General features: G+C 41.1%; 42 protein-coding genes and 1 pseudogene. 19 read left to right on the forward strand and 24 right to left on the reverse strand.

Annotated elements, in window-relative coordinates; all coding sequences use genetic code 11:
- Nucleotides 1-306 precede the first annotated feature (306 nt).
- On the forward strand, nucleotides 307-672 hold the full coding sequence (locus tag V7K49_RS03290) for a VOC family protein (RefSeq protein ID WP_334867933.1): 366 nt from the start codon (nucleotides 307-309) through the stop codon (nucleotides 670-672).
- Nucleotides 673-986: 314 nt separating this feature from the next.
- Here the strand turns inward: V7K49_RS03290 and V7K49_RS03295 are convergent, their stop codons facing one another.
- Both V7K49_RS03295 and murG read right to left on the reverse strand, forming a co-directional pair.
- The gene (locus V7K49_RS03295; RefSeq protein WP_335204541.1) at nucleotides 987-2303 is read right to left on the reverse strand and encodes a hypothetical protein; all 1317 of its coding nucleotides are present in this window, start codon (nucleotides 2301-2303) and stop codon (nucleotides 987-989) included.
- 38 nt (nucleotides 2304-2341) lie between these two features.
- The gene (gene murG / locus V7K49_RS03300) at nucleotides 2342-3415 is read right to left on the reverse strand and encodes an undecaprenyldiphospho-muramoylpentapeptide beta-N-acetylglucosaminyltransferase (protein WP_335204488.1); all 1074 of its coding nucleotides are present in this window, start codon (nucleotides 3413-3415) and stop codon (nucleotides 2342-2344) included.
- Nucleotides 3416-3499: 84 nt separating this feature from the next.
- Here murG and V7K49_RS03305 point away from each other — a divergent pair, with 84 nt between their 5' ends.
- The 5 genes from V7K49_RS03305 to V7K49_RS03325 all read left to right on the forward strand — a co-directional run bounded on the left by V7K49_RS03305 (nucleotide 3500) and on the right by V7K49_RS03325 (nucleotide 6464).
- A complete protein-coding gene (locus V7K49_RS03305; RefSeq protein WP_335204490.1) occupies nucleotides 3500-4339 on the forward strand; it encodes a nuclear transport factor 2 family protein in 840 nt (279 codons plus the stop codon).
- Between the two features lie 152 nt (nucleotides 4340-4491).
- Nucleotides 4492-4761, forward strand: a complete 270-nt coding sequence (locus tag V7K49_RS03310; RefSeq protein WP_335204491.1) for a hypothetical protein — start codon at nucleotides 4492-4494, stop codon at nucleotides 4759-4761.
- A complete protein-coding gene (locus tag V7K49_RS03315; RefSeq protein ID WP_334867943.1) occupies nucleotides 4754-5173 on the forward strand; it encodes a retroviral-like aspartic protease in 420 nt (139 codons plus the stop codon). Before V7K49_RS03310 ends, V7K49_RS03315 begins: the two co-directional genes overlap by 8 nt.
- 44 nt (nucleotides 5174-5217) lie before the next feature.
- Complete coding sequence (locus V7K49_RS03320; RefSeq protein ID WP_335204493.1) at nucleotides 5218-5577, forward strand: hypothetical protein; 360 nt, start codon at nucleotides 5218-5220, stop codon at nucleotides 5575-5577.
- Nucleotides 5578-5690: 113 nt separating this feature from the next.
- Complete coding sequence (locus V7K49_RS03325) at nucleotides 5691-6464, forward strand: SDR family oxidoreductase (RefSeq protein WP_334867947.1); 774 nt, start codon at nucleotides 5691-5693, stop codon at nucleotides 6462-6464.
- A 247-nt stretch (nucleotides 6465-6711) separates the two neighbouring features.
- On the opposite strand, the gene V7K49_RS03330 is transcribed toward V7K49_RS03325, so the two are convergent.
- The 4 genes from V7K49_RS03330 to V7K49_RS03345 form a co-directional block, all read right to left on the reverse strand.
- On the reverse strand, nucleotides 6712-7317 hold the full coding sequence (locus V7K49_RS03330) for a Uma2 family endonuclease (RefSeq protein ID WP_334721274.1): 606 nt from the start codon (nucleotides 7315-7317) through the stop codon (nucleotides 6712-6714).
- Between the two features lie 33 nt (nucleotides 7318-7350).
- Entirely contained in the window at nucleotides 7351-9297 is a 1947-nt protein-coding gene (locus V7K49_RS03335) for an amino acid transporter (RefSeq protein ID WP_335204495.1), read from the reverse strand.
- A 339-nt stretch (nucleotides 9298-9636) separates the two neighbouring features.
- Entirely contained in the window at nucleotides 9637-9939 is a 303-nt protein-coding gene (locus V7K49_RS03340) for a hypothetical protein (protein WP_335204497.1), read from the reverse strand.
- 52 nt (nucleotides 9940-9991) lie between these two features.
- Entirely contained in the window at nucleotides 9992-11578 is a 1587-nt protein-coding gene (locus V7K49_RS03345; RefSeq protein ID WP_335204499.1) for a glycosyltransferase family 39 protein, read from the reverse strand.
- Nucleotides 11579-11902: 324 nt separating this feature from the next.
- Here V7K49_RS03345 and V7K49_RS03350 point away from each other — a divergent pair, with 324 nt between their 5' ends.
- The 4 genes from V7K49_RS03350 to V7K49_RS03365 all read left to right on the forward strand — a co-directional run bounded on the left by V7K49_RS03350 (nucleotide 11903) and on the right by V7K49_RS03365 (nucleotide 20677).
- On the forward strand, nucleotides 11903-12253 hold the full coding sequence (locus V7K49_RS03350; protein WP_334867959.1) for a histidine triad nucleotide-binding protein: 351 nt from the start codon (nucleotides 11903-11905) through the stop codon (nucleotides 12251-12253).
- Between the two features lie 263 nt (nucleotides 12254-12516).
- On the forward strand, nucleotides 12517-13605 hold the full coding sequence (gene aroC / locus V7K49_RS03355) for a chorismate synthase (protein WP_335065372.1): 1089 nt from the start codon (nucleotides 12517-12519) through the stop codon (nucleotides 13603-13605).
- A gap of 264 nt (nucleotides 13606-13869) precedes the next feature.
- The gene (locus V7K49_RS03360) at nucleotides 13870-19206 is read left to right on the forward strand and encodes a trifunctional serine/threonine-protein kinase/ATP-binding protein/sensor histidine kinase (RefSeq protein WP_335204500.1); all 5337 of its coding nucleotides are present in this window, start codon (nucleotides 13870-13872) and stop codon (nucleotides 19204-19206) included.
- Between the two features lie 34 nt (nucleotides 19207-19240).
- Nucleotides 19241-20677: an ATP-binding protein gene (locus tag V7K49_RS03365; RefSeq protein ID WP_335204501.1), complete on the forward strand. Its 1437-nt coding sequence runs from the start codon at nucleotides 19241-19243 to the stop codon at nucleotides 20675-20677.
- 173 nt (nucleotides 20678-20850) lie between these two features.
- Here the strand turns inward: V7K49_RS03365 and V7K49_RS03370 are convergent, their stop codons facing one another.
- Entirely contained in the window at nucleotides 20851-21147 is a 297-nt protein-coding gene (locus V7K49_RS03370; RefSeq protein ID WP_335204503.1) for a DUF3288 family protein, read from the reverse strand.
- Nucleotides 21148-21485: 338 nt separating this feature from the next.
- On the opposite strand from V7K49_RS03370, the gene V7K49_RS03375 reads away from it, so the two are divergent.
- From V7K49_RS03375 to V7K49_RS03385, 3 genes are all read left to right on the forward strand, one after another.
- Nucleotides 21486-23939: an ATP-dependent Clp protease ATP-binding subunit gene (locus V7K49_RS03375; RefSeq protein WP_334867969.1), complete on the forward strand. Its 2454-nt coding sequence runs from the start codon at nucleotides 21486-21488 to the stop codon at nucleotides 23937-23939.
- Nucleotides 23940-24370: 431 nt separating this feature from the next.
- Nucleotides 24371-27445 (forward strand): HsdM family class I SAM-dependent methyltransferase, encoded by a 3075-nt coding sequence (locus V7K49_RS03380; protein WP_335204504.1) that lies wholly within the window; start codon nucleotides 24371-24373, stop codon nucleotides 27443-27445.
- Nucleotides 27438-28130, forward strand: a complete 693-nt coding sequence (locus V7K49_RS03385) for a hypothetical protein (protein ID WP_335204506.1) — start codon at nucleotides 27438-27440, stop codon at nucleotides 28128-28130. Before V7K49_RS03380 ends, V7K49_RS03385 begins: the two co-directional genes overlap by 8 nt.
- 95 nt (nucleotides 28131-28225) lie before the next feature.
- Here the strand turns inward: V7K49_RS03385 and V7K49_RS03390 are convergent, their stop codons facing one another.
- The 4 genes from V7K49_RS03390 to V7K49_RS03405 all read right to left on the reverse strand — a co-directional run bounded on the left by V7K49_RS03390 (nucleotide 28226) and on the right by V7K49_RS03405 (nucleotide 33641).
- On the reverse strand, nucleotides 28226-29323 hold the full coding sequence (locus V7K49_RS03390) for an AI-2E family transporter (protein WP_335204542.1): 1098 nt from the start codon (nucleotides 29321-29323) through the stop codon (nucleotides 28226-28228).
- A gap of 119 nt (nucleotides 29324-29442) precedes the next feature.
- Complete coding sequence (locus tag V7K49_RS03395) at nucleotides 29443-30876, reverse strand: bifunctional orotidine-5'-phosphate decarboxylase/orotate phosphoribosyltransferase (protein ID WP_335204508.1); 1434 nt, start codon at nucleotides 30874-30876, stop codon at nucleotides 29443-29445.
- A gap of 72 nt (nucleotides 30877-30948) precedes the next feature.
- Nucleotides 30949-31548 (reverse strand): cytochrome b/b6 domain-containing protein, encoded by a 600-nt coding sequence (locus V7K49_RS03400; protein WP_335204509.1) that lies wholly within the window; start codon nucleotides 31546-31548, stop codon nucleotides 30949-30951.
- Nucleotides 31549-32090: 542 nt separating this feature from the next.
- On the reverse strand, nucleotides 32091-33641 hold the full coding sequence (locus V7K49_RS03405) for a PAS domain-containing sensor histidine kinase (RefSeq protein ID WP_335204510.1): 1551 nt from the start codon (nucleotides 33639-33641) through the stop codon (nucleotides 32091-32093).
- Between the two features lie 578 nt (nucleotides 33642-34219).
- On the opposite strand from V7K49_RS03405, the gene V7K49_RS03410 reads away from it, so the two are divergent.
- The 3 genes from V7K49_RS03410 to V7K49_RS03420 are packed head-to-tail and all read left to right on the forward strand — an operon-like array spanning nucleotide 34220 to nucleotide 36262.
- Nucleotides 34220-35641 carry an AAA-like domain-containing protein gene (locus V7K49_RS03410; protein WP_335204512.1) on the forward strand — a complete coding sequence of 474 codons (1422 nt, stop codon included), beginning with the start codon at nucleotides 34220-34222 and terminating at the stop codon, nucleotides 35639-35641.
- Complete coding sequence (locus V7K49_RS03415) at nucleotides 35641-35886, forward strand: AbrB/MazE/SpoVT family DNA-binding domain-containing protein (RefSeq protein ID WP_334867980.1); 246 nt, start codon at nucleotides 35641-35643, stop codon at nucleotides 35884-35886. Before V7K49_RS03410 ends, V7K49_RS03415 begins: the two co-directional genes overlap by 1 nt.
- Nucleotides 35873-36262 carry a PIN domain-containing protein gene (locus V7K49_RS03420; protein ID WP_335204514.1) on the forward strand — a complete coding sequence of 130 codons (390 nt, stop codon included), beginning with the start codon at nucleotides 35873-35875 and terminating at the stop codon, nucleotides 36260-36262. Before V7K49_RS03415 ends, V7K49_RS03420 begins: the two co-directional genes overlap by 14 nt.
- Nucleotides 36263-36765: 503 nt before the next feature.
- Here the strand turns inward: V7K49_RS03420 and V7K49_RS03425 are convergent.
- The gene (locus V7K49_RS03425) at nucleotides 36766-39399 is read right to left on the reverse strand and encodes a tetratricopeptide repeat protein (protein WP_335204516.1); all 2634 of its coding nucleotides are present in this window, start codon (nucleotides 39397-39399) and stop codon (nucleotides 36766-36768) included.
- Nucleotides 39400-39403: 4 nt separating this feature from the next.
- Complete coding sequence (locus V7K49_RS03430; RefSeq protein ID WP_335204517.1) at nucleotides 39404-39865, reverse strand: hypothetical protein; 462 nt, start codon at nucleotides 39863-39865, stop codon at nucleotides 39404-39406.
- A gap of 274 nt (nucleotides 39866-40139) precedes the next feature.
- Here V7K49_RS03430 and V7K49_RS03435 point away from each other — a divergent pair, with 274 nt between their 5' ends.
- Together V7K49_RS03435 and V7K49_RS03440 are read left to right on the forward strand one after the other, a co-directional pair.
- On the forward strand, nucleotides 40140-40409 hold the full coding sequence (locus V7K49_RS03435; RefSeq protein ID WP_335204519.1) for a hypothetical protein: 270 nt from the start codon (nucleotides 40140-40142) through the stop codon (nucleotides 40407-40409).
- A 242-nt stretch (nucleotides 40410-40651) separates the two neighbouring features.
- On the forward strand, nucleotides 40652-41347 hold the full coding sequence (locus V7K49_RS03440) for a PD-(D/E)XK nuclease family protein (RefSeq protein ID WP_335204520.1): 696 nt from the start codon (nucleotides 40652-40654) through the stop codon (nucleotides 41345-41347).
- A gap of 219 nt (nucleotides 41348-41566) precedes the next feature.
- Here V7K49_RS03440 and cls read toward each other — a convergent pair whose 3' ends face one another.
- The 7 genes and pseudogenes from cls to V7K49_RS03475 all read right to left on the reverse strand — a co-directional run.
- Complete coding sequence (gene cls, locus V7K49_RS03445; RefSeq protein ID WP_335204522.1) at nucleotides 41567-43009, reverse strand: cardiolipin synthase; 1443 nt, start codon at nucleotides 43007-43009, stop codon at nucleotides 41567-41569.
- Between the two features lies 1 nt (nucleotide 43010).
- On the reverse strand, nucleotides 43011-43856 hold the full coding sequence (locus tag V7K49_RS03450) for an endonuclease/exonuclease/phosphatase family protein (protein ID WP_334871333.1): 846 nt from the start codon (nucleotides 43854-43856) through the stop codon (nucleotides 43011-43013).
- A 237-nt stretch (nucleotides 43857-44093) separates the two neighbouring features.
- The gene (locus V7K49_RS03455; protein ID WP_334871332.1) at nucleotides 44094-44279 is read right to left on the reverse strand and encodes a hypothetical protein; all 186 of its coding nucleotides are present in this window, start codon (nucleotides 44277-44279) and stop codon (nucleotides 44094-44096) included.
- Nucleotides 44280-44294: 15 nt separating this feature from the next.
- Entirely contained in the window at nucleotides 44295-45509 is a 1215-nt protein-coding gene (locus V7K49_RS03460) for a DUF790 family protein (RefSeq protein ID WP_335204524.1), read from the reverse strand.
- The gene (locus V7K49_RS03465; protein WP_335204526.1) at nucleotides 45439-47067 is read right to left on the reverse strand and encodes a DEAD/DEAH box helicase family protein; all 1629 of its coding nucleotides are present in this window, start codon (nucleotides 47065-47067) and stop codon (nucleotides 45439-45441) included. The genes V7K49_RS03460 and V7K49_RS03465 overlap by 71 nt, the downstream gene beginning before the upstream one ends.
- A 437-nt stretch (nucleotides 47068-47504) precedes the next feature.
- Nucleotides 47505-49244, reverse strand: coding sequence for an Rqc2 family fibronectin-binding protein (locus V7K49_RS03470; RefSeq protein ID WP_335068127.1), 1740 nt, complete (start codon nucleotides 49242-49244; stop codon nucleotides 47505-47507).
- Between the two features lie 776 nt (nucleotides 49245-50020).
- Nucleotides 50021-51262, reverse strand: a pseudogene (locus tag V7K49_RS03475) (glycosyltransferase family 4 protein); the annotation flags it as partial.
- A gap of 932 nt (nucleotides 51263-52194) precedes the next feature.
- Between V7K49_RS03475 and psaK the strand changes: the two are divergent.
- Nucleotides 52195-52455 (forward strand): photosystem I reaction center subunit PsaK, encoded by a 261-nt coding sequence (psaK, locus tag V7K49_RS03480; protein ID WP_298920297.1) that lies wholly within the window; start codon nucleotides 52195-52197, stop codon nucleotides 52453-52455.
- Between the two features lie 328 nt (nucleotides 52456-52783).
- Here the strand turns inward: psaK and V7K49_RS03485 are convergent, their stop codons facing one another.
- The 4 genes from V7K49_RS03485 to hemN form a co-directional block, all read right to left on the reverse strand.
- Nucleotides 52784-53524, reverse strand: coding sequence for a DUF3891 family protein (locus V7K49_RS03485; protein ID WP_335204528.1), 741 nt, complete (start codon nucleotides 53522-53524; stop codon nucleotides 52784-52786).
- A 468-nt stretch (nucleotides 53525-53992) separates the two neighbouring features.
- Nucleotides 53993-54685 (reverse strand): manganese catalase family protein, encoded by a 693-nt coding sequence (locus V7K49_RS03490; RefSeq protein WP_334873623.1) that lies wholly within the window; start codon nucleotides 54683-54685, stop codon nucleotides 53993-53995.
- A 178-nt stretch (nucleotides 54686-54863) separates the two neighbouring features.
- Entirely contained in the window at nucleotides 54864-55163 is a 300-nt protein-coding gene (locus V7K49_RS03495) for a GlsB/YeaQ/YmgE family stress response membrane protein (protein WP_335204529.1), read from the reverse strand.
- A 1002-nt stretch (nucleotides 55164-56165) separates the two neighbouring features.
- A complete protein-coding gene (gene hemN, locus V7K49_RS03500; protein WP_335204530.1) occupies nucleotides 56166-57548 on the reverse strand; it encodes an oxygen-independent coproporphyrinogen III oxidase in 1383 nt (460 codons plus the stop codon).
- Between the last annotated feature and the right edge of the window lie 123 nt (nucleotides 57549-57671).

Raw genomic sequence — 57671 nt, forward strand, 5'->3', positions numbered from 1 at the left:
TCATTGTTTTATAAGTGCGGTTAGTTATTTATGAATCAGACGGTTTTGTTTTCGCCTGTGAAACTACTTTACACTGCTTTACAATTTTTAATCAAGTTTTATTACTTCAGTAAAGCTGATAAAAGTTATTAGTTTTGCTTATTTAAGAGTTAAATTGAGTGTTTGCAGGTGTTCCAAATACATTGAACACAGAATTTATATAGGTTTACTCTGGTGTCAGCGCTGAAAAGATAAAATAGAGTTGTTATCTACTCTGAATAGAGAGTTAATATCGTTTACTACCGAAATTAGGAGGGGAGGTGTGACATGACAATTACTTTAAATCACACCATAGTGCCTGTACATGACAAGCAAGCATCGGCAAGGTTCTTTGCAAAAATTTTTGGTTTAGAGGTCGAGGTTCCTGTTGGTCACTTCGCTGCTGTGCATATAAATGATGCACTGACGCTCGACTTCGCCGACGCTGAGGCGTTCGAGTCGCATCATTATGCATTCCATGTCAGTGATGAGGAATTTGATGCAATTTTTGCACGTGTCAAAGACGCAGGTATTGAATACAGTAGTGACCCCATGCATCAAAATAAAGGACAAATTAACCACAGGAAGGAAGGTCGTGGCTTCTATTTCTATGACCCCAATGGTCATAACCTAGAACTGTTGACCCGTGCGTAGATTTTTGAGATTAAGTCTATCAATTTTGGATTTTGGAACTCGACTGAGCGTAGCCGAAGTCCAAAATCTAAAATTGACGGGGCGAGGAATGAGCCGAAGTAATTTTTAACACTTCGGCTCCTTTCTGCTTCTCTACGAGACGCTACGCGTAGCTTGCTTCCCCGTAGGAGTAAGTCGCTCAGTGTTAAAGCCGAGCGGACTTGTACTGAGCATCTCGGCTTCGCTCGATGGAGCCGGCGTCGAAGTAGTCGAGGCTTTAATTCTTCAATTCTTTAATCTAAAATCTAAAATCTAAAATTGGCACAATCAATGGATTACTTCTTTACTAAAAAATATGCTGTAGCATATTCAGGCAATTGCGTGATATGCTGCCCAAATTCTTTTTTATTCTTAAAAATACCTGCCAAAAAATCGAGTTGATAAAGATTGGGTAAAAATGCTCCGCCTGTATCAGCTATAACTCCCATTTGCAGATGTTTGCGACCACCTTGAGTATGCTCAATCACAATCACTTTACCTAAACCGATATTCAAAACATCTCCAGCAAAAGTGACTCCGGGTTTGATAGAAATTTTTGCATCTATTTTGTATCCATAGCCTTTAATAGCATCAACTTCTCTAAAATACCAATAACGCTTTTGTGCTGTTGCCTTCAATCCGCGAATATAAGACATTCCATTATTTCTATCTACATTAAAAAATGCCTTATAACCATCTGTAAAATTAATCAGGATTGTTCCTTCCATAATTGCTTCTTCTAAGCCATTTCTGGTCAGATAAGCGAGACTTGTAACTTTTCCAAATTCTCTACCCCCTGGTTCATAAATACCGGATAAAACATCTTGCTTTGTGTATCTAGTGTAAAACTTATCGTTATTAGAGTTTTCTTTTAAGCTATAAATGGGTGTATTAAAAGTAGAGGTTTTCTTGCGAGAACCGGAGTGAGTAAAGACAGCATATTCGGTAATTCGTAATTGTTTTTGCTGTTTATTATTTGGGTTGTAGGCAGACCATTTAATGACTCGAAAATTAGTATTAATAAATTTAGGATCTTGTAAACGAGTAGCTCGATTATTAGCAATATCCTCCTTTAAGACAACAATCATAAAATCTAAAGTTTTGAGAACATCTTGCACAGTAACCCCTTGAGTGGCAAGTATTCCTGTACGCAGAATATCTGGGTCTTCTGAAGAGTAGTCTTGAAAATATTTTTTAGTATTAACAAGAACGGTTAATAAATCTCCTTGAGCAAAGTTAACCTTACTACTTGGTAGTTTTGCTGGAGTAACAACTTGGCTACCATTAATCCTAAATTTATATTTTTGGAACTCATCGACAACTGGATAGGGTGCAGATGCTGATATCAAATCCTGCTGAGATGAAAAAGCGTTTTGCTTCCCGATAATTTCACTAGATGTTTGTTGAGCGACGAAAGCATTTTTAAATTTTGAGGTGAGGGAAATCTGTGATTGAAGTGGGGCAAAATTTTCTTGCTGAGTAAAGGACTGATCTTGTTGAGCTAGCTGTTTAGTTTTTAACTGAGTATATAGATGGGTACTGGCTAAACTGACAAGTAATAAAGCAGCACAACCTACTGTCAAGCGAAATTTTTGGTTGAATAGGATCTTCATAACTTGGAAAATCAATTTCTAATACTAAATAATCAACGTTATGTTTCTATGACCTCACGCACTAATTGCGCCAACTTTTCGGCACTATCGGGAACTGCGATCGCCTTTGCTTTTTCCCCCATCTTTGCTAACTCTTGCGGTGACTGCAACAAATTTAATACATTACTTTGCAATGCCTGTGCTGTCAATTCCGATTGCTTCAGTGTTAACGCTGCACCAGATGAAGTAAATACGTCTGCATTGTAAGATTGATGGTCTTCTGCGGCAAAGGGGTAAGGAATCAAAATCGCTGGCGTTCCACACACTGCCAATTCTGTCAAGCTACCTGCGCCAGAACGACTAATAGCAAGAGTTGCTCGTTGCAACAACGCCGCCATATTGTTGTAAAAAGGTAAGGCTATGTACTGTGGATGTTTGAGACTATCGGCTTCTGGATCGCGATCGCCAGTTAAGTGTACTACATAGACACCAGCATCAAACCAAGCGTTTGCAGATTCACGCACCAACTTATTAACCGCAACTGCACCTTGGCTACCACCAAATACGACAATTAAGGGAACACCCTCAGGAATGGCTAAATCCAAGGGTGCATCAATTGCCCCATCGAGAAATTGCGATCGCACAGGAGTGCCAACAAAGACATTTTTTGCACGGGGTAAATACTTAGCAGCTACTTCAAATCCCAAGGCTACCGCATTACACCAAGGGCCAAAAAAGCGAGTTACTTTACCAGGTATTGCGTTAGATTCGTGGAAAACCACGGGTAAACCGAGGGAACGCGCTGCAATGACTGCTGGCCCGGCAATGTAACCTCCTGTGGTAAACACCCCTTGAAAATTTCCCTGTTTGAGAATTCGTCTAACTTCCAGAATCGAAAGGGCGAGTTTACCCAAAGTGCGAACCGAGGAGAGTCCAAACCCTTGCTGAAACCCTTCAACTGCAATAGTATTCAAGGGATACTGTTTGGGGACAAGTTGAGTTTCTAACCGATTGGGTACTCCCAGCCATTCTATTTGATAATCTGGAAGTTTTTCTGCCAGTGCGATCGCTGGAAATAAGTGTCCACCAGTCCCACTGGCAGCTATTAATAATCGTGTCGGTGCGTTTGCCATCAAACCTCTACCGTTTAGCGCCTAGCTTAACTAAGATAAAACAATTTCCTTACTTTCTCTAATCAAATCAGTAAACTCTTACCAATGACTAACATTATTACCGCCTTAGTGAGACGCCAACTCAGATTTCCAGCAAATATCTGGCTGGTTTCCTTCCTGCTAACTCTTGGTTTAACAAGTGGTTGGGAACGCACTCAAGCGACGATACCACAGCAATTAGTCCAAGCTGGTACAGCCCAAAATGCACCAGCCGATCTAAAAAATCTGTTGACGCAAGTTGATGCAGCCGCCAGCCGGGGCGATGTCAAAGGGGTGTTGCAATACTACAGCCCCAATTTCACTCATGGGGATGGATTAAACCGCCAAACTCTGGAAAAGTCTTTGATTTCACTTTGGCAACGATATCCCAAATTACAATACAGTACGAAACTGCTATCTTCAAAATCTGAAGGCAATGGGATTATTGCTGAAACAGAAACGAAGATAACTGGCTTACCCTCCGGTAACAGCAATAATTTGGCTCTCAATGCCACGATTAAATCGCGTCAGCGCATTGTAGGTGGAAAAATCGTCCGCCAAGACATTTTGGCAGAACGCACCCTACTTAGTTCTGGCAGCAAGCCGCCCCAAATTGATATTAAATTACCACAGCAGGTACTAGTTGGTCAGAAGTATAATTTTGATGCGATCATCCAAGAACCACTTGGTGATGATTTTCTACTAGGAACGGCACTAGAGGAATCTATCCAACCAGAGAAATTTCTCAACCCCACACCCGTGGATTTGGAATTACTGACATCTGGCGGACTGTTTAAAACGGGACAAGCACCATCTACCCCTGGTAGCCAATGGGTTTCCGCTGTCATCCTGCGGGGTAGTGGGATGACAATGGTCACTCAGCGCCTGCAAGTGGTGAAGAAGTAGAGACGCGATTAATCGCGTCTGTACAGGAGTTAGGAGTTAGTGCGCTACGCTACCGCTAGCGTACTAAAAATCTGGATAATGCGTTACCTTTAATCTATGATATTTCCGTGAGATAAGCTGGAGTTATATTAAAGCTTTTCACAAGTAGCGATATGTCTCTAAATCAACTGCTACCTGCTGTCAGTCAACTATCACACCAAGACAAGTTACGTCTCATCCATTTTCTGCTGCTAGCAGTAGCGAAGGAAGAGGGCTGTAATTTAGAGTCTACAGAGTCTACAAATATTAGAAATCCAGAAGATTTACTGCTCAAGGAACTGGCATCAACTGAAGCGGTTGTATGGTCTCCCTACGAGGCGTATGAAGCTGCCCAAACATTATCAAACCTTCTTGAGGCAGCGAAAAAAGAGGGCGATGCTTGACGGTAAGAGATTTCCTTTCATTGAGCGAAGCAATAGCTTTGGTCTTTCTAGCACCATGCCGTACCTACCACTGAGGTTAACCTACAGAACCCTCTCTGTGCAAGTTATGGCTTTGTTAGATACAGGTGCAAGCGTCAATGTTTTGCCTTACGAAGTTGGTCTGCAACTTGGAGCAGTCTGGGAAGAGCAGACAGTACCAGTCCAGTTAAGCGGAAATTTAGCTTGTTTGGAAGCGCGCGGCTTAGTTCTATCAGCTACAGTTGCTGAATTTTCACCCGTCCTTCTCGCGTTTGCATGGACAGAATCAACAGAAGCTCCTTTAATTCTCGGGCAGATGAATTTTTTTGCAGAGTTTGATGTATGCTTTTACCGCTTCGATTTAGCTTTTGAGTTACGTCCAAGAAAAAAATAAATATTAATAGCTGAGAAAATATGTCTGTACTTTGTCAGATTGCATTGGTAGATGATGAGCAAAAATTTATGAACTTTGTAAACCACTATCATCATCCGCCTAGTGGTTTTGGTGGTTGGGGACGATTTTACAATGAAGTACCTGCAATTGGGACAACACTACAGATCGATTGGAGTGACTATGAGCTAATAAATAATTTGCCATTTCCTGAAAATCATGAAAGTGATCGCCAAAGAGCATCAGACTACTTTAGAGTAATTCATCATCATCGACATCTTGTTCCAAAACCTGAGTATTACAGTATATCTGACACTGATATTCAACGTGGGTTAAATGTAGGGCATTACACAGTTGATCAATGCACTGTTTATGTCGTAAAAGCAAGCGCTGACATTTACGTTTAGCTTTGCAACTGGGCAACTCTCCCTGATGCGATCTCGGACATGATCTCAGTGAAATTCGCGTGAGTTCCAAATTATTGGACAATTGACACTGGACTTTTGATTTTTGACTAACAATGACTTCTCTACAAAATCAAATCATTTTGATCACTGGTGCAAGTAGTGGTATTGGTACTGCTTGTGCCAAAATCTTTGCTGGTGCTGGTGCAAAATTAATCCTAGCGGCACGACGGTTAGAACGTTTGCAGCATCTAGCAGATACTCTCAGTAAAGATTTTAGTCCTGAAATTCATTTATTACAGCTAAATGTGCGCGATCGCAACGCTGTTGAATCTGCTATTTCTACTCTCCCCTCTGCCTGGTCTGACATCGACATTCTCATTAACAATGCTGGTCTAAGTCGTGGTTTAGACAAGTTGCACGAAGGCAGCTTTCAAGACTGGGAAGACATGATTGATACTAACGTTAAGGGTTTACTTTACCTTTCCCGTTATGTCGTTCCGGGAATGGTGAGTCGCGATCGCGGTCATGTGGTAAATTTAGGTTCCATTGCCGGACATCAAACCTATCCCGGTGGCAATGTCTACTGTGCTACCAAAGCAGCTGTGAGAGCAATTTCTGAAGGTTTAAAACAAGACCTGTTGGGGACGCGAGTCCGTGTAACTTCCGTTGACCCTGGTATGGTAGAAACGGAATTTAGTGAGGTGCGCTTTCACGGAGATACTGAACGCGCCAACAAAGTCTACCAGGGAGTTACACCCCTGACAGCAGATGATGTGGCTGATGTAATATTTTTCTGTGTGACGCGATCGCCCCATGTCAATATTAATGAAGTTGTGCTGATGCCTGTTGACCAAGCTAGCGCTACCCTAGTTAATCGGCGAACATAAAAGTAACCTCCTTAAGGCGATCGCATTTCTTCAGATGGTTTTAAATCAAGCGATGTCTACGACGGGCTATGACGCTCTCTTACGAGACGCTCTTGCTAGCTTGCTTCCCCGTAGGAATACGAATACTCGCTCTAAGCGTTGGCGCAGCCTCTCTAAGAGTTGCCATGCCGCAGGCTTTACGCAACTCTACAAGACGCGCAAGGGACGCTATCGGCGTCGCTTCTTACTCTATCTTCTGCATCTACACTTAACGAGGCAAAATATCATCTAAGCGAAGTTGGAGACTAGGCAAAAGCGGTGAATTAATTGATTGGTTTAGCCGATATTTTTGTTGAGTATAGGTGTCTTCAACTAATTGACAGACAGTGAAGGTAGGTTGTTTGGGTTTACCAATAAATGCCACACCGCCTAATCCTCGATAATCCACAATCCAATATTCAGGAATGCCTAAGAGGGCATATTCCTCAACCTTGCGAGCATAGTCAGTTTCCCAGTTGGTGCTAACAACTTCAACCACCAGTTTAATGGATCGCCCCAGTGTAATTACAGGTTCTCGTTCCCAAAGGGGTTCACGGTTGAGAACAGTTTCATCGAGAACTACGACATCAGGACGACGAGCTGTAGCTGCATCTGCAAAGGGGTAAATTAAACAGGTGCGAGGAATAAACCAGGGGAGTTGTTCTGCAACTAGGTAGATACCAATTTGGGTTGCAAGTTTGCCACTCACCGTTTCGTGCGGGCCAGTGGGTTCCATGTCAATTAGTTCTCCATCTGCCAGCTCATAACGGGGATTATCTCGGTATTGAGACAAAAAATCTTCAAAGGTAAGGGTTTTTGCAAAGATATATGTCATCGAGTCAATGCCCTCTTCAATCAGCCATGATAATTACCCTCCGACATGAACGCCAGGACGCCTGTGGGGATTCTTTTCAGCCCGACGGAGTACTTCACGGGTGACCACAGCAATATCGCCCTCCCCAAACAAGATAAAACGTAGTAAGTATTGTATGGGGTTGCCCTCAACCCAGCCGAAGTAGGCATGGGGAATCTTACCTGTTTGGTCACGAATATAAAGCAATAAAGCCGCGATTGCATTAGGTACTGCTGCACTTTCAGCCCGGAGGATGTGGTAATCACCAACTTGCACCCCTTTTACTTTGATCACATCCGCAAATTCCGAAGCATCGGATACCTTAATTTCTAGAAACAGAATTGGATCGTTGGATGGAATATGGTTGTCCTCGCGTACCTCTTTCTCTTTCATAAAATACTCTAGGACATCGCCCTTATTTAACCGATTTGCAATCAGCCGGATTGCTCCCTGGCTCTCTTCGGCAAGGAATTGGCCAGCAAGTTCGTCAACTTCGATCCGCTCTGTTCGCAGTTCCGTTGAACGCCAAACACGAGAAACCAGCGAGGTAAAAATGATCGCCCCGATGAAAAACCCAGCTATCCTAATCCCTTCTGGTCTTTCGATGATATTGACAACAGTAGTATATATAAACAACAGTGTGATGATTGCAAAGAGGAGTCTTGCCCGCTTCTCTCTGTGACGGTGGGCTGATAGGGTGACGGCAAAGGCAGCTGAGGTAATCAATACAAGCACACCAGTTGCGTAAGCCCCACCTTGGGCTTCCACATTTGCTCTGAAGATAATTGTGACCACAAAAGCGATCGCTGTGTAGACTAACACTAAAGGTCGCGTTACTCGGGCCCAATTGGGTGCCATACCATAGCGTGGTAGGTAGCGAGGCACAATATTCAGCAGCCCTGCCATTGCAGATGCACCTGCAAACCACAAAATGGAAATAGTACTTAGATCGTAAATTGTGCCAAAAGCATTACCTAATTGCTGGTGTGCTAAATAAGCAAGGGCGCGTCCGTTGGCTTTGCCCCCAGATGCAAATTGTGCGGCGGGAATCAGGAGAGTGGTTATAAAGCTGGTGGTGAGCAAAAAGAAGCTCATAATCACAGCAGCAGTGGTGAGCAGCTTGCGTGTATTCCGAAGCCGCCCTTTGGAATGCTCTTGAGTGTCACTGCTACTGCCTTTTACCAGGCCCATAACCGTCACGCCAGTCTCAAAGCCTGACAATCCCAGCGCTAGCTTGGGGAATATCAAAAGAGCGATACCGATTAGGATCAAAGGGTTGGAATGGCGGGCAAAAAGTGCAGTCTGCCAGTTAGCGATCGCTTCAGGGTGAGTTAGGATCTGATACAGACCGACACCAACGACAATGAAGTTTAAAACCAAATAAACTCCCACCAAAACTACTGCAATACCAATTGCTTCTCGGAAACCTTTGAGGAAAACTGCACCTAGTAATGCAACTAATACCAGGGTGATTTCGATCGTCTGATTGTGAAGCCAATTTGGAGCCAGCGGATTTTCGATGATATGGGCTGTAGCATCAGCAGCCGACAAGGTAATGGTAATAATAAAGTCGGTTGCGACAAAGCCGAGTAGGCACAGCACAAGTAACTTGCCTTGCCACCAGGGGAGCAAACGCTCTAACATTGCGATCGACCCTTCACCATGAGGGCTTTCGGCAGCAATGCGCCGATAAATTGGCAATGCTCCAAAGAGCGTCAGCAAAACCAGAACCAGGGTAGCCACAGGAGAAAGAGCGCCAGCTGCCAGTGCTGCAATCCCAGGTTGATAGCCAAGAGTCGAGAAATAATCTACACCAGTCAAGCACATTACCTGCCACCAAGGATGCTGACGATGTACTTCTTGCTTACGGTGAGGTCTTTTCTTCTCTCGTCGGTCTTCTTCAAGCAACCAGCGGATTAACTGTTTGCTGAGGCGTTTTGTTGAAACAATTGATTTAGCCATCAAATATGGTTGTGTTGCAAAAGTCGGCTTTGCGATATTTTTAAGCGTTCGTAGTTTATTAAAATTTGGAACTACAAATATATAGCACTATTATTGTATGTTAAGCGTCCTGTCCGATTTACAAAATATATAGTGTAGCTGCTCGTAGTCGTCTGGGGGATCAAGATAAATAGCAGCTTATGGTATGGGAAGAATCAATACTGTATCTGTATGTTTTGGGATTAAAGCTTTCGCACCCTTAGCATCTTCAAGCTGCATCAGTTCTAAAAAAGGCGCTACTAAATAAGGCAGGTATGCAATTAACAAATCTGCCCTAAGCGGATGTTTGAAAAGTCTATACTATAAACCCTGCTTCCATTCCTCTCTTCCATAGGGAGAGAGGCTTTGAAACCCCCATTCCCGCACATCATGCTGCTGCGCGAATGTAGGCAAGGCTTTGATGTTACCAAAAATACTTTTAAAATACCAAGACGAGTTGGAAAGCGAAACATCGGTATCAAGCCCTACCCAACCTTTTAGGTGTAGGACAGAGCCATTACTGTATTCGGCCCCTGCTTTCCCTCTCCCTGTCTGTTCATTAACCTGCGCTTTCGCTACATCCCACTTACCACAGCGATCGCGCCATTCCCAAAAATGGATCAAGTCGAGCTGATGAGGCTGTATGTTTACAAGGCATATACTATGCTGCTTTCTTCTATTTCTTCCTTGTAAATCGGTATATTTTCATATAAGGCCAATCAACCTCTTCTTCCAAGCTATATAAATCACTCATTTCTCTTTTAAAAACATCTTTGAGTCCCCAATAAAATTCGCGATTAGTTATCACAAAAACTGGATCTGCATTTTTGGTTATTGTACTAACTTTTTCTGCAAGATTTTTCCCATTCATTTTTTTGAGAATATATTCTGGTGCATATAAGGTCGAGGAATCTCCATAATATTGGAATAATTTAGGCTGTCCAAAGAACAATACAGATTTTGCTGATTTATCTCGATGTTGTAAAAGGTAGTGAACAGCCGAGCGGTAGTCGTCTTTTGTATAAACTGGATTGAAATAGTATTGAAAATTTGAATAAACATTCATCATTATCAAAGAAACAGTAGCTAACTTGGCAACTTGAGGCAATATATCAAATTTCTTCTGACGCTGATAATAATGTAGAAACGCTGATGGGATCAGAATAAAAGCTGGTATACATAGATAAAAAGAGTGGCGCGGTAGCCAATTAATTTTGGTTGCCAGAGCAAAGATAAAAGCTATTAAAAATGATGTGACCAAAAGAGATGTAAATAAATAATCAGCCTGTTGATATCTTTTTCTCTTGTGCTGTCTCAACAAACTTTTTACTAAAGCTATAAAAATTACAGTAATCACAATAAGAAGTATTAGGAAATGGGGCCAATAACTAAGTAAAACCTTTATCTTTTCCTCACCCCGTAGTTGCTCCAGTGGCGGCCCATATGATGTCCCAACCAATATACCGTAGATCACAAAAAGAATATTTTGAACTATGGGTAATCCAGTCCGAGTAACTGCGGTAGCTGTCGGATCAGATACAGCAGGTGAAGACAAGTAGAAGCAAATCATTGGAAAAGAAAAAATTACCGCAGGTATCCACCATTTGATCCATTCTTTGAAGTTTTTATAAACAATCGCATGAGATAAGCTCAGGGAGAAACTAAAGATTATTGTCAAAATACTGCCAAAACTTCCTATGGCAGTAAAGATTCCAAAAAGCACTTGTGAAATAATCTTATTACTCTTATCTTCTTTAATTGAATGACTAAAAAAATATATCTGAAGTGTGGTTATAAATATTAATAATGCATAAGGTCTGGCATCTTGGCTGTAGAACACGCTGAAAGAACTAACAGCAAGGAGCATGGACGACCATAAGGCATGTTTTTTTCCATAAACACGTAGGCTAGTAAAGAATATGGCAATTACTGAGCCGACTCCCAGCAAAGCTGAGAGCGATCGGATGGCAAATTCACTATCTCCGAAAGCCGAACGCCAATAGAACAAGACTAAATAATAAAGCGGTTGGTATTTGTCACCAGCTTCTCGATTTATAATTGTGGAGAGATTTTCTTGAAAGGTTCTACCATCAGATAAAGCTAGACTCCACCCTTCATCAAACCAAAGACTTTGATTTTGCAACAAAAAGAAACGCAAAAAGATACTAATTATGATAATAATAAAAACAAAAAAATAGTATTTTGACTGTCTCATATCAATTTCCAAAGCACTGGTACACGAAATATGCAACTTTCTAAGCATGAAAATCTCACCCTATAGTTGAGTGAGAAATTGTAATTTCTATATCTATGGTGGGGTGGGACGAATTTTATCTACAGAAGACTTTATCACAGGAAGGAGTATTTTGTTGTGTGGATGATCTAGTCACCACAACAAACCTTTAATATTATGTCCGCTTAAAGACTTATCATTTAGACTGACGCCCTGAGTTGTCTGAGTGCCAGCTTCTGGCATTGGCGCAGCCCGTCGTAGGCATCATAACTTGGAAAAACGTAAAGATATTTTAATCAGAAATGATTCGCCGGACTAATATAAAATCTCTAGCAGATGAGTAGGTAGATTGGCATGAGTGAAGCTACAGAAACGATTTTCAGCAAAATCATTCGTCGGGAAATTCCCGCTGATATTGTTTATGAGGATAATTTGGCCTTGGCATTCAAAGATATCCATCCCCAAGCACCTGTTCACATCCTCGTCGTTCCCAAAAAACCCATTGCTACACTAGCTGATGCTCAATCTGAGGATCATGCTCTGTTGGGGCATCTTTTCTTAACCGCCAAACGTGTTGCCGAAGAAGCTGGACTGAAAAATGGTTATCGAGTTGTCATCAACGCTGGTGATGACGGCGGCCAAACAGTCGATCACTTACATGTGCATATTTTGGGAGGACGGCAGTTGAGCTGGCCCCCTGGTTGATAAAACCAGATGAATTGCGTCTCTAGACGCGGTTCATCACTAAAAAAATCACTGTCATAATCAATGCGCTCTCCCAAATTGGGAGGGCGCTTTTAATTTAAGTTAGCAACAGATGAGGTCTTTACCAATATAGAGTTGGATAAAAACTCAGAGACACTGTTGGATAAATACTAAAAAATAGCGAAAAATTATACAAGAGCAAAAACAAACTTTTGCAAGAACTCTAGGTAGAATACATAAGCCTCACCTTTTTCTTCAAAATCATGGGCAACACTTTTGGTCATCTATTTCGCATCAGTACTTTTGGCGAGTCTCACGGCGGCGGTGTGGGGGTTGTGATTGATGGTTGTCCTCCACAACTAGAAATTTCGGCAGAAGAAATTCAAGCAGAACTAGATAGAAGGCGTCCCGGACAAAGTAAAATTACGACCCCTCGCAAAGAAGCGGATACCTGCGAGATTTTATCGGGGGTATTTGAAGGCAAAACACTAGGAACGCCTATAGCAATTTTGGTACGTAATCAAGATACTCGTCCTCAAGATTACGACGAGATGGCCGAGAAGTATCGGCCTTCTCACGCGGATGCAACTTATGATGCAAAATATGGCATTCGCAATTGGCAAGGTGGGGGTAGGTCGTCAGCGCGTGAGACAATTGGAAGAGTAGCAGCAGGTGCGATCGCTAAAAAAATTCTCCGTCAAGTCGCCAATGTTGAAATTATCGCTTACGTTAAGCGTATCAAAGACTTGGAAGGTGTAGTTGATCCAAATACTGTCACCTTGGAACAAGTGGAAAGCAATATTGTCCGCTGTCCCGATTCGGAATGCAGCGATCGCATGATTGAATTAATTGAGCAAATAGGTAGACAAGGGGATTCTATTGGCGGTGTAGTAGAATGTGTGGCGCGAAATGTGCCGAAAGGTTTGGGCGAACCTGTATTTGATAAATTGGAAGCTGATATCGCTAAGGGTGTCATGTCTCTTCCTGCTAGCAAAGGTTTTGAAATTGGTTCCGGTTTTGCGGGAACGCTGTTAACAGGAATTGAGCATAACGACGAATTTTATATTGATCAAAATGGTGAAATCCGCACATTAACAAACCGTTCTGGTGGTATTCAAGGGGGGATTTCTAACGGGGAAAATATTATTTTGCGAGTTGCATTTAAGCCGACAGCAACAATTAGAAAAGAGCAGAAAACTGTAACTCGTGAGGGCGAAGAAACACTATTAGCAGCGAAAGGACGCCATGATCCTTGTGTATTACCGCGTGCAGTTCCAATGGTTGAAGCAATGGTGGCGTTGGTGCTGTGTGACCATTTGTTACGGCATCATGGGCAGTGTAAAGTTTTGTAGGTTTCAATATATATAAATAAATATAAATTTGAAATAAAAGTAGGGTGTGTTATGCCGTAGGCTAACGCACCTTTAATTGTTGATGGTATCCTCCTCTCGGAGATAACGCACCCTACATTTAAAATTATTAACATAGCTTGAAATATTGGCGTCACTTACTTAATCCAAAACGTTTTCTGCGATTACGATAGCGCTGCTAATGGGTACACTAACTCTAACAAAGTAATTGGCAGCATTAACCCACTTTTGAGGAGTACCCAAACTATGCTCACGCTTTCCGGCTATCAAATTGTTGACCAAATCTATGAAAGCAGCAACTCTCTAATATATCGAGGCTACCGGGAAGCCGATAACCAACCTGTAATTCTCAAAACCCTGCGAGATGCTTATCCCTCGCCAGAACGCATTGCTTGTTACCAGCGCGAATATGACATTACCCACAATCTCCATTTCACAGGAGTTGTCCAAGTTTACGCCTGGGAAACTCACCAACAACGACCAGTTTTAGTGTTGGAAGACTTTGGTGGTAGTTCTTTAACTGAATTGCAGTTAGCTGGAGAAATAGAGTTAGAGCAGTTTCTCCAGTTGGCTATTACTATCGTCGAAAGCCTTACACAAATCCACTCTGCTAATATCATCCACAAAGATATTAATCCCTCAAATATTGTCTTTAACCCCAACACCAGACAGGTGAAAATCATTGATTTTGGTATTTCTACTGTTCTATCACGAGAAACCCAATCATTCAAAAATCCCAATGTCTTAGAAGGCACTATTACATACATTTCTCCTGAGCAAACGGGGCGAATGAATCGGGCGATTGACTATCGCAGTGATTTCTACTCTTTAGGAGGAACTTTCTATAAGTTACTAACAGGAGAAGTGCCGTTTCAAGGGGATGATACCTTAGCGCTGATTCATTGCCATATTGCTAAACAACCACCATTTTTAAGGGACAGAGTACAGGGGACTCTTAATAGGGAAGAGATTCCCCAAGTCCTCTGTGATATTGTGATGAAACTGATGGCAAAGAATGCTGAAGACCGCTATCACTCTGCTTCTGGTATTCAGGCAGATTTAGAAGAATGCTTGCATCAACTGCAAATTAATCGGAATATTCATGTCTTTCCATTGGGTAGCCAGGATGTCTCTGATAGATTTATCATTCCCCAAAAACTTTATGGACGGGAAGCAGAATTAGAGACGCTATTGGCGGCTTTCGATCGCGTCAGTAATGACACTAGTGAACTTATGTTGGTTGCAGGCTATTCTGGAGTAGGTAAATCAGCTTTAGTGAATGAGGTTCATAAACCTATTACAGCTAAACGCGGTAATTTTATTGTGGGTAAATATGACCAGTACAAAAAAAATATTCCCTACTTTGCCATTTCTCAAGCCTTCAATGATCTGTGTAATCAATTATTGACTGAAAGCGAATATGTCTTACAGCAATGGCGAGAAAAGATATTAGCTGCTGTTGGGAATAATGGACAGGTTTTAATTGATGTCATTCCCAATTTAAAATTGGTGATTGGCGAACAACCTCCTGTAGCTCAGGTAGGTGGACAAGAAGCCCAAAACCGTTTTAATTTAGTCTTTCAAAACTTTATCAAGGCTATTTGTCAGGCTGAACATCCCCTAGTTTTGTTCATTGATGACTTGCAATGGGCTGATAGTGCCTCGCTAAAATTGCTCAAGATTATTTTAAGCGATCGCAACATTCAAAATTTACTCATCATCGGAGCTTATCGAGATAATGAAGTAGATGCAGTTCATCCATTGGTGATGACTTTAAACGAGATTGGGAAGCAGGGAGGAGCTATATCCAAGATTCATCTAAAAAACCTGACTATAAAGGATGTAAATGCTTTAATTGCAGAAGCATTGTCCTGTTCAACTATATTTAGTCAAGCATTAACTAATTTGGTTTTTGAGAAAACTCAGGGAAATGCCTTCTTTACTACTGAATTTTTCAAATCTCTCTATACAGAAACATTACTCAGCTTTGACTATACACAAAAAAAGTGGTACTGGGATTTAGAGCAGATTCAAGCCAAAGACATTACCCATAATGTTGTGGAGTTAATGACCAGACAAATTGTCAATTTGGCGGAGGATACTCAGAAGGTTTTGCAGTTAGCTGCTTGTATTGGCAATAACTTTGATTTATCTACCTTGGCAGTGATTTCTCAGGAATCAGCCAAGCAGGTTTTAGACCATTTATTACCAGCACTAAAAGAAGGTTTAATTGTCCCTGCAAATAATCAATATCATCTGATAACTTTCAGGGATAATAAAAAAGCTGGTAAAGCTAATTGTAAATTCCAGCACGATCGCGTCCAACAAGCGGCTTATTTTCTGATTCCAGAAGCGCAAAAGAAAGAAACCCACTTGCAAATTGGGCGACTGATGTTGAGCAATACATCAGCAGCAGAGCAAGAAGAGAAAATTTTTGAAATTGTTAACCAATTAAATATTGGTGCAGAGTTAATTAACACTCAAAACGAACAGGATCAATTAGTTAAGTTGAATTTATTAGCTGGACGTAAAGCCAAAGCTGCAACGGCTTATGAGGCTGCTATGGGATATTTTTCACTGGGCAGTAAATTACTAGCAGCAGACTCTTGGCAAACAAATTATGACCTCACATTAAAGTTATTTGAGTCAGCAGCAGAAGCAGCACTTCTGTGTAGTGACTTCACACAAATGAATAAATGGGTAGAAGAGGTACTGCAACACGCTAAAACTTTGTTAAACAAGGTGAAAGTTTATGAGATCAAAATCACAGCCCTTACACTTGAGAGCAAGTTGCAGGCAGCTACCACAACGGGTCTAGAAGTGCTAAAAGCTTTGGGAATTAACTTTCCCTCTTCTCTGAGTCCCTTAGAACTGAGCAAAGTGCTAGAGCAAACAGCAGTTCATTTGGCAGGAAGGGAAGTTGATCAGGTGTTCAACTTCGCTCAAATGCAGTCAGATCAAGAACTAGCAGCGATGCAAATTATTTCCAGCATCATGTCACCTGCCTTTCGGGGAGGACATGAGGTACTCCCATTCCTGGTTTTAGAGATGGTGAATTTATCTCTGGAACATGGCAATACGGCACTATCAACAATTGGTTATGTGATGTACGGTTTAATTCTCTGTGGAGCCTTGGCAGAGATTTCATTGGGCTATCAATTTGGTCAACTTGCTTTGAGCCTGTTAGAGCTTTACGATGCTCAATATCTCGAATGTCATATCAACTTTGTTTTTAATGTTAGTATCTGCCATTGGAAAGAACCAGTCCAGAAAACCATCAAGTCCTTGAAAGAAGCCTATCAAATTGGTCGAGACCGAGGAGATATACAATTTTCCGGTCTTTGTGCTGTTTATGATAGCGTGCATTCCTGGGGGTGTGGAGAAAACCTGGTAGAAGTTGAACGGCAAATTGCTAGCTACCATCATACCTTCGGTCAAGTCCAAAACAAAATGGCTCTTGAGTATCTAGCTATTCATTGGCAATTAACCTTAAATCTGCTAGGGGCAACTAAAAATACTTGTCTTTTAAGTGGGCCAGCTTATCGGGAGGAGCGAATGCTACCCTGGCATGAGCAAGCTAGCGATCGCACCGGTCTGGCACATTTATATTGCTCGAAGCTAGTTCTCTGTTATCTTTTCCAAGATTTCCCGCAAGCCGCAGCCAATGCCCAAGAGTTAGAAAAGTATCTAAATGGAGTAGTCGGAACCATAATCGTACCACTTTTCAATTTCTACGATTCTCTGACGGCCTTAGCTTTATATTCTGATGCTCTCCCATTAGCACAAGCAGGTTTATTAGAAAAAGTAACAGTCAATCAAGCCCAAATGCAGAAATGGGCACACCACGCTCCGATGAATTTATTGCACAAATTTTATTTAGTGGAAGCTGAACGGCATCGCGTCTTAAGGCAAAAAGCAGAGGCAATTGAGATGTACGATCGCGCGATCGCTAACGCTACAGTTCATGAATATCTCAACGAACAAGCCCTTGCCAATGAACTCGCTGGCAGGTTTTATCTCCAATGGGGTAAAGACAGAATTGCTCAAGACTATCTGCTCAACGCCTATTATACCTACACTCGCTGGGGAGCTAAAGCAAAAGTAGAACATTTAGAAAAATGCTATCCGCAATTTTTTACCCAAGCCGAAATAAACTCTCAATTTCCAACCTCTAAAACCATCTCCACCAGTAGCACCCGATCAAATTCTTTAGACTTAAACAGCTTCCTCAAAGCGTCTCACGTTCTGGGGCGAGAAATTAAACTCGATATTTTACTGACCAAACTAATGACAATCGTCATCGAAAATGCTGGGGCAGAAAAGGGTTATTTATTTCTCAACCAACAGGGAGAATGGCAGATTGAAGCATCGGGAACAATTGACTCAGATGCGGTTAAAGTTAGGGAAGCAATGTCTACGACGGGCTACGCCATCGAAACCCTCAGTGAACCAGTGGTGTCTAATGCCATTGTTGATTATGTTATTCGTACTAAAGATAGTGTTGTATTACACGATGCTGCTAATGAAGGCAACTTCACTCGTGATTTTTACATTCATCAACAGCAACCCAAATCTATTTTGTGTTTTCCCCTGCTCAATCAAGGCAAATTGATCGGGATTGTCTATTTGGAAAATAATCTCACAACTGGAGCCTTTACCGCAGAGCGGATGGAAGTTTTAAATCTGCTTTCCTCCCAAGCTGCTATCTCTATTGAAAATGCTACCCTCTACAATACTTTAGAACAAAAGGTAGCAGAACGAACTCAACAATTGTCTCAAACCCTGGAAGACCTTAAAACTACCCAGAAGCAACTTGTGGAATCTGAGAAAATGGCGGCTTTGGGTGGTCTTGTGGCTGGAGTAGCCCATGAAATCAATACTCCTGTCGGCACTAGTATCACCGTCGCCTCTACCCTGGCTGACGAAACCCGTTCGTTTATTACAGCTATCGAACAAGGGCAATTAAAGCGTTCAGTTTTAAACAACTATTTGGAAATTGCCAGAGAAAGTACTGAGTTGATTCTTAGCAACCTCAATCGTGCCGGCGAATTGGTGCAAAGCTTCAAGCAAGTAGCTGTGGATCAGACTAGTTTGGAACAGCGGACATTTGTAGTCAAGCAGTATTTGGAAGAAATTGTCTCCAGCTTAACTCCCAAACTCAAACAAGCTTCCCATACCCTGACTGTGACAGGCCATGAAACTGTAACCATTGACAGCTATCCTGGGGCTTTGGCACAAATTCTCACCAACTTAGTCATGAATTCCTTGAATCATGCCTATCAACCTCACGAATCAGGGCAGTTGCGTATTGAGGTGAAACAACAAGGCGATGTCTACGACGGGCTACGCCAAAGCGTTGTGATTCAATATAGCGACGATGGTTGCGGCATTCCGCCAGAAAACTTAAACAAAATTTTTGAGCCTTTTTTTACCACCGCTAGACAGCAGGGAGGCAGTGGTTTAGGTCTGCACATTGTCTACAACTTGGTCACTCAAAAGCTACAAGGGACTATTAATGTTAACAGCGCAGTAGAAAAGGGAACCCTATTTATAGTGACACTACCTCTGTCTACGAACTATTAAGTTTTCTGGTTCTTTTTAACAAAGTTGGTTGACAATGCTTAACGATCCCCATATATCTCTCTCACCGATAGATGATGAAGTCTTCGTGTTTGAAGATGAACAAGAGCAGATAAGTGATAAAACTCATTTAACTCTGTTGGAGGTAGAGAGTCAGGGACAAGACACTTCTGAAGCTTGGAAAATGATGATTGTGGATGATGATGTTGAAGTCCACCAAGCAACCAAGTTGGCTTTGAGAAGTTTTACCTTTGAGGGCAAACCTTTAACTTTTCTCTCGGCTTTTTCGGGAACAGAAGCCAAAAAGCTGATTGCAGTTCACCCAGATACCGCGTTTATTTTATTAGATGTGGTGATGGAAACTAATGATGCTGGGTTAAGGGTGGTTAAGTATATTCGGGAAGAGTTGAAAAATCAGATTGTGCGGGTGATTTTACGCACAGGACAACCAGGAGATGCGCCTGAAGAATCAGTGATTTTGAATTATGACATAAATGATTATAAGCTGAAGGTGGAACTGACTCGCCAAAAGTTAATTACAAGTGCGATCGCAGCTTTAAGGTCATACCGCGATTTAATCACCATAGAACAACAAACAGCACAGTTAACTCAAGCATTGCACGACCTGCAACAGACACAATACAGTCTGATGCAAAATGAAAAAATGTCAGCACTGGGTAATCTCGTTACAGCTATTGCCCACGAGATTAATAACCCGATTAACTTTATTGCAGGCAATCTGAAACCTGCTCAAGACTACATTCACGACTTGTTCGCACTAATCAACCTTTATCGGCAAACCTTTCCTGATCCAGGAGCAGCAATTGAAGAAGCGATCGCCACAATCGATTTAGAATACCTGCAACAAGACTTGCCTAAACTCATCTCTTCTCTGAAAGAAGGTAGCGATCGCATCCGTGGTATTAGCGCCAGTCTCCGCACCTTCTCCAGGGGAGACAGCGATCGCAAAGTTCCTTTTAATATTCATGATGGTATTGAAAGTACATTACTCATCCTGAAGCACCGATTAAAAGCCCATGAGCATCATCCTGCCATTGAAGTAGTCAAAGATTACGGGGAAATACCTCAATTAGAATGCTTCCCTGGACAACTCAACCAAGTGTTTATGAATCTCATCGCCAACGCCATTGATGCTTTGGAAGAATCTAACAAGGAGCGTAGTTTACAACAAATCACAGACAATCCCAATCGCATCACAATTGTTACCAGACTATCCGAAGATCGCCATCATGTCTTGATCCGAATTCAAGACAATGGCATGGGAATGTCCGAAAATGTCAAGCAAAAATTGTTTGGTTACTTATTCACTACCAAGGGAGTAGGGAAAGGTACAGGTTTGGGATTAACGATTTCCCGCCAGATTGTGGAAGAAAAACATGGTGGACAACTCACAGTGACATCGGAATTAGGCAAAGGCACAGAATTAGCTATCGCCATTCCAGTGGCAAGTTAGAGACGCGATTAATCGCGTCTGTACTTAGCGATTAATCGTGTCTGTACAGGAGTTTGGAGTTAGGAGTGCGAGGGAATAACTAATGCCCAATACAACTCTTGGAAAGGCGCAGTCGTTGGCGCAGCCTCTCGAAGAGAAGCAAGTCGAGATGCTCAGTACAAGTGCCCAATGCTCTAATTCCAATCTTGCTCGTCCTTTTTACCGCGACTTTTGTAAATTCCCCCCAAATCGTGAATTTTGCGAGTTTTCTCAAAAAGCTCGGCTTCGCTCAAACCCCACTGCTGCAAGACTTTATCTAAGTCTTTTTGGATATCTCTCGCCCCTGGAAACCCTTGATAACGCATTTGCAGTCTAGCTAATTCTGCTAAGTTATAGTCTGTGGCCTGTTGAGCGAGTAAGATATCAATAAGAGGGCGATCGCGGTTATAAAGAGGATGTTGTTGGTCTTTACCTCCCGTTGCTTCAGTCATGATGAGTTCTAAGTGTCGTTAGCGGTAGCTACGGTTTAGCCCGTGCTAAACTCCTGAATTTTAGTTTAGCCCAGAGCAGAGGAGTATAGTAGGCAAAGGTAAATCACTAAACACAGAAAGTTTAATTGTTAAATATACGACTACTCACTTCCTAACTACTCTACTCAGCACTCAAAACTGTTACAGACGGCAACTACACCTGAGGTCTTACGGCTCTCACCACTGCCACTTAACTTTAAATAAAGTTACATTAGTCCTTAAGAAAATACAAAAAACTTTAGATGAGGGTGAATTTTATCTCACCCAAAGTCCAAGCAGCGAGGGAGCAATAACCCATTATGTTTGAACACTTCACTTCCGAAGCCATTAGAGTAATTATGTTAGCTCAGGAGGAAGCACGTCGCCTGGGACACAATTTCGTAGGAACTGAACAAATTCTCCTGGGTTTGATGGGAGAAGGAACTGGGGTTGCTGCTAAAGTGCTGGCCGAGTTAGGCGTTACCCTCAAAGACGCACGTCGCGAGGTAGAAAAAATTATTGGTAGGGGTTCTGGCTTTGTACCACCAGAAATTCCTTTTACCCCCAAGGTGAAAAGCCTGTTTGAGCAATCGTTTAAAGAAGCTCATAGTCTGGGACAGAATTACATTAACACTGAACACTTACTCTTAGGATTGACCGAGGCTGGTGAAGGTGTCGCCGCCAAAGTTCTGCAAAATCTAGGGGTTGACTTCAAGAGTGTCCGCAGTGCCATAGTTCGCCGTTTGGGTGAAAATGCACCGGCTTTCGCTGGTGGTGGTAATCAAAAGCGCACCCAACCGCTAACGATGGAAGAGTTTGGTAGAAATTTGACCAAACTAGCGCAAGAAGGCAAACTCGACCCCGTAGTTGGGCGCGAGAAGGAAATTGAGCGGGCGATCCAAATTCTCGGTCGCCGCACTAAGAATAACCCAGTGTTGATTGGAGAACCAGGAGTTGGTAAAACTGCCATCGCAGAAGGTCTAGCTCAACGGATTATCAACCAGGATGTTCCCGAAACCTTACAGGACAAGCAAGTTATCAGCCTCGATATGGGGTCATTGGTAGCTGGAACTCGTTTCCGGGGCGATTTTGAAGAACGCATCAAAAAAGTCGTGGAAGAAGTCCGCACTGTAGGCAACATCATCTTGGTGATTGACGAAATTCACACCTTGGTTGGCGCTGGTGGTACAGAAGGTGGCTTGGATGCAGCTAACATCCTCAAACCTGCCTTAGCACGGGGCGAACTCCAGTGCATCGGCGCAACTACCCTTGATGAGTATCGTAAGCATATCGAGCGCGATGCCGCTCTAGAGCGTCGTTTTCAACCGATTATGGTCGGGGAACCCTCAGTAGAGGAAACCATACAAATTCTCTACGGCTTGCGCGGCGCTTACGAACAGCACCACAAAGTCACAATTTTAGATGCGGCACTTGTAGCAGCAGCACAATTATCAGACCGCTATATTAGCGATCGCTTCTTGCCTGACAAGGCAATAGACTTAATTGATGAAGCCGGTTCTCGCGTTCGTCTGCGGAACTCTCAGAGTTCTCCGAATAAAGAACTGAAACGCGAACTCGCTGGCGTTACCAAAGCTAAAGAAGCAGCAGTCAGAGTCCAAGATTTTGACAAAGCTGGAAACCTGCGTGACCAAGAGTTAGAACTGGCAGAACAACTGCAAGCAACATTTACACAAAACGATCAACCTGTCAACTCCACCGTCGTTGACGAAGAAGACATCGCCCAAATCGTTGCCTCTTGGACTGGCGTACCAGTCAACAAGCTAACTGAATCTGAGTCAGAGTTGCTGCTGCACCTAGAAGACACTCTGCATCAACGGCTCATCGGTCAAGAGCAAGCAGTTTCGGCTGTATCTCGCGGTATCCGTCGCGCCCGTGTCGGCTTAAAAAATCCCAATCGTCCCATTGCTAGCTTTATCTTCTCTGGCCCGACTGGAGTAGGTAAAACAGAATTGGCGAAGGCACTAGCTGCCTACTTCTTCGGTGCGGAAGACTCGATGATTCGCCTAGATATGTCCGAATACATGGAAAGCCACACCGTCGCCAAGCTAATTGGTTCGCCTCCTGGTTATGTGGGATACGACGAAGGCGGCCAACTGACAGAAGCCGTGCGGCGGAAACCTTACACAGTGTTGCTATTCGACGAAATCGAAAAAGCTCACCCCGATATATTCAATATGCTGCTGCAAATCTTGGATGACGGTCATCTTACCGATGCTAAAGGTCGGAAAGTTGACTTCAAGAATACGCTGATCATTTTGACTTCCAACATCGGTTCCAAGGTGATTGAAAAAGGTGGTAGTGGTTTAGGCTTTGACTTCGACACTCAAGCTGATGCTAGTTATAACCGCATCCGCACCCTGGTAAATGAAGAATTGAAAGCTTACTTCCGTCCTGAGTTCCTTAACCGTCTCGATGAAATTATCGTCTTCACCCAGCTTTCTAGGGATGAAGTTAAGCAAATCGCTGAGATTATGCTTCGTGAAGTTTCTAAGCGCTTGACAGAAAAGGGAATTATCTTAGAAGTTAGCGATCGCTTCAAAGAGCTTGTAGTACAAGAAGGCTATAACCCCAGCTATGGCGCTAGGCCATTACGTCGGGCAATTATGCGCCTTTTAGAAGATTCTCTCGCCGAAGCACTGCTGTCTGGTCAAATTACGGATGGAGACACAGCGATTATCGATGTTGATGATGACTCTCAGGTGAGAGTACAAAAATCAGAAAAACGAGAATTGCTCTTGGCAAATGTTGGCTAATTTTATACCTGATCATTTTTTGTTGTAATATTTGAGAAACACTTCAGCCTCTTATCTAAGTAGAGGCGCAAGTAGGGGCATCTCCGACAAACATAAAGTGATATGGTATTATATCTTTCACCCCTGGTAGAAATACCGGGGGTTTTTTGTGTATGAGCGTGTTTTTTTTGATGCAGGTGATTACCCTCGTCAAAATTTTTGAAACTGCACTTAGTATTGTTGCAGCCATGACTAATACGTTTGTACTGTTGAATAAGATGAATCAATTCATCACAATGTGATGGTTAAAATATGAAATCATACTCTAATGCAGCTTAAAGAATAGAATGCCACAGTCTGGACTACTTGAACTAGCACATGAGAAGCTTCACTGGCCGACTCCAACACAAATATTGGAGCCACTTGGTGCTGGCCCGAGTATTTATGCACGGATGGCTAGAGAAAAACTGGGAAGGACTATAAGCAAACTTCCGGATGGCCATGGTGTGCAAATAGGAGTTCTGGCAGCAAATCCTGAAGGTGACTCAACTGAAGCGCCCATTGCCCTTGTGTGTAATTTCGAGATGGAAGTGTCAGAGGCTACTCTTAGAGAAACTTATAAACTCGCATGGAGCTTCTCTCGTACTCCATCATTAATTACAACAGAACCTAACCGATTAAGAATTTGGACATGTTACGAAAAACCACCAAATGAATCTGAGAGCATTCATCCAGTCGTTGAAGTTTCCCGGAGAGAGCTTGAATCTTTCAGTCAGTCTTCTCTTTCAGAACAAGCTGCTGAAACTTTGCGCCTACACTGGGCTGATTTAGTGACTGGTCAGTTTTTTCAAGAATATAGCCAACGGTTTCAACGAAGTCAGGCTGCTGATCAAATGCTACTTAGCAACCTTAAAAGCGTTCGGCAGCAACTCAATGCACTTGAACTTGATTACGATACTATTCATGATTTATTAGCAAGAATTATTTTTATTCAATTTCTTTTCGATAGAAAAGATTCTCAGGGTAATCCGGCTCTAGATGCAAAATTTCTGGCTAATTTGTATAGAATGGGAGAATTATCAGCTAAATACTCTACTTTACCTGAAATATTAATAAATCATAGAGATACTTATCAATTTTTCCGCTGGCTCAACGGCAAGTTCAATGGTGATTTATTCCCAGGTAAAGGAGCCACAGAGGAAGAACGTGACGCTGAATGGCAAATCGAAGAAGCGAAAGTTACACAACCGCATCTCAATTTACTTGCAGAGTTCGTCCGTGGTGACTTGGAAATGGAAAGAGGGCAGAGATGCCTATGGCCATACTATCGCTTTGACGTTATACCTCTTGATTTTATTAGCAGTATCTATGAAGAATTTGTTAGTAAAGAATCTGGTACAGGAATTCATTACACCCCAGAACACATAGTTGATTTCATCCTTGATGGTGTTCTCTCGTGGAATAGTCAAGAATGGAATATCAAGATTCTTGATCCTGCCTGTGGCTCAGGAATTTTTCTTGTTAAAGCATTTCAGCGTTTAATTTATCGATGGGAACAAGCTTATCCGAATAGAAAAATTCAGCCCAGCGATTTGAGGTCTTTACTTGAAAACAATTTGTTTGGTGTTGATGTAGATTCTCAAGCAGTTAGAGTAGCATCTTTCAGCCTGTATTTAACTATGCTTGATAAGATTGAACCTCTGTACTATTGGGAAAATGAGTTTCGCTTTCCAAGATTACGTGAACATCAATTAATAAATGCTGATTTTTTTCAAGAAGATAAAGAATATTTTCGTACCAATTCAGACGTAGTTAAATATGATTTAGTTGTTGGTAATGCACCGTGGGGTAAGAATAGCATGACCTCACTTGCCAAATTATGGGCAAAAGTAAATAAATGGGAGAGTACTTACAACAATATTGGTCTTTTGTTTTTGGCGAAAGCTGCTGACCTGACTAAACCAAGTGGAAAAATTGCAATGATGCAACCTGCTCTTGCTTTGATATTTAATCAGGTAGGTACAGCTCAAGAATTTCGAGAAAAGCTTTTTTCAGAATTCAAAATTGAGGAAATAGTTAACTTATCTGCATTGCGTTTTGGACTATTCAAAAATGCTATCTCTCCGGCTTGCATCATTACAATGTCAGTGATGCCTCCTGATGGTGAGCCTTTGATATATATCTGCCCCAAACCAGCCCTAACTAATGAGGACGATTATCACATACTCATAGAACCACATGATATCAATACAATTTATCCATATGAAGCAATACTAGATCCTTTAGTATGGACATCATTAATGTGGGGAGGAAGACGTGATATTGCGCTAGTTCGCCGATTGCAGAAACAAAATAGTATCGAAACACTAAAGCTTTGTGGTGTTGCTGTGACACGCCAAGGGATTATACGGGGTAATAGAGGAAAGTTACAGGAAATTATTCTTAATAGGCGAATCTTAAAATCTAGTAGATTTCCAGCAGGCACGTTTCTTTTTCTAAAAGCTAGAAAACTTCCTGCTAATGATGATCCATATACTGACTCAGCAGCTTCAACAGATTTTTCTGCCTTTAATGTTCCACAAATGATTCTGAAGCAGAGTTGGCAATCGGCTAGCGGGCGCTTTCAAACAGCTATTATTGAATTAGATGAGCAAGCAAATGAAGGTATTATTTGTTCCGGCAGTTATATCAGTGTTCATGTTGATGAAGAAAATATTTCTGTTCTAAAAGCTGCCTGCTTAAGTTACAACAGTAAGCTAGCAGTTTATTATCTGTTGCTTTCAAGTGGTAGCTTTGCTTCTTATATACACAAAGTAAATGTAGAAGATTTACTGCGTGTACCAATTCCAGAAATTAATCCAGTAATTTTTGAAAATATTCAAAAAATTGACGATATAGATAAATACATTTGTGAAGCATTTTGCTTTAAAGATAGTGAATGGGTACTGATTGAAGATATATTTAGTTACACCCTGCCAGATTTTAAAGGAGACAGTTCTTCTCCTGGACGGCAAAGAACTCGTCGTCAAGATAATCGTCAGTCGCAAAATAATATTGAACCAGAACTTAAGGCATATTGTGAGTATTTTTTGCGAGTTCTCAAAGCAGGATTTGGAAAAGATAAACAAGTTTGCGCCACCATATTTCAGGAGCAAACTAGCACTCGTCTTCCGGTCCGCTTAGTTGCAATTCATCTTAATAGACCAGACTATCAAGGAGTGCATATAGAGGCTATTGATTCTCCTAATTTACTGGAACAATTGGAAAATTTGAATCAGTTGTGCTTGGATAGAGGGGCTACAGAAGATGGTGGAATCTTTTATCAGCGTGTTGCGAGGGTTTATGATTCCATGCAATTGAATGGGTTAAAAGTCCCCACTATTTATTTGATAAAACCTGACAAAATTCGTTACTGGACTCGCTCTATGGCTTTAAGGGATGCTGACGAAGTTGCCGCAGATATTATCATGTGGCGTTCAAACTTTGACAAGGAATCTGAGGTTACACAGGAGTCATACAGTGGGTAGAAGAGGTAGAACTATTCTAGAACAGAGGTGGAAAAATACAGATGACTTTGTTAGATTGGCTAAAGAATGGAATCCTGACACCATAACAATTCTCATAAATTTTGTCTGGAAAGGATATGATCTGCTGGTAGAGGAAATTTTATCACAAATTAACTGCAACGAAGCAGAGGAGCAGTTAGAAAGAAGTATCACTCAATCTCTTGAGCGAAGAATTCGTAGAGTTATGACCGGAGATGAGCTATTTGATGTTCAACATGAAGTCTATGAATTGGAAAGTAGTCAATCAGCACAAGCGCAACCACCACAGTATGATATTGCATTCATTCTCAGGGCTAATGAGAGGATTATTTGGCCTTTAGAAGCAAAAGTGTTGAGTTCAGATGGGGCTGTGGCTAAATATATAAAAGAGATAAACGAAAATTTTATAACTTGTCGATATGCCCCCTTGTCTAGCGAGGGAGGAATGCTTGGTTATCTTTTTTCCGGCGATCCTAGCAAGGCTTTTAGCAACATTGAAGCCAAAGTACCCTGTACACTAAGTCATCATCCAGACTTTCCAAACCGTGACCACAAAACTTCGGAGCACAACCGCATAGTTCCATCAAATAAGCAATACCCTGCTAAGTTTCGTTGTCACCATTTGCTACTAAAAATAATCAGTTCAGTGGCTACTACTGTAGCTTGAAAATTTTATTTTTATACTTATTATCTATAAGTCGGGCAATTCTACAGGAGATTGTAATTCTGAATTACTCATCTCATTACCCCCTTACAAATTAATCACGATGCTGACTCCTCTGTTAACAATTCTGATGCTAATTCACTCTTAACTACATCCTCAGAATCACCAGATTTAGAAAAACCATCTGCTACATCTTTGATAAGACCAGCTACAGGTACCGCGATTAGCAAACCCAAAACTCCACCAACATTGGTTCCTACAAGCAAAGCAATTAACACCCATACTGGTCTAATACCAGTGAATTTACCTAAAAGACGGGGTGCGATCGCCTGATCAATTAACTGATCAATCACAACAGCTACCGCAGCAATCTTCACTGCTAGCCAAAAGTCGTGTGTAGCTATTATGAAAGTTATTCCAATCAGACTAATGACATCGCCAAAGGGAATTAAGCTCAAAACCCCAACTCCCAAACCAAAGAGTAAACCAAACTGGACTTGAAAACTTAAAAATAATAATGTTATTGAAACTCCCATCAGCAAAGCTAAAGTTCCCTGACCAATCAAGTAATTTTGGAAGTTTTGCTGAATAGACTGGCTTATCTCCTGGGCAAAATTCCCAGGTAACTTCTTAAATATTCCCTGCCAAATTCTTGGCCCATCTAACAACAGATAAAAAGTCACGACTACTGTGATTAATGACTCAGAAACACTATCGATAGTATCTATAATAATGCTTAAAAGTTTATCTGAGAAAAACTCTAATTCATTAGGCAATTTGTTAGTTATTTGTGTTAATAACTGACTTAAATTCACATTTAATTTGTGCCTAGAAAACCAATCATTTACAATCTGAAGTTTTTCTTCGCTAGAATCAATCCATTGGGGAAGGACTTTAACCATCTCATGAAATTGATCTAAAACAATGGGAACCAAAGTGATACCCAGAGCAACGACAATTAACAATGCTAATATAAAAACTAATGCTACTGCATAGCTGCGTTTAACTCCCCGCTGTTGGAGAACCGAAACAGGATAGTTTAAAACGAATGCAAGCAAAGTAGCTAAAATAAGAATTGTGACGACAGGTTGAAAATTTTTAACAAGCAAAAATGCTAGCCAACCATTGAGAAAGACTAGAGGAAATAGCAGTGTCAAAATTAACCATTTAACTAGTTGATTGAGTGAAAAATTCATCATCAATTTAAAAATCAAAATTATTCTAGTTACTAGATTGAAGCTGAGAATTAAATATGCTCAAGGGGAAATAGATGAGAAAAATCTTTCCCCATTCCCAATTTTCGGTTATTTGAGGACTAAATTTCAGCAAAAGCTAAAAATTGCTCCTCATTTATCCGCCCTGCTTGATACAGAGTATTAGTAATTTCCGAAATAGTTAAAACCGCATGACTACAATAACCATTTTGCTGTAACCTATCTTTCACACCCTGTTCATGGTCGATAAATACCACAATATCATTAACATTCAATCCTGCTGATTCCAACTTTCCTGCCCCTTCCATAACACTTTTGCCGCTAATGAGAATATCGTCAACCACCACAACTGTTTCACCAGGATGAAAGTTACCCTCAATTACTCTCCGAGTTCCGTGGGCCTTCACCTCTTTACGGGGGAAAATCATCGGACAATTAAGACGCAAAGATAAACCAGTAGCAGTAGGTAAAGAACCATAGGGAATACCTGCTAATCTATCAAAATTTAGGTTCTTCAAAATATCTTCATAGGCAGTGATAACTTGATTAAAAACTTGGGGATTAGAAATAATTTTGCGTAAGTCAATGTAATAAGGAAATATAGCTCCTGATGCTTGGACAAAGCTGCCAAACATAATGCAGTCAATATCATAAAGTTGTAAAATCAAATCTTGTTGGGGATGCTGATTTAGCAAACAAACATCAGGGAACCACACAGAACATGTGGAATTTTCATAAATAATTTCAGTTTTTATTTGATTAATTTCTGCGCGTAAAGACTGGATTTCCTGAGATAATTTTGGTTTTCCCAACATATCTTGAGGAACAGGAATTAGCAAACCATCACCATTAGTATTCAAGCCCGCTTCTAAAATTTGCTTCAGGTTTAGTCCCTCCGCCCAGATGCTACGCGCCATAATAATTCGTTCCGGCGCAATTGCTCGAATAAGTGCTAAAACTTCAGGTTTTGTAGTTCCCACTTCCAAACCCAATTGTTCTGGAGTTCCCCAGGCTTTTGATTCTTTTACCACCTGTAAATAAAGGGGTGATTCGTTTGTAGGATATTGCTGTATAGCTTCTGCGCTTGGATTAGAAGTACAGCATAAAATAAACACAGCTTTATCAGGATATACCAAAAAAGGTGCTACATGATCTTGTCCTGTATAGGGACTGAGAGTAATTGCATCTACCTGCCATTCTGTAAACACAGTTCGGGCAAAAATGGTACTAGTATTTAAGTCACTGTGTTTGGCATCTAAAATAACTGGGATATGGGCAGGAATAGCTGCTAAAGTTTTGTACAACAGTTCTAAACCGGGAATACCTAATGCTTCGTAAAAGCCAAGTGTCGGTTTATAGGCACAAACGAAATCAGAAGTTTCAGCAATAATGAATTGTAACCACTTCTCCAAACCAGTGATGAGTTCTTCAGATTCATAATGTACAGGCATCATCTCTGGATTTGGATCAAGTCCTACAAACAGTAAGCTTTGATTTTGCAAGATATTACGATTCAATTTATCAAAAAAGTTCATATTTTTTGTAAAAAAAAAGAGTTATTTAGTTATTAGTCTTTGTGTCTTTGCATCTCACTTTCTATAGTTCGTTTACAAAAACATCGATTCTGTTAGTTGAGTGCCTCCAGCCTTACGTCCTAATAGATAGTGAATCACTCCAAATAGAATAACCATCGGTACTGAGCTAAAGTGGACAATTCGCAATGCTTGCCAACTGCCAAACAGATCCACAATCCAGGGAAATTGAGCAGGTTTATACATTCCTATTCCTGTAAATAACGCCAGCAGCAAGATAGGAATAATTGCTGTATAGGCAATCCGATGCCAAGCATAAATTAGGCGTTGGAAATTTTTACTTTTTTGTAATGCTTTGAAGTCATTGGCACCTACAAACCGATGTCGCCACCGTCGGGTAATTAAAACGTAAATTCCATACCACAAGAGATTCAGCGAGAATAACCACATTGCTGCAAAATGCCAGTGTCTTCCTCCTGCAAGCCAACCTCCTAAAGTAAATATCGGAGGAATGTGCAAACCTGCACGTCCACCAAAAACAGGGTTGGCGTTGTAAATTTGTAGTCCACTGGTGAGCATGATAAACAGACTAATGATGTTACAGGAGTGGAAAATTTTGGCTCCTATTGCTTGAGTGGGTGGCTTTCGAGTTTGAGAGGAAACAGTCGAAGTCATAGATTTTGACTGATAAAATTTGGTGTTTATCTGTCTTAGGTGAATGGCCCACCTAGTTTGGAGGTGGGCATTACTCACTTTCATTTTCCCATCCTATGATTCAGTATTCTGACATTGATGGTCTACCATCTTCTGTTTTAAATGTCAGTTTTAGATATGGTTAGGGTTTTTCTAAGAGGATGTGTGAAAAAAAGATATTTTATCCAGTGTATCCCTAACGGTGATCAACCAATTAGACTGATATGAAAGAAACTTAATCATTATCTACGCTCACCAATGGCTGAAGCGTTTTTCATCGGATCAACCATTGCAGCAGTATACACCGATAATTAGTGCGATGCCTATGGCGGGCTATGCTTATGCGGTGATTATGGCAAAAAGTATACTGATGGCTTGTGCTGTAATTTAAGTGGGAAAAAGACAAGACCAAATTTATCGAACTCAGGTATTGTTAATGTATTGACTTGCATTGTGAATACGACAGCCGCCTTGTTAATGCATCAGCTTGCAAAAATTAATACCTCGTGCCCAAGGTTAATTAGTTAAAAGCTGGCGTGTTTTCTAATAGCGGCATAGTGTCTTGCTGTTGTATTCATCTCAATGACCAACTCTGTGCCTTGACCTAATTGAGAATTACACTTAAGTTTACCTTGATGTTTTTCAACTATAATTTCCCGACTAATTGATAGTCCCAGTCCCTTCCCTTGACCGACTGGTTTGGTGGTAAAAAATGGTTCAAATATCTGTCTTTGGATATGGGGAAGTATGCCTTTACCATTATCAGAAATGCGAATGATAACTTTGTGTTTTTTTCCTAGTAGTTTGTCATTTACCCAAAGTTCATTACTATTTACTAATGATAAATGATTGCTAATAATTTCTGTATGAATAAAAAGAGTGGGAGTAAAGGAATAATCATGTTTTATCCTTTCTTCTAAGGCATCAATGGCGTTAGTCAAGATGTTCATGAATACCTGATTTAGATCACCAGGATAACACTCGATTAAGGGCAATTCCCCAAAGTTTTTAATGACTTCAATCCTTAGTCTATCAGGCTGTTCTTTCAGACGATGTTGCAAAATCCTCAGAACACTATCAAGTCCTTCATGCAGGTCAACCTTTTTCATTTGACCTTCGTCAGAGGTTGAAAAATTCCGCAAGGCGAAAACAATTTCTTTGACGCGCTCAGAGCCGGCTCGCATTGACCACAGCAATTTCAAAAAGTCTGTCTTCACAAAACCAAGGTCGAGGCGTTGCAAATGTAAGGCAATGACTGGGGTCGGTGTGGGATAGTAATGTTGGTAAAGTTCAATGACTCTGATTAAGTCTTCAGCATATTGACTCGCAGGATGGAGATTGCCGTAGATGAAGCTAACGGGGTTGTTAATTTCGTTAGCCATATCCGCCACCAGTTGACCAAGGTTAGCCATTTTCTGGTTCTGCAATAACTGCTTTTGGGTATATTTGAGTTCTTCGAGGGTAGTTTCTAGCTGCTGTGATTTTTCCCTAACTTGGTCTTCGGTAGACTGGCGTTGGACAATTTCTCTTTGGAGTTGTTCAAATAGTTGATATTGTTGAGTAGCGATCGCCTTATCCTGACTAATATCCTTGTGCGTCCCCGCCATCCGCACTGGTTTACCGAATTCATCCCATTGAAATACTTTCCCACAAGCCAGAATCCACTTCCACTCGCCGGATTTAGTCAACATTCTGAATTCGACTTCAAATACGGATGTGCATCCTTCAAGATAATCGTGCAATACCTGATGAATTCTTGGTAAATCCTGTGGATGCACAAGTTGCTCAAAGGATTTATGGTCGTGATCGATTTCGTCTAGTTCATACCCCAGAATGCGCTTCCACCGGGGATCATAATAGGTTTTATTGGTAATCAGATTCCAATCCCACAATCCCAAGCCATTGGCTATTAATGCCATTTGTAAGGCGGCTTGTGAGCATTGACAAGGATCTAAATTTTCTTGAGATAAGTCTTTTTGTCCTTTTTGCAGTGGCTGTGATTCTGGGAAACTCTGGGAATCTTGTACTGAAAGTGGAGCTTCCGGTTCATGGGTAGTGGGTTCTTCGATATGCATAGCTGCTGGTACGATGAGGAAGATATCCTGTAGCTCTCTCTACGCTGTCTTAGCACCCTGACGATCCAGTTATGGACAAATCGTCTACTTGGTTGATTAGGCTGTAACTTAGCTCAGAGATGTATCAGCCCAGATCATCAATTTGGATGGAATTTAGAAAAAGGTAAACAGACGAATGTAACCGCTGTTGCGATCGCCGTGGCCATTTTTTCTAAAAAATAGCTACATTGTGTGCATCTACATTCTAAGATATGTCTAAAAAAAGTAGTTCAAATCACATATAATCACCTAAAAACTCGAAAAATTTTGTAAAAAAAATTTTATGATTAAGTCACGTCAAATATTTCCGGATACAGAAAAATTCTCAAGCCTGGTTTGTAGCTTTTTTGGTAATACCGATTACCTGTGAGGTTGCATAGAACAATTTGCTCAAGCCCCCTGTGTCACAAGCCTGATTTTGTGCAGTTTTACAAAGAATTGGTATAAGAACTAGCTGCTACCCACACAAGGTAGGCTACATTGAGTTCCAAAGAATAATGCTGTGAGAAAATGTCATGCTGAATTAGAGCCGATGAGTAATGACTATAGATGAAGCAGTACTGCTGCTAAAAGCCAGTCAAGCAACCGGTTTAACAACGCTCCAAGAGATCATATTGCGTTCTTCCTGGGAAGGAAAAACCTACACCAATATAGCCAGTGAAGCACACTACGGTGAAGAACGTGTCAGGAAAGTTGCTGCTCATTTATGGCAAGTACTGAGTGATTTTTGCAAAGAACCGATAAATCAATCCAACTTCCGCCAGACTCTAGAAAATCACCATCTTAGCAAAGTCCATCAGCAGTTAGTTAAGGAATTCAACAAAGCAGCTACGGCTATATCCTTAGAATTTCCTAGTGGGCCAGTATCCCTTAATTCCCGATTCTACATCCCTCGTTTGCCAATTGAGGAACTCGCCTACGCAGAAATGGCTGAACCTGGGAGTCTCATCTGCATCAAAGCGCCCAAGAAGATGGGGAAAAGCTCTCTGATTTTGCGGTTGCTTGCACGCGCTAACAATCAAGGTTTTCGCACCGTAACCTTGAACTTTCAGCAAGCAGATAAAGCAGTATTTGCCAGTTTAGATAAATTTTTGCGCTGGTTCTGTGCCAATGTCTGTCGGGAGTTACAGCTAGAACCAAAACTCAATGATTATTGGGATGAAGATATGGGTAGCAAAGTGAGTTGCTCTATTTATTTCCAACAGTATTTACTCTCGGCGCTGGAAAGTCCCCTTGTGTTGGTATTGAATGATGTGGATTGGGTGTTTGAATATCAGGAAATTGCTGGAGAATTATTATCACTGATCCGAACTTGGCATGAACGGGCCAAAGGCGTAGAAATTTGGCAAAAACTGCACCTGGTTCTGGTTTACTCAACTGAAATACTTGTTCCCATAAAACTGAATCAATTACCATTTAATATTGGTTTGCCAATAAATTTACCTCCCTTTACGAAAGAGCAGGTGCAGGATTTAGCACAACGTCACGGCTTGGATTGGACAGATGGTAAAGATGCCGAGAGTTTGATGGCAATGGTGGGAGGATATCCTTATTTAGTGCGATTGGCTTTTTATCACCTTGTGGGTAAAGGGGGACTAGAAGGGGATTTAGAACAGCTATTGCAACAAGCACCCACAGAAACAGGAATTTATCACGAGTATTTAAGGCAGTTTGTGTTAGCACTACGAGATCAGCCAGATTTGGGAAATGCTTTTTATGAAGTAATTAATACTACAAATTATGTGAAATTAGAGCCAGCATTGGCATATAAATTACAGAGTATGGGGCTAATTAATTTAGAAGGCGATCGCAGTACTCCTGCGTGTGAATTATATCGTTTATATTTCCGACAATATCTGAAAAAAAGTGAGAATTTTAACAACGGCTGTTTTAACTCTAATATTAGATTGGCAAATAGACATTATAATCAACGAAGGAACTTATTTAAGGAACTTGAGTAATGGCTAGTGCAACCATCACCAGCAAAGGACAAGTAACTATTCCTCAAGAAATTAGGGATTATCTTAATCTTGATCCAGGTAGTAAAGTTGATTTTGTCATTGATGAAAATGGAACAGTCAAACTGATTCCCTTGAATGTTCCTATCCAAAGCTTATCCGGGATTTTACATCGTCCGGGGATGAAAAGCGCAACTTTAGAAGAAATGGAAGCAGCAATCCAAGAAGGTTCAAGTGATTGGACTTGATACAAATATTTTAGTGCGTTACCTGACAAAAGATGATGAAAAGCAGTGGAAAAAAGCTGCTAAAATTATCGAAGGGGGAGAGCAATGTTTTGTTGCTAATATAGTTCTTTGTGAATTAGTCTGGGTTTTGCGCGGGAACCCTTATCAATTTAGTAGAGAAGAAATTAGTAACACCATAGATTTGATGCTGCAATGTTCTGTATTTGAGTTAGAAAATCGCTCTATAGTTTATCAAGCATTACAGCGATTTCAGCAGGGAAGTGCAGATTTTTCTGATTATTTAATTGGTGTAATTGCTCAAAATTCTGGTTGTAATTCAACAGCAACTTTTGATAGAAAGTTGAGAAGCGAAAAGGGATTTGATTTATTTGAGTAATGCTCATCTCTAAACTAGGCGATCGCTTCTAGATTTACACTTCTTTTGTAGAGCGATGTCTACGACGGGCTACGCCTACGCTTTTCTTTCGGCTCAATGATATACCAAAATGAATGCGTGAATTACTTAAATGAGTAAGCAAACTGGGGTTTGAGAAAGTAAAAGCTCATTTTGCTTGCGGAAAACACCAAAATGAGTAAGTAAAAGCTGCTTTTGAGAAAGTAAAAGCTCATTTTGCTTGCGGAAAACACTAAAATGAGAAAGCAAAAGCTGCTTTTGAGAAAGTAAAAGCTGCTTTTACTTGCGGAAAACACCAAAATGAGTAAGTAAAAGCTGCTTTTAAGAAAGCAAAAGCTCATTTTGAGTGAGTCAAATGCCATTTTAAGTAAATAATCAGGCATTTTTACTTAGTTCAATATGAATTTTAGTTTAGGCGATCGCGCTTTTCAGTTTTATCACGGTACGCTTTTCATAAAACCTCTAAATTTGTAGCTCCATGTAGTTTATTCTGGATTTGAGGGGAGGCGATCGCGTAGATATATTAAACTATTACGGACATTAACAGTATCGCGATGATTCACCCCTAACTGTCGCTCACAAATATCCAAAAGTTGGATGAAAAGGGGTTCGGCTTGGCTGTATCTGCCTTGGGAGTTGTAGAGATTCGCTAGGTTGTTGAGGCTAGTGGCAACAGATGGATGTTCTTCACCCAGCCGCTGACGCATGAGTGCCAAAGCTTGGATTAAAAGGGGTTCGGCTTCGCTGTATCTGCCTTGGGAGTAGTAGAGTAAGGCTAGGTTGTTGAGGCTTTGGGCGACATCTGGATGTTCTTCACCTAGCAGTTGACGCCTGAGTGCCAAAGCTTGGATGTAAAGGGGTTCGGCTTCGCTGTATCTGCCTTGGGAGTTGTAGAGTAACGCTAGGTTGTTGAGACTAAGTGCGACATCTGGATGTTCTTCTCCCAGCAGCTTGCGCCAGAGTGCCAAAGCTTGGATGTGAAGGGGTTCGGCTTCGCTGTATCTGCCTTGGGAGTCGTAGAGTAACGCTAGGTTGTTGAGACTTTTTGCGACATCTGGATGTTCTTGTCCCAGCAGCTTGCGCCAGAGTGCCAAAGCTTGGATGTAAAGGGGTTCGGCTTCGCTGTATCTGCCTTGGGAGTAGTAGAGATTCGCTAGGTTGTTGAGGCTAGTGGCGACATCTGGATGTTCTTCACTCAGCAGCTGACGCATGAGTGCCAAAGCTTGAATTAAAAGGGGTTCAGCTTCGCTGTATCTGCCTTGGGAGTTGTAGAGTACTGCTAGGTTGTTGAGGCTTTGGGCGACATCTGGATGTTCTTCACTCAGCAGTTGACGCCTGAGTGCCAAAGCTTGGATTAAAAGGGGTTCGGCTTCGCTGTATCTGCCTTGGGAGTTGTAGAGATTCGCTAGGTTGTTGAGGCTAGTGGCAACAGATGGATGTTCTTCACCCGACAGTTGACGCATGAGTGCCAAAGCTTGGATTAAAAGGGGTTCGGCTTCGCTGTATCTGCCTTGGGAGTCGTAGAGTAACGCTAGGTTATTGAGGCTAGTGGCGACAGATGGATGTTCATCTCCAAGCAGTTGACGCGTGAGTGCCAAAGCTTGGATTAAAAGGGGTTCGGCTTCGCTGTATCTGCTTTGGGAGTTGTAGAGATTCGCTAGGTTGTTGAGGCTAAAGGCGACATCTGGATGTTCTTCTCCTAAACGCTTTTTAGTGACTTCTAAACATTGTTCATACCAGGGTAAAGCTTGGTTATATAAACCTTGACCATTATAAAATTTAGCGTTGCCGACGAAAGGCCAAAGTAAATCATCATCGCTGAGGTATTGAATGAGATGATTCGCTACTTCAGCTATATGAGGAATGACGGGAGAAACGGCGGTGATTTGCTTAAGGATGAGCGAGTTAGGAATATTATATCGAGCAACTGCTACCATTACCCGGCAAAGCGATCGCTTTAATTCCTCTGCCTGCTCTAAACCTGTAAGCTTATATTGAAAAAACTCCCTTAGCAGCTGATGTAGTTGGTAAATTCCCTCACCTTTGCGCTGAAGTAAATATAAGTTCAACAACTTATCATCTCTAATTTCCTCTAAATCTCCCTCGTCTTCCTCTGGTAAACACTGTTCCACCAACTTCCAAGATATAGGTGCGGCAGCAAATAAACTCAGCAAACAACCAAGCTGCTTGTCATCGTCGTTTAATTCTTGCCAACTTAACTCAAAAGCTGCTAGCACACCCCGTTGTGCTGTCATGTTACCTTCTGACTTCGACTTAGAGAGGGAACGCTCATCTAGTCGTTTTTCTTTTAATCGCCGCAACATTTCTGTTACAGACAAATCCCGTTTCCGCGCTAGATATCGCCCCACTAATTCCAAACCCAAGGGCAAATATCCCAGCCACTCACACAATTGATTTGCTACAGCTAATTCTTTTTCAATTCGCCCCGGTGTTTCTTTGAGTAAAGACTTTAATAACTCCAGCGCCGCTTCTGGTTGCAGCACATCCAAAGATAATTGTGCTATGCCTCCAAAGTACTGACGTGTAGTCATCAGCACTTTAAACCGGGAAGATGGCGATGGTAAATAAGGCTTGACTTGCTCGTAATCGCTGACATCATCCAACACTAGCAGCACATCACCCTCACGCCAATGCCGAAAGCAATATTGGACTTGCGCGAGTAATTTTTGGTTAGAATCTTCTGTTAAATCCTCTGGTGGGTTTAAGTCAAGCTGCGTTCTGGCAAACTGCACAACTTGAATGCCCACATCTCCAGCCTTTGCCAGCAACCAGCAAATTCCACCCTTGTAAGTTTCATGGTGAGCCATTGCATATTGTAAGGCCAATTCTGTTTTACCCAGTCCCCCCATGCCAGCGATCGCGGCAATGGCCACCTGATTATTTTGCTGCAACATCTGATGAAGGTTTTGCAGTTCATCTTTACGTCCAACAAACTTCACCACCCCACTCAGGGGGAGATTTTCAGGAAAACCTTTTGCCTTGGGAGTTTTTCCCGGATTTGTAATCAGGTTAATGTTCCCAACTTTCATATTGCCGGCAACTTGAACATTTTCAAGCGCACTCTGCCGTATTTTCTCAGAGTTAGAGCGATCGTTCATGATTTTAGGCTTTTATGTTCACATTACCAAGGTCAAGATCGTCGCCAAATTGAGAATCAACCACCGCTTCTTGATTCACTGAACCGTCTCTTGTGGCTGCCAAATCTATATTGCCTAATTTAGCCTTACCTTTTACCTGAACTCCCTTGATAACAATTTGATTAATCGTTTCGTTTAATTTTAGCTGCGTCATTAATTCCTGTAAACGGTTGGCAAAGGCTTTATCTTCCTCCATCTGCGTTTCCAGTTCATCTTGGAACTTTGAAGTATTCTTCTCTATAGGATTTTCTTGCGCTCGTGTCAGTAGTCCTTCAGTTCCCGCAGCCTGGAACTTTTCACGAATAGCATTCAAGAGTTGAGCAACTTTTTCTGAAACACCTTTTCCTAAAGTTTTTCCTCCTTCTTTGAGGGCTTCTGAGAAAATAAGAGTTGCGATTCCAGCCGCCGTCAGTGTTACAAGTTCCATAATTATAAAATAGTTAATTGCACTTAGAGATACAAATGTAGCTCTGTCTATTTCGGAAATATATCACACACATTTAGCAATTATCCCCACATCCCGCCTTGCAATCAATTGCAACGCTAATAGCCCAAGTCCACTCAAGTGGACTCAAACCTTTTCTCAGTCTTCTTCAGAAGACTTTAGCTATTAGCCATAGGTTAGAAACCTATGGCGGGTAATGCAACAGACGCAATATCTCCGACTTACGGACTTGAGTTTAATAGATTGTAAATGAGCAATGTATCCGATGGGCTACGCCTACGCCTTCACAACACCATCATTTCATCTCAGAACTCGGAATTTCGACCTTTTTACTTGGAACTTTGACCTTTTTACTCGAAGGTTCGACCTTTTAGCTCGGATGTTTGACCTTTTTACTCGGATGTTCGACCTTTTTACTCGGATGTTCGACCTTTTAGCTCGGAATTTCGACCTTTTAGCTCGGATGTTCCACCTTTTAACTCGGAACTTCGACCTTTTAACACGTAACTCCGAGATAAAAGCTTGAACGTTGAGGCTGAGAACTTGAATTTTACTACTTTGAGGTTAAGCAATGCCTGGGTTGAGCTACGCCTACGCAAAAAATTGCTGGAACCACAGGAGATACAGGCGGATGATTTGAAGGAATAACCGATAAAAGTTACATTTTCCACAGTAACAAACCCTTACCCCCAGCCCTATTCCTTACAATGGAATAGGGTTTTATTCACTTTCCTTCTTGAGGGAATTTCAAACTCAACACACCAACTGATGCAATTTGATACCCAACTGCTACCACGCATTAATGCCACATCCAAGAGAGAAAATGGTAAACAATATTATGTAGATGCCAAGGGAAATCGCTTTCCCAGCGTTACTACAATCCTTAATGCCACTAAATCACAAGCAGACAGAGACAGATTATTAAACTGGAAAGCGCGTGTTGGTACAGAAGAAGCTACCCGCATTACTACATCTGCTAGTCGGCGGGGAACCCAAACACACAAACAAATTGAGCGCTACCTCCTTGGACAAAACCCTGTTTGTCCCGAAGCGAGTCGCCCTTATTGGGAGAGTATCAAGCCAGTTTTACAAGAAATCGACACAGTTAGACTCGTGGAAGGCTCTGTTTTTCATCATGATTTGAGCTATTCTGGCAAAGTTGATTGTATTGCCAGCTATCAAGGTATTCCCTGTATTTGCGAGTGGAAAACAGCAGACAAACCCAAAGGCTCAATTGAGCATTTATATGAACATCCACTGCAACTTACAGCGTACATAGGAGCAGCTAACGAGTATTATCGAGATTATGGCATTCAGCTAAAGCACGCTCTCTTGGTAATAGCAATTCCAGAAATGCCAGCAGAGGTATTTTGGTTTGAATCAGCAGTCATCAAAGATTACTGGGAGCAGTGGGAAAAAAGAGTCGCCCAGTTTTGGGAACGCAGAAGTGTTTGGGGTCGGTGAGTGGGATTGCAAAGAAGTTTTTAGCACAATACAGTTCAGTTAAGCATTTTTTCCTTCTCTCTGTGTTCTCGGCACCTCTGCGGTACCCTGCGGGAAGCCGCTTTGCGTCTACGTTAAAAAAATTGACTTTGATAAAGAGTTTTAACCTTAACCCAAGCGTATTGGTTTTTAGCAGATATGGAAATTTCCCCATTTAGAGGTAGAGGCAATTATTAGTGATTAAAGTAAAGGAGTCAGCAATCGAGCCACTCTCACAGCTAACTTGAACCAAAAAGGTTTTTTATCGTACTCATCAAGATCAACAGGAACACAGACAGCTAAATCATCCTCTAACATCTTTTTCACACTTTGGACAAACCGAGGCTCGGTAACAAAACCCATAACTTCAAAGTTGAGGGAAAAAGAGCGACTATCTAAGTTAACAGTTCCTACGCCAGCTATATTCTCATCAATGACTATAATTTTCTGGTGCATAAACCCATTTTTGTAACGATACAACTTGATACCGATTGTTTCCATTTCGGTGTAGTAAGAGAAGGAACATAAATAAACAAATAAGTGATCAGGTCGATTTGGTAAGAGAATTCGCACATCTACACCTCGCATTGCTGCCAGTTTTAAAGCTGACAATGTTGCCTCGTCCGGCACAAAGTATGGACTAGCAATCCAGAGATGAGTTTGAGCTTGATTAATTAGTTCGACGAAAAAAAGCTTACAAGCTGGTAGCGTATCTGCGGGGCCTGTAGGAAGAATGAATGCAGTTTGATTAGTTTCCTGATTAATTTTTACCTGCCAATTAACTTCGAGAAGTTTTCGAGTCGCCCAATACCAATCTCGCACAAAGGAGTTTTGTAGGCTTTGCACAGTTGGGCCTTCAAGCATCATGTGGGTGTCACGCCAAGGACTCAAGCGAGGATTTTTTCCTAAATATTCGTCACCAATATTCAGTCCACCGACAAATGCTATTTCTCCATCCACCACCAGAATTTTGCGATGATTGCGAAAATTATATTGAAGCCGATTACCCTGACCTTGAGTGGTGTTAAATGCACTTACAGCAATTCCATGCTGTTCTAGAGACTGGATATAAGGGCGAGATAGTTTCTTGGAACCAATTTCATCATAGAGAAAGTAGATGTTTATTCCTTCCTTGGCTTTAGCAATCAATGCTTCTTTAAACTCATTACCAGCTTGGTCATCGTTAACAGTATAGAATTGGAACAAAATATAATTTGTCGCCGATGCAATCTTTTTCAGCATCGCTTCAAAGGTTTGCTGACCATCAATCAGTAATTCGGCAGCATTACCTGATGTGAAAGGAATTTCTGTAAAAGCCTTTGCTAATGGTTGCAACTTGGCTAGATTATCTGGTGGCGCAACCTGAAATTTAATCAGGTCACTATAAATCGGATGAATAAGGTTGTAGTGTTGTGCATAGACTGAGCGCAGTGTTTCAGCATATCCATGAAATTTAGTTCTTCCCAAAATCCAATACAACGGAATAGCTAGCCAGGGAAAGGTAATTAGAGAAATGCTCCAGGCAATTGCCCCTTGGGAAGAACGCACACTCATCACTGCATGGGCTGCATGTGCAACTCCCACGACATGAACAACAACTGTAGTTGTGCTAAAAATAGCTAAAACACCAGCATCTACAAGCATTTTAATTTTTTGGAGTATTGATATAAGTAAATTCTGCCAGCAATGGCTTATGATCGGATGAACAAATTTGGTCTAGCACCTTAGTACTGGCTTTCTTCACACTGAGATTTCGATAAAAGATATGATCTAAAGGGGGTGATAACAGGAACCGTTTAATTTTCTCCTTTTCATGAGGTGCGAAAATTACTGGCGTTAATCCCAATTGAGTTGTTACTTGATTGAGGATAACTGCTCTTTTTTGACTCCAAGTATTGAAATCTCCTGAAAATATTAGTGGGCCCCGATGTGTAGATAACACTAGCTCTAATTCATTTAATTGTATTTTAAATTTATTTAAATCTACAAAATTTATCAAATGACTATTTATTGTCAGGAGAGTTGTGTTTTTATCAGATAGTAGATACTCTGTAACTAAAGAAATTTTAGGAGTTTTAACAATTGGCTCATAATGTTTAGTAGTGAGAACTTTTTTTGTAACTGGACTGATTGTAGCTGCTGTGAAAATCCCTGAATAGCTTTGATGATGAATATCTACAAAATTAGGAGCAAAAGTCCAATTCATTTTCAACCATTTTTCTAATTTATCTGCTTCTAACTTTAGAGAAAACTCTTGTAAAAATATGAGGTTGGGTTGGTAAGTTTCAATTATTGTTGAAAAATCTTTTAACCAAGTTTTATTATAGTTTTGTTTAGCAATATTCCAACAGAGAACTTTAATTGAGTTAATATTAATTTCTGTTTGAAGGGAATTATTTTTATCAATTGTGAGTTCTTGGAGACGAAGAAATCTATAAGATGGAACAAATTTCGTAACGAAAGTGTTTACGTGTTCTTGAATATTAGGCATCACTAATATTAAACTAGATTTTTTCTAGCTTAACGCTATTGGACGGTCGTTAGAGAGTTATGTTGTAAAACTTGGAAAGCTTGGATAGGTATAGCGATCCTATTTTAGTTGTAAAAATTATCGAACCGCCATCGCGCAGCGTCTCGCAGAGAAGCCGCCTTCTCTACGAGAGGCTTTGCCAACGCGCAGCGTCTCGTAGAAAAGAGCGCCAAGAGCAGAAGAAAAGAAGTTTAGGAATCATTTAGGACTGCTATAGATATATAAGCTGTGCCCCTCACTACTGGATTGGAACTGCTGGATTATCTTTACGACTTTGCCATCTGGCGTAACCATCTGATGTTCACCTTCTACAATATCCAGTGGTAATTGCGGTGTGATTTTACCATTTTTGGTAACTGTGGCAATTGTTTCTATACTTTTCATCTCATTTTTCCTTAATCAATCCATCACAGCTAACACAGCTTTCGGCAATAACTTATCTTTAAACCAAACAATTCTCGCGGGAACATCATTTAATTTGACTCCTGCTTTTTCTAAATTAAGTCGCTCGGAAATTGCCAAAATTAAGTCGTCACGTTCAGCCCGTCGCACCTGAGAAAACTTCTTTTGTAAATATTCTGGCCGCCAATAACCAACAATTTCTAATAAGAAGGTGCGTCCATCAGAATGCACCAAGCGAAAATCAGGAATCATCACACTACCGGGGATTGGGATCAAATCAACTTCTCGCTCTAATGCCCAGCCGCTTTTCAACGCATCCCACTTATCAGCAAAGGATGCTTCGAGCATACTATCGTAGGGCTTACCTGGTGGATAATGGGATACCAAACCACATTCGGAATTAAGGGTGAAACGTCCAGTTTTCCAAGTATTTGTATAGGCGTCGCGGCTTTGGAGAATGGACGAAAGACTCCATTTTGTAACGTGAAGTAAAGCGGGAATAAGTTTAGCGATCGCTAACCCATACCGCGTACTAGGATTAAATAAACTCGTCGGCCCGTCAATGGTAATTGTAAACCCGTGGTCAGCATCACCCTCAATATAAGCCATCAATTGAAACAACTTCAAATAGCGAAACAACAGCTTATATTCACCTGGAACATTGCGATGAGCATTTAACACCAGTTGACTGGCCTTATAAAATACACCTTGCACCTGAGATAAGTTATATCGATTTAACAAATCTGGCGCTGTTGGTGCATCAAAAACAGTCAAAATCTTATTTTCAGATAAATCAGCATATAATCCATTTTGAACCTGTTCTAATAAAACTTCCCGTTCAAGTTCTTGAGTTAACTCATCAGCAACTTTACCAAGACTAACTTGTGTTGATTCCCGACTACAAACAGACTTTGAAGCCAACGAAAATACCCGTTCTCTTAACATTTGTGGTTCCAGAGGACTAATCACCTCAAAAGTGCAAAAACTGCTTTTTAGAATATAAGCTAATCCCCGCTTCACCCGATAATCTGTAGAATCTCCTTCAAAATCAGTCAGCTGTCGCTCAAGCACACCCTGAGTCTTCCCCACCGCTGATTGAAAATAATTAATTAACTCAATCGCCAACTCCGAAGTTTTCTGATCAATCTTCAGTCTCTTCGGAATGATCTCCTCCCCGTTTTGGCGATGCATCAGTAAATCTGTCGGTAACATCTGCTGAATTTTGGTTTTTAGATACTTCGACTTCGCTCAGTACAAGCTTTGAGCTTCCGGTTGAATAATTAATTTCTAACTGTTCCGCAGCCTTCAAACTCCTTTCCTTCCCACTCCCATACACAACCTGTAACTTCCCTTTCTTCTCCTCCTCCTCTCTGCGTCCTCCGTGCCTCTGCGGTTCGTTATTCCTCTCCCCTCTTCGCCTAGCCGAAGTCCCCTCCTCACTTGTATCTTCCGCCACCACCTCATATAAAATCGCCTGCTTATTCTCAATATTCCCCTTCCGTAAAATCCTCCCCAACCGCTGAGTATACTCCCTAGCCGAACCAGTTCCGGATAAAATAATCGCTACAGAAGCCGCCGGCACATCAACACCTTCATTCAATACATGAGAAGCAACCAAAGTATTATATTTACCCTCTCGAAACTTTGTTAATATCTCATGCCGTTCCTTCACAGGAGTTTGATGAGTAATTGCTGGAATTAGCAACTCTTGAGAAATCCGGTAAACTGTCGCATTATCAGCAGTGAAAATCAAAATTCTTGCGGGATAATGTTCCGCCAATAAATTAACCAGAATTCGCAATTTCCCATCAGTACCTAAAGCGATATCTTTCGCTTCCCGGTGCGCTAACATAGCTCTCCGTCCAGATTGCGATCTAGCACTCATTTGCACGAACATTTGCCAACCTTGAAGACTCCCCAAAGAAATCCGAGATTGCTTTAAAAAGTCGTTGCGTGTTTGAATTAACTGGTTGTATCTTTCCCGCTCAAGTTGTGATAACTTTACCTTAATTTGGACAATTTCATGTTCTGCTAACGCCTTCCCCGCCAAATCTTCAGCGCGTTTGCGATATACTTCTTCACCAATGAGGATATTTAAGTCAGCGTGTTTACCATCAGTGCGTTCTGGTGTAGCAGAAAGTCCCAGTCGATAGGGTGCGATCGCATATTCAGCAATCACCCGATTAAAATCTGTCGGTAAATGATGACATTCGTCAAAAACAATCAACGCATACTGATTCCCCAACGTTTCGGCGTGAATTGCAGCACTGTCGTAAGTTGCAACTAGAATAGCTGTTCTATCCCGTGAACCACCCCCCAGCAATCCCACCTCAGCATCAGGGAAAGCCGCCACCAAATGTGCATACCACTGATGCATTAAATCCAAAGTTGGCACTACAATCAGCGTCGTGCGTGGCGTTGACTGCATCGCCATTTGCGCCAAATAAGTCTTTCCCGCCGCTGTGGGAAGCACAACGACCCCTTGTCTACCCGCCAGTTTCCAAGCCGCTAGCGCCTCAGTCTGGTGAGGATAGGGTTCCATTTCCAGACTGGGAACCAAATCTACAGGATAAAATTTCTTCGCCTCATCAATAAAATTAACATCTTCCGCTTGTAGTGCTTCCACTAGCGATCGGTATCTAATTGCTGGAATGCGGAATTTTTGAACTCTATCATCCCATGTAGCATAGTCCATCCAACCTTTGCCGCGTGGTGGTGGATGCAAAATTAATGTGCCACGATCAAAATTTAATGTAGGGGTACGAGCCATTTATGGAGATTGGGTATTGGGTATTGGGGATTGGGGATTGGGGATTGGGTATTAGAAAAACTCTTCCTTGTCTGCCTAGTCCCTATTCCCTAGTCCCCAATCCCCACTCTATTGATTACTAATAACGCAAAAAGGTATCGGCTCAATCAATTGTATAGGCACTTTAAATACAAAAAAACCAGCCTCCCACAGCTGGTCTGAAAAATGTTTTTTTGTGTTGTCTTCTCAAGAGAGTTAAAACCCAATTGCGCGTTCCCAAAATGCAACAGGCAACTTTTCTTAACAATATTGTAACAGCCAACACAGATTTTTCCTGAATATTCATCAAAAAAAGATATGAACAAAGCTTAAAAGCCTCTATCTATCAGGATGATTCTGCAAATTGTAGGGTATAGATGGGGAAGGTGAGGGGCAGCAGAGGGGAAAGATGTAATTTTTCATTCTGCCCCATGCCCAATGATGACCATTTGTGGTTTTCCCCAGAGGATGCTCTCCTGCTTGTAAATTGCAATTCCCGGTTTTGCTCCTTTGGGTTTGTAGACGTGTTTTAGCTGAGTGTAAACTACTGGCACTTGATCACTCTGACGGGCGCGACTGTAGTATGCAGCAAGATTAGCTACAAATTGCAAATCAGCTTCTTCTGCAACAGCACCCGGTTCTAGACGTAGTAGCACATGGCTCCCTGGAATTTCTTGAGCGTGGAACCATAAGTCATAATCTCCAGCTACCCGAAAGGTCAATTGGTCATTCTGGCGATTGTTGCGACCAATTAATACTTCAAAGCCGTTGGGGGTAAGGTAACGATGAAAGTTGGTGCTGGGGACTTCATTGGCGCTGCGGCTGCGGTATTCTGGATCTTCTAGATACTTTTGTCCAATCAACTCTTCGCGGATTTCTTCTAAAGTTCGCAAATCTTCTGCTGTTTGGTAGGTGTCTATCTGAGCGATCGCAGCTTCTACTTGTTCTAAATACTCAATTTCTGTCTGCACTGACAACAGTAGCGGTTCGACAGCAGAACGAGCGCGTTTGAGCTTTTGGTGCTGTTTGTAAAGACTTTGGGCATTTTGGACAGCATTTTTATCTGGCTGGAGAGCGATCGCTACTGGCAAACTTGTATCAAAATCAGAAAGGATAATTTCCTTCATCCCCGGTTCCCAGTTTTGCAGGTGAGCCATCAATAAATCAGCTTTTTGTCGATACTCATCGGCTTGATCTGATTGCTGCAAGCGCGTCTTAAAGGTTTGCGCCTTATTCCGTAATTTTGTCAGAATATTATTCAATTTCTGACTCAACTGATGGCGTAATTGAGAAAATAGCTGTTGATTGATCTGGTTACTGTAGTAGCGGTTAAGTAACTCCTGAATATCTTTGACGTTTTCAACTCCACCCCAACCCATTACGGTGTAGCCATCTTTTGTCCAAGCTGGTTGAAACTTACTGGAATCCAAGGCTTGCAGCCATTCTTGCCAGCGCTCAAATAGCCGTTGCCAATCGTCGGGGTTGAAGCTATCAGTGGATGTTTCTGGTGCAATATTTGCTTCTAATAGCATTAACTCCAGTAGGGCTGCACTCAAGCCACTATAACTTTTCAGCAATTGCCGCTTGATTGCTCCTGGCACTAGACTTACCCGTTCTTGCCAACGTTGTTGGGATTCGCTCAAACTGGGGACAGTTCCAGTCAGTTTTGGTGGTGTTTCATAAGGTTGTCCGGTTTGGATGGGACGGACACTAGATTGTTGCTGACTGACTTGATGGGCTGCGGTGATAATTATATTGCTGGCGTCGGTGAGAATGACGTTACTATACTTGCCCATGATTTCTGCATAGACATGATACAGGGCGCTTTCTCCGGGACGACGGGCAAATTGCAAATCAATAACCCGCTCCCAAGGGGCGATCGCTTCAATAGCCACCAATGCCAAACCACTCAATTGGTGTATTAGTTGTTGACTAAAGGTAAAAGTATCTGGCGATCGCGGTGGTGGCTCGCCAATACAAATATGTGCAGCTTGAGGATGCCAAGAAATCTCTAGCCAATCTCGCTGTTTGAGGGTGCGTAATGCCATAGCAATAGTGTAGCGATCGCGCTGGTAAACCTGTTCTAAGCGTGATGGTAGCCAGTTAGCGCGGATTTCGCTACAAGCAGCTGTGAGAGTGGTAAAGTCAACTGGTTGCAAAGCGATTAGTTATTAACATTCAAATGGTAGCGATCACTATGCTTTTATTTTCGTTTAGTCAAAGCATAGCAGACCTCAACTATCATAGCGGTTACTTGGTTTGGTGATAGCTGCGAATCAAAAAACGCAGAAATCTATCATAAAATAGACTTCTACGCTTAAGTAATAATTTACTTTTTTATACAGGTTGCTTTTAGGATCTAGTTTTGCAAGCTGAAGCGATCGCTGCCAAAGTTAAACCCAAAGTCCTGTAATTGTCACTGCTTTAATTTTATAAGCAAGATGGAATTCTGTAAGTGTTATGACAATAAATGTGATTCTTATAACAGTAAAACTGAAGTTATAAGTTTAGATTACAGAGACATCCACTTATGGTTACTAACGCAATTAATTCGGCAGGAAGTCTTGATGAATTTACAATTGCTATTAATAACAGTTAAAAAGGCAAATTTGTCAACCAAGTTATATACAAACGAATAGGCTAACTAATTCCCACTAATTAAACCAATAGTGCAAATCACTCACCCTAGAGAAATATTTAGAATAAATGATTGAGTAATGGTGACTGAAGACTAGGAAAAGAAAATTATTGCTTACTTCCGAGTTACCCACTCACCATTATCTGTTAGGCAAGAGAATTATTTAGTAACAAAAACTGGCTGTTTTACTGTTGACTGCACTAATTCGGCTGTTGACTGCACTAGTTCTTTTGCTGTTGATTGCACTAATTCGGCTGTTGACTGCACTAGTTCTTTTGCTATTGACGCTACTGGTTGTGGCTGCAACAGTTGGGTGTAAAGTTCACTCAGTTGATTTGCTACGCCATCCCAGCTAAACTGAGTTTCGACGCGCTTTCTACCAGCTTTACCTAATTCATCTCGCCATTCTGGATTTAAGAGAATTCGGTCAATGGCAGACGCAAAAGCATCTACATCTTGTGGTGGAGCCAATAAACCAGTTTCTTGATCAACCACCGTAAACTGAAGTCCGCCGACATCACTAGCCACAACTGGTGTATCGCTTGCCATCGCTTCGATCGCCACGAGTCCAAAGGGTTCGTAGTGACTAGGAACAACGCAAACATCGGCAGCTGCGTAATAAGTTGGCAAAATATCTTGACCGAGACGACCAGTAAAAGTGGTAAAGTCGCTCATCCCCAATTCGTTGACGATTTGCTCAATGCGATCGCGCTCAATCCCATCGCTGTTACCTGGAGTACTACCACCACCAATAATTAGCTGGAGATTGTTGGAGTCACGTAGCCCAGACTTGTTTACTGCACGCACCAAGGTTTCTATACCTTTACGTGAGTCAAAACGTCCTACATATAATACAACTTTGGTTTCTTTCTCAATACCCAATTTATCTCTGGCTGCTTCTCGGGCGATTGAACCAAACCGCTGAATATCTGTACCGCAGGGAATGATGTCAATATTACCTTTAGTGGAAACTAGCGATCGCATATGTTGCTTTTCTTGCGGACTTGTCGCCACAATTCGCTCTGCTGTTTCCAAAACCTGTTTTTCCACTTCTAATCGCTTACTAGCAATCAGAGGAGTATTTTCTTTTTCTATAGTGTTATACTTTATTGCTCCTAAGGAGTGGTAGGTGTGAACCTGTTTACTATTTTGGATTTTATTTAACTCCATCCCCACCCAACTAGAGTGCCAATAGTTAGTGTGAACTAACTGGTATGTAATCTCATTTTTTTCTTGAAATTTGAGGAAATTAGCTACAAATTCTGGCAAATATTCATAAATTTCATCTCGCGGCACAAACTCAAGCGGGCCAGCTTTTAAACGAATAGTTCGACAATTGTCGCAATGTTCAACAATCGAGTCTTGCTCCAGACTCACCTTACGGGTAAACATATCAACTTGCCATCCTAGCCGCGCTAGTGCTTCACCCACGTGGCGCACATAAACATTTTGTCCCCCAGCTTCTTCTTTCCCTATTTCAATCGCCGGGTCTCCGTGGACGGAAATCAAGGCAATACGTTTTTCGGTGGTAGAGTTCATAGTTTGTGTGGTGCTGATTTTAACAAAGTTTTAGGCTGTTCCAAGTCCGTGTATAGCACACTTTTCGGAATTGTTTAGGAACTTTGATTAATATTGTTTTTAATTTACTATGTCTAATATTTTTTTACATCCTCTACCAGAAGTATACTTTTAGAGCAAATATAAATATTTAATTTCTTGAGATAGATGAAATTACTATGGTTATATCTAATACTTTTGATAGATGAAAATTATATTTTTTTCTGGTAAAGATAAAATTCCATAGATGAGATGCATTGACGTGAGTTCGACGAAGTTACAGTCGGAGTCAGGAGTAAAAAAGGTTTTTTATCAGGCTTGTAGACCAAAGCACGTAGCTCACTAACTTGCAATCCGCTGTAAAAAGCAGTCACAGGTAGAACAGGTAAACCTTTTAGGTCAATATTTAAAGAAGGTTTATTTTTTTAATAGACTGTGGCAGAAGTTTGCCTACCTTTAAGTAGTTGCTCAGAACAACTTGTCTAGTTAATTGAGATGGTAGCTGGATTTACGGCAGGCTGTACTAGTAGGTATAAGCAACCAGCCTAGCTAAAAGATTGACCACGCAATTAAGTACGCCTGGTATTGCACGGATTAAAAAAACATTATTTTTTAAAGGTATCGTTGCGATCGCCAAATAAATTACTAAGACTTAATAGTGTTGTGTTTTTTACCCGCAATTAATTCTTCTTAGCATTTGATAATCCGGTATAATTTAAAACTAAAAAATGCCTACTTCTCACATTGGAGTTCAAACCAGTTACCACAGTCAACTCACCGCCTTGATCTCACGTTGTATTAAGTAGTAAGAATAACTGTTAAATATTGATGCAAAATTGGGTACTTTCTGGCATTTGCTTCGGAAAGTTTCAGATTATATTTTCAATCATTAATAAATTTCAGGAGCAAATCAGGTGTTTACTTCAACCTTACTCGCTGCTGCAACTACACCTCTGCAATGGAGTCCGACAGTTGGACTGATTATCATTATTGCCAATATCATTGCCATTGTCATTGGCAAATCTACCATCAAGTATCCCAACGCAGAACCAAAACTACCCTCAGTCAATTTCCTGGGTAATTTTGGTTTACCAGCCCTTTTAGCAAGTACCGCCTTTGGTCATATCTTAGGAGTGGGCGCTGTCTTAGGGCTACATAACCTGGGAAGAATTTAGGTTCTTACTCAAGTTAGCCTTTATTTGATGATTCTTTTGTCTCTAGCTTTGAGCCAGAAAGTTAGTTCTCTGGCTCTTTATTTATTGGATACTGAGTTTTAATTTGTTGAATAGTGAGTGTAATCATAAGATATGGCTGTATTGTAGGGATCAATAAAAAAGCAAGTAACAGATTTTTTTAGCTGGATGAAACTATTGTCCTGTAGAGCTTTCTGAGAGTGCTTGCTATTCCAGATATTAACTAACTATTGCTATCCCTTTTAGAAGATGTTTGAAAAGTCGTAAAGTATACTAAAAACCCCACTTCCAAACCTCCTCCCATTGACTTCTAACTCTTAACGAATGTCCACTTTAGTACCTTGATGGGCGCTTCTTGTAGTGCTTGAGCTAATTCAGTGCTGCTCTCAAATTTTACCTGGGAGATATCGCAGGCTTCGACGTTGACTGTGAATTTATCGTCCTGGAAGGGCCAGGGTTTGACAACTACCAAATTATCACTGCGCTGCATGATGTCATAGCGCTTACCTTCAGGGCCCTTACTAATTTCTAAAAACCGCTCATCGGCAGGTAGTTCCTCCTGACAGAGGATCAGAGAAAGGCGATCGCACCATTGCATAAATGCATAGGCTGCATCAACTTCCTCTTTTTTGATGCCCAGTTCTTTGCGCCAACGCTGCTGGTTTTGAAGTTGCTCATCTAAAACTTTGTCTAGTTCTGAAGACTTACCCCGGCTTGGCTCATTTAGACGACTGATGTGCATGGAAATCAATAGAGCCACCCATCGTCCACGGTAAAGGGCATTCTTTGCCAGTTCAGCCAATTTCTCGACACCGGCATCTGCATCGGCATCAGAATTGAGGGTGAAGTCCTTTGGTGCACCAGCTTCAGTAAGAATATCTTCTTCCCACTCTTTTTCTAAGTCATCGTGATGGGAAATTGCAGCTAGCGTTTCATATAACCTTTCTGGAGCATTTTTACGTCGCCACTGCCCTGCCAGTTGAGCTGCTAACAAAGCATGGGCACGATGATAAATGACTTCCCAACCATTTTGTGTAGCCTTGACAATCACAAATCAATCTCCTGATTCTGAGTTTTGATTTTAAGTTGAATTAATTTCTGAAGTCAGAAATGTTGATGTAGATATTGAAGGGCGATCGCTCTGACTTCTTTAGTGTGGCTTAATATCTATAGCCATTCTCAATTGAGTGTTAGATAGTCTATTCTTCATGGCGCAAATATATGTATCTATAGTACATGTTGCACCCGAATTAATATCAGCAAATACTGAACATGTTAGATTCCCGACTTCTTATAGAAGCCGGGAATCTTGGTGTCCAAAAATGATTTAAGATTGCTATAAGTTGAATATAGCTAAGTTCTACCTAAAAAATCTTTGGTGTGGGCAAACAACCCAATAACTACAAAATAAAGTGGGCTATTTGCCCACCGGATGATTGAGAATTTTCAACAATCTGTCAAAAACATTTGTGCCTCAAATCAACTTATACTCTAACTAATCTGACTACAACCTATGCAATTAAGAGTGACTTTGTAGCGGATCAGCAACATATTCAAATGTTGGCTCAGAATTCCAAGGGCCACGCTCATCTTTACCATTACCGTTTGTAGATAGGTTGTAGTAAAGAGCAACAGTTTCATCTGGCTTAACATTACCAAAGAATGGATCTGTCAACTTACCCAGTGAATCTAGAGCTTTCATAAACATCTGAGTATGAGAAATTTCTCGTGTTAACAGATGGACTAAAGTCTCTTGGGTTCCTTGGTCGGTTGCCAACTTGATCAATGCTTCGTAAGTCTGACGAGCACCGGCTTCTGCTGCAATGTTAGCTCTCAAATCACGCACTACATCTCCGCCTTCATTTAAGTAACTTGCAGTCCAAGTATTACCCTGGCTATCTAGAAAATGAGGCCCCATCCCTCGAACTGCAAATAGAGTACTCTTAAAAGCCTCTGTTTGATCCACATTTTTGGTATGAGCTTCGATGAGTTTACCAACCATTTCTAAATGGCCGAATTCCTCGAGCGCAATATCTTGGAGCATATCTCTAATTCCAGCATTTTCAACATGGAATGATTGAACCCAATATTGCAGGGCTGCGCTAAGTTCTCCAGTAGCTCCACCAAACTGCTCTAGAAGTAATTGAGCATAACGAGGATTTGGTTCACTAATCTTTACTGTATGGATCGGGTCTTTTTTGTGAAAAAACATACTGTTATTCTTCCGAAAATAGTGTTCTTACAGAATGGATCGACTGAATTTTTTATCTGTGAGGATTTTTCAAGTTTTTTCTAGCTAATTGGAGACTTTATATGTTTCTAAAGCTAGTTAGCTAGAAGACTGAGAAAACACAGTATTCGTTTAATGGTTGATAACTACCCATAAACAGTTAGGCATTGCTGCTTCTTCTGATTAATCCCCATAGATAAATAGTAACAATTGCGCCCAGCAAAGCCACTAAAATACCAGGAAGAGTTAAAGCAGCAGCAGCCGCAGTATTTTGCAGAGTTCCTGCTTGTATCAAGGTAAATAGACTTCCACTGACGAAAGCACCAATGATACCCAAAACTATTGTGGAGACAATTCCACCACCTTGATAATCAGGATAAGTAGTCTTAGCGTAGGCGTAGCCCGCCGTAGGCATCGCACCTGCCAAAAGTCCTAAAACTACCCAAGCAATAATACTCATAACTGCCTCAACCATTTCACTTATATATAACTTATCAACTTTTATTCACAATTCTTTCTACCACATGGGATAAATGCTAAATCCAAAAGTTAGACAAAAAACTTTACATCCAGATTGGATATAAATCTGCGTTTTACCATTAAAATGCTAAATAAAAGTTTTTTCTAGATTAAGTCATGAATTATTCAAAATATAATCTTAGTCCTGATTGACTGAAAAATAGACAACATTAATAAATTAATTTATCTGATTTTATATCTATCTTAAGATAGATATGTTTTATCTAACTTTTTGGGGATGCATCAAAAATATTTACTTATTAATAAAATGTATATTTTTTGTGATGATTCATCATTAATTATATGTTATTGCACATATAATCAACTAGGCTTTTTGTGCAATTTTTATTTAACAACTCTATAAACTGACCAAAGAGTAATTTTATTAATCACTAATGTTTTGCGAAAATTAGCAATAACTTTTATGAAAAGCCAGATTTAGCCCAATACGCTTAGGTTAGAGCCACATAAAATATATTGCGTAGATTGGGGAGCGACAGCAACCAAGCGGTTTCCCGACAAGCCTTGCAAGTGGCGTTTGAGGAATGAAACCCAATCTACAATTATCCTTAAGGACTTCCAGTTAAAAAAATATCCCATCGTAGGGGCGCAAGGGCAAGATCCCCTACAAATGTACAAATAATTTTGGATAATTTATTTTTTGTCAGTCCCTTAACTGAACTGTATTGAGATTTAGCCAGAAATTTATTGTATGAAATTACACAGGAAAATTTGCTCACACTAATTATTGTGAATATTGAATATATAGCAATCCTAAATCATTCGTGAAAAGTTAGCTCCCCGACAACTTTTACGAAGTCGGGGAGCTGGACACCGCAAATTTGAACGAAATCAGATAGAATTGCTATATCATATTCCCTCAACCGTTATTTTGAAGGTAGATTGAGGAGATAATATGTAGCCAAAATTTGCAGAAGTTATCTCAAATGGCACGGGAGAATTTTGTCTCTCGCGTTTTTGTGTGAGTATCAAATATGACGGCAATATTTCTGACTAGTAATCTACCAATATCTGTAATATGGATATGATTTTTTGATAAACTGACCAGGCTATCGGCTTCTAGTGGTTTTAACGCCTCTAGTTCATCAGAGAAATATTCATCAAAATTGATATGATATTTGTTTTCAATATCTTGCTTATGAAGCTGAAAGTGAGACATAATCCCCATGATGACATCCCGTCTGATAATGTCATTTTGAGTAAGTTTAATACCTTTACTAACAGGTAAAGCACCCGCTGCAAGTGTTTGATAATAATCCTTTAATTCCTTGTGGTTTTGAGCATAAGCATCTTCTAGCATACTGATGGATGTAGCACCAAAACCAAACAGTTCTGTTTCAGCATGGGTAGTGTAGCCCTGGAAGTTGCGCTTGAGAGTACCATTCCGTTGAGCGATCGCTAATTCATCATTAGTTTTAGCAAAATGATCCATCCCAATAAATAGATATTGGTTATTCGTTAATTCTTCAATGGTCATTTTCAGAATCTCTAACTTTTCCTCTGCTGGGGGCAGCGCCTCTTGAGGGATATTTTTTTGCGTCGGTTTTAGCCACGGTACATAGGCAAAGTTAAAGACAACAATTCGGTCAGGGTCTAACTCAATAGTCTTTTTCACCGTCTCCCGAAATGTCTCACGGGTTTGATAGGGTAAACCATAAATAAGGTCTACATTTACACTTTCAAACTTAGCTTCTTTGACCCAACTCATGACATCAAAAAGTATTTCTTCTGGCTGGACACGATTAACAGCTACTTGAACTTGACGATTAAAATCCTGAATGCCAAAACTAATACGGTTAAACCCAATCTGTCTGAGAAATAAAATGTAGTTTCTATCGATATAGCGGGGGTTTATCTCAATTGAGATTTCTGCTTGTGGATCGATGTTGAAATAGCGATTGATGTTTTTCCATAAATATTCTACTTGGTAACGATCCAAGTAATTAGGAGTACCGCCTCCCCAGTGGATTTGTAGCACTTTTCTGTCTGGATCGATTAAAGCTGAGGTGTTTTTGATGTCTTGAATTAAAGACTCTAGGTAAGGTTTGGCAATATTTTTGTTGTTGGAAATTACCGTGTTACAGCCACAGAAGTAGCAAGCACTTTGGCAAAAGGGGATGTGGAAATATAAAGAAAGAGGAGTTTTGCGTTGATTCGAGGCTGCGATCGCGGCCTTAAAATCAGTTTCAGTGAATGTTTCGCTTAACTCTGTAGCCGGCGGGTAACTAGTGTATCTGGGGGCGCGAGTGTCGTACTTTTGGATCAGATCCAGATCAAATTTGACACTAGGTAATACAAAAACCATTGAGTTGCTTTCCAATAAATGTGTGAGGGGAAGGGGGATGAGGGAGGTAAGAATAATTACTGACTTCTGTACAGACGCGATTAATCACGTCTCCTAACTCCTGTAGAGACGCGATTAATCGCG

This window comes from Nostoc sp., assembly GCF_036919675.1.
GTDB lineage: Bacteria > Cyanobacteriota > Cyanobacteriia > Cyanobacteriales > Nostocaceae > Nostoc.

Bases quoted from the DNA above. Each gene is read 5' to 3' on its own strand.
- V7K49_RS03290 (WP_334867933.1), top strand. From the start codon at position 307: ATGACAATTACTTTAAATCACACCATAGTGCCTGTACATGACAAGCAA.
- V7K49_RS03295 (WP_335204541.1), bottom strand. From the start codon at position 2,303: ATGAAGATCCTATTCAACCAAAAATTTCGCTTGACAGTAGGTTGTGCT.
- murG (WP_335204488.1), bottom strand. From the start codon at position 3,415: ATGGCAAACGCACCGACACGATTATTAATAGCTGCCAGTGGGACTGGT.
- V7K49_RS03305 (WP_335204490.1), top strand. From the start codon at position 3,500: ATGACTAACATTATTACCGCCTTAGTGAGACGCCAACTCAGATTTCCA.
- V7K49_RS03310 (WP_335204491.1), top strand. From the start codon at position 4,492: ATGTCTCTAAATCAACTGCTACCTGCTGTCAGTCAACTATCACACCAA.
- V7K49_RS03315 (WP_334867943.1), top strand. From the start codon at position 4,754: ATGCTTGACGGTAAGAGATTTCCTTTCATTGAGCGAAGCAATAGCTTT.
- V7K49_RS03325 (WP_334867947.1), top strand. From the start codon at position 5,691: ATGACTTCTCTACAAAATCAAATCATTTTGATCACTGGTGCAAGTAGT.
- V7K49_RS03330 (WP_334721274.1), bottom strand. From the start codon at position 7,317: ATGACATATATCTTTGCAAAAACCCTTACCTTTGAAGATTTTTTGTCT.
- V7K49_RS03335 (WP_335204495.1), bottom strand. From the start codon at position 9,297: ATGGCTAAATCAATTGTTTCAACAAAACGCCTCAGCAAACAGTTAATC.
- V7K49_RS03345 (WP_335204499.1), bottom strand. From the start codon at position 11,578: ATGCTTAGAAAGTTGCATATTTCGTGTACCAGTGCTTTGGAAATTGAT.
- V7K49_RS03350 (WP_334867959.1), top strand. From the start codon at position 11,903: ATGAGTGAAGCTACAGAAACGATTTTCAGCAAAATCATTCGTCGGGAA.
- aroC (WP_335065372.1), top strand. From the start codon at position 12,517: ATGGGCAACACTTTTGGTCATCTATTTCGCATCAGTACTTTTGGCGAG.
- V7K49_RS03360 (WP_335204500.1), top strand. From the start codon at position 13,870: ATGCTCACGCTTTCCGGCTATCAAATTGTTGACCAAATCTATGAAAGC.
- V7K49_RS03365 (WP_335204501.1), top strand. From the start codon at position 19,241: ATGCTTAACGATCCCCATATATCTCTCTCACCGATAGATGATGAAGTC.
- V7K49_RS03370 (WP_335204503.1), bottom strand. From the start codon at position 21,147: ATGACTGAAGCAACGGGAGGTAAAGACCAACAACATCCTCTTTATAAC.
- V7K49_RS03375 (WP_334867969.1), top strand. From the start codon at position 21,486: ATGTTTGAACACTTCACTTCCGAAGCCATTAGAGTAATTATGTTAGCT.
- V7K49_RS03380 (WP_335204504.1), top strand. From the start codon at position 24,371: ATGGCTAGAGAAAAACTGGGAAGGACTATAAGCAAACTTCCGGATGGC.
- V7K49_RS03390 (WP_335204542.1), bottom strand. From the start codon at position 29,323: ATGAATTTTTCACTCAATCAACTAGTTAAATGGTTAATTTTGACACTG.
- V7K49_RS03395 (WP_335204508.1), bottom strand. From the start codon at position 30,876: ATGAACTTTTTTGATAAATTGAATCGTAATATCTTGCAAAATCAAAGC.
- V7K49_RS03400 (WP_335204509.1), bottom strand. From the start codon at position 31,548: ATGACTTCGACTGTTTCCTCTCAAACTCGAAAGCCACCCACTCAAGCA.
- V7K49_RS03405 (WP_335204510.1), bottom strand. From the start codon at position 33,641: ATGCATATCGAAGAACCCACTACCCATGAACCGGAAGCTCCACTTTCA.
- V7K49_RS03410 (WP_335204512.1), top strand. From the start codon at position 34,220: ATGACTATAGATGAAGCAGTACTGCTGCTAAAAGCCAGTCAAGCAACC.
- V7K49_RS03415 (WP_334867980.1), top strand. From the start codon at position 35,641: ATGGCTAGTGCAACCATCACCAGCAAAGGACAAGTAACTATTCCTCAA.
- V7K49_RS03425 (WP_335204516.1), bottom strand. From the start codon at position 39,399: ATGAACGATCGCTCTAACTCTGAGAAAATACGGCAGAGTGCGCTTGAA.
- V7K49_RS03430 (WP_335204517.1), bottom strand. From the start codon at position 39,865: ATGGAACTTGTAACACTGACGGCGGCTGGAATCGCAACTCTTATTTTC.
- V7K49_RS03435 (WP_335204519.1), top strand. From the start codon at position 40,140: ATGTATCCGATGGGCTACGCCTACGCCTTCACAACACCATCATTTCAT.
- V7K49_RS03440 (WP_335204520.1), top strand. From the start codon at position 40,652: ATGCAATTTGATACCCAACTGCTACCACGCATTAATGCCACATCCAAG.
- cls (WP_335204522.1), bottom strand. From the start codon at position 43,009: ATGCTTGTAGATGCTGGTGTTTTAGCTATTTTTAGCACAACTACAGTT.
- V7K49_RS03450 (WP_334871333.1), bottom strand. From the start codon at position 43,856: ATGCCTAATATTCAAGAACACGTAAACACTTTCGTTACGAAATTTGTT.
- V7K49_RS03455 (WP_334871332.1), bottom strand. From the start codon at position 44,279: ATGAAAAGTATAGAAACAATTGCCACAGTTACCAAAAATGGTAAAATC.
- V7K49_RS03460 (WP_335204524.1), bottom strand. From the start codon at position 45,509: ATGTTACCGACAGATTTACTGATGCATCGCCAAAACGGGGAGGAGATC.
- V7K49_RS03465 (WP_335204526.1), bottom strand. From the start codon at position 47,067: ATGGCTCGTACCCCTACATTAAATTTTGATCGTGGCACATTAATTTTG.
- V7K49_RS03490 (WP_334873623.1), bottom strand. From the start codon at position 54,685: ATGTTTTTTCACAAAAAAGACCCGATCCATACAGTAAAGATTAGTGAA.
- V7K49_RS03495 (WP_335204529.1), bottom strand. From the start codon at position 55,163: ATGAGTATTATTGCTTGGGTAGTTTTAGGACTTTTGGCAGGTGCGATG.
- hemN (WP_335204530.1), bottom strand. From the start codon at position 57,548: ATGGTTTTTGTATTACCTAGTGTCAAATTTGATCTGGATCTGATCCAA.